At 44.5% G+C, this 53,825-nt stretch carries 71 protein-coding genes and 1 tRNA gene (1 of these 72 running past the window's edge); 11 read left to right on the forward strand and 61 right to left on the reverse strand.

Annotated elements, in window-relative coordinates; genetic code table 11:
- Positions 1 to 287 precede the first annotated feature (287 nt).
- Together JMX97_RS05775 and JMX97_RS05780 are read right to left on the reverse strand one after the other, a co-directional pair.
- A complete protein-coding gene (locus JMX97_RS05775; protein WP_201556239.1) occupies positions 288 to 779 on the reverse strand; it encodes a Dps family protein in 492 nt (163 codons plus the stop codon).
- A gap of 206 nt (positions 780 to 985) precedes the next feature.
- A complete protein-coding gene (locus tag JMX97_RS05780; protein ID WP_201556240.1) occupies positions 986 to 1,645 on the reverse strand; it encodes a YcxB family protein in 660 nt (219 codons plus the stop codon).
- A 534-nt stretch (positions 1,646 to 2,179) separates the two neighbouring features.
- On the opposite strand from JMX97_RS05780, the gene serS reads away from it, so the two are divergent.
- Together serS and tkt are read left to right on the forward strand one after the other, a co-directional pair.
- The gene (serS, locus tag JMX97_RS05785) at positions 2,180 to 3,466 is read left to right on the forward strand and encodes a serine--tRNA ligase (protein WP_201556241.1); all 1,287 of its coding nucleotides are present in this window, start codon (positions 2,180 to 2,182) and stop codon (positions 3,464 to 3,466) included.
- Positions 3,467 to 3,726: 260 nt separating this feature from the next.
- Positions 3,727 to 5,736, forward strand: coding sequence for a transketolase (gene tkt, locus JMX97_RS05790; protein ID WP_201556242.1), 2,010 nt, complete (start codon positions 3,727 to 3,729; stop codon positions 5,734 to 5,736).
- Positions 5,737 to 5,810: 74 nt separating this feature from the next.
- On the opposite strand, the gene JMX97_RS05795 is transcribed toward tkt, so the two are convergent.
- The 4 genes from JMX97_RS05795 to JMX97_RS05810 form a co-directional block, all read right to left on the reverse strand.
- Positions 5,811 to 6,416 carry a YceI family protein gene (locus tag JMX97_RS05795; RefSeq protein ID WP_201556243.1) on the reverse strand — a complete coding sequence of 202 codons (606 nt, stop codon included), beginning with the start codon at positions 6,414 to 6,416 and terminating at the stop codon, positions 5,811 to 5,813.
- Positions 6,417 to 6,682: 266 nt separating this feature from the next.
- Positions 6,683 to 7,033, reverse strand: coding sequence for a DUF779 domain-containing protein (locus JMX97_RS05800; protein ID WP_201556244.1), 351 nt, complete (start codon positions 7,031 to 7,033; stop codon positions 6,683 to 6,685).
- A 165-nt stretch (positions 7,034 to 7,198) separates the two neighbouring features.
- Positions 7,199 to 8,227 carry an alcohol dehydrogenase AdhP gene (adhP, locus tag JMX97_RS05805; RefSeq protein WP_201556245.1) on the reverse strand — a complete coding sequence of 343 codons (1,029 nt, stop codon included), beginning with the start codon at positions 8,225 to 8,227 and terminating at the stop codon, positions 7,199 to 7,201.
- Between the two features lie 99 nt (positions 8,228 to 8,326).
- Positions 8,327 to 9,853, reverse strand: a complete 1,527-nt coding sequence (locus JMX97_RS05810; protein WP_201556246.1) for an aldehyde dehydrogenase family protein — start codon at positions 9,851 to 9,853, stop codon at positions 8,327 to 8,329.
- Between the two features lie 390 nt (positions 9,854 to 10,243).
- Between JMX97_RS05810 and JMX97_RS05815 the strand changes: the two genes are divergently transcribed.
- The 3 genes from JMX97_RS05815 (at position 10,244) to JMX97_RS05825 (ending at position 13,655) form a co-directional block, all read left to right on the forward strand.
- On the forward strand, positions 10,244 to 12,178 hold the full coding sequence (locus JMX97_RS05815) for an AAA family ATPase (protein WP_201556247.1): 1,935 nt from the start codon (positions 10,244 to 10,246) through the stop codon (positions 12,176 to 12,178).
- Between the two features lie 143 nt (positions 12,179 to 12,321).
- A complete protein-coding gene (locus JMX97_RS05820) occupies positions 12,322 to 13,503 on the forward strand; it encodes a type I glyceraldehyde-3-phosphate dehydrogenase (RefSeq protein WP_201556248.1) in 1,182 nt (393 codons plus the stop codon).
- 61 nt (positions 13,504 to 13,564) lie between these two features.
- Positions 13,565 to 13,655 (forward strand) — tRNA-Ser (locus JMX97_RS05825).
- A gap of 217 nt (positions 13,656 to 13,872) precedes the next feature.
- Here JMX97_RS05825 and JMX97_RS05830 read toward each other — a convergent pair.
- The 16 genes from JMX97_RS05830 to JMX97_RS05905 form a co-directional block, all read right to left on the reverse strand.
- Entirely contained in the window at positions 13,873 to 15,042 is a 1,170-nt protein-coding gene (locus JMX97_RS05830) for an Arm DNA-binding domain-containing protein (protein ID WP_201556249.1), read from the reverse strand.
- A 206-nt stretch (positions 15,043 to 15,248) separates the two neighbouring features.
- Positions 15,249 to 15,410, reverse strand: a complete 162-nt coding sequence (locus JMX97_RS05835) for a hypothetical protein (protein ID WP_201556299.1) — start codon at positions 15,408 to 15,410, stop codon at positions 15,249 to 15,251.
- Positions 15,407 to 15,610, reverse strand: coding sequence for a TraR/DksA C4-type zinc finger protein (locus tag JMX97_RS05840; RefSeq protein WP_201556250.1), 204 nt, complete (start codon positions 15,608 to 15,610; stop codon positions 15,407 to 15,409). Before JMX97_RS05840 ends, JMX97_RS05835 begins: the two co-directional genes overlap by 4 nt.
- A 2-nt stretch (positions 15,611 to 15,612) precedes the next feature.
- Positions 15,613 to 15,873, reverse strand: a complete 261-nt coding sequence (locus JMX97_RS05845; protein WP_201556251.1) for a hypothetical protein — start codon at positions 15,871 to 15,873, stop codon at positions 15,613 to 15,615.
- Positions 15,866 to 16,117, reverse strand: a complete 252-nt coding sequence (locus JMX97_RS05850) for a hypothetical protein (protein WP_201556252.1) — start codon at positions 16,115 to 16,117, stop codon at positions 15,866 to 15,868. Before JMX97_RS05850 ends, JMX97_RS05845 begins: the two co-directional genes overlap by 8 nt.
- On the reverse strand, positions 16,117 to 16,428 hold the full coding sequence (locus JMX97_RS05855) for a hypothetical protein (RefSeq protein WP_201556253.1): 312 nt from the start codon (positions 16,426 to 16,428) through the stop codon (positions 16,117 to 16,119). The genes JMX97_RS05850 and JMX97_RS05855 overlap by 1 nt, the downstream gene beginning before the upstream one ends.
- The gene (locus JMX97_RS05860) at positions 16,428 to 16,646 is read right to left on the reverse strand and encodes a hypothetical protein (RefSeq protein WP_201556254.1); all 219 of its coding nucleotides are present in this window, start codon (positions 16,644 to 16,646) and stop codon (positions 16,428 to 16,430) included. Before JMX97_RS05860 ends, JMX97_RS05855 begins: the two co-directional genes overlap by 1 nt.
- A 35-nt stretch (positions 16,647 to 16,681) precedes the next feature.
- Positions 16,682 to 16,891: a hypothetical protein gene (locus JMX97_RS05865; RefSeq protein WP_201556255.1), complete on the reverse strand. Its 210-nt coding sequence runs from the start codon at positions 16,889 to 16,891 to the stop codon at positions 16,682 to 16,684.
- Positions 16,891 to 19,557: a toprim domain-containing protein gene (locus JMX97_RS05870; RefSeq protein WP_201556256.1), complete on the reverse strand. Its 2,667-nt coding sequence runs from the start codon at positions 19,555 to 19,557 to the stop codon at positions 16,891 to 16,893. Before JMX97_RS05870 ends, JMX97_RS05865 begins: the two co-directional genes overlap by 1 nt.
- A gap of 42 nt (positions 19,558 to 19,599) precedes the next feature.
- A complete protein-coding gene (locus tag JMX97_RS05875; RefSeq protein WP_201556257.1) occupies positions 19,600 to 19,896 on the reverse strand; it encodes a hypothetical protein in 297 nt (98 codons plus the stop codon).
- Positions 19,897 to 19,907: 11 nt separating this feature from the next.
- A complete protein-coding gene (locus tag JMX97_RS05880; protein ID WP_201556258.1) occupies positions 19,908 to 20,354 on the reverse strand; it encodes a hypothetical protein in 447 nt (148 codons plus the stop codon).
- Between the two features lie 14 nt (positions 20,355 to 20,368).
- Positions 20,369 to 20,593 carry an ogr/Delta-like zinc finger family protein gene (locus JMX97_RS05885; RefSeq protein ID WP_201556259.1) on the reverse strand — a complete coding sequence of 75 codons (225 nt, stop codon included), beginning with the start codon at positions 20,591 to 20,593 and terminating at the stop codon, positions 20,369 to 20,371.
- 75 nt (positions 20,594 to 20,668) lie between these two features.
- A complete protein-coding gene (locus tag JMX97_RS05890) occupies positions 20,669 to 21,307 on the reverse strand; it encodes a hypothetical protein (protein WP_201556260.1) in 639 nt (212 codons plus the stop codon).
- Between the two features lie 45 nt (positions 21,308 to 21,352).
- Complete coding sequence (locus tag JMX97_RS05895) at positions 21,353 to 21,982, reverse strand: hypothetical protein (RefSeq protein ID WP_201556261.1); 630 nt, start codon at positions 21,980 to 21,982, stop codon at positions 21,353 to 21,355.
- A gap of 27 nt (positions 21,983 to 22,009) precedes the next feature.
- On the reverse strand, positions 22,010 to 22,279 hold the full coding sequence (locus tag JMX97_RS05900) for a hypothetical protein (protein ID WP_201556262.1): 270 nt from the start codon (positions 22,277 to 22,279) through the stop codon (positions 22,010 to 22,012).
- Positions 22,269 to 22,484 (reverse strand): hypothetical protein, encoded by a 216-nt coding sequence (locus JMX97_RS05905; protein ID WP_201556263.1) that lies wholly within the window; start codon positions 22,482 to 22,484, stop codon positions 22,269 to 22,271. The genes JMX97_RS05900 and JMX97_RS05905 overlap by 11 nt, the downstream gene beginning before the upstream one ends.
- A gap of 108 nt (positions 22,485 to 22,592) precedes the next feature.
- On the opposite strand from JMX97_RS05905, the gene JMX97_RS05910 reads away from it, so the two are divergent.
- Entirely contained in the window at positions 22,593 to 22,934 is a 342-nt protein-coding gene (locus JMX97_RS05910) for a helix-turn-helix domain-containing protein (RefSeq protein WP_201556264.1), read from the forward strand.
- A 3-nt stretch (positions 22,935 to 22,937) separates the two neighbouring features.
- Positions 22,938 to 23,198, forward strand: coding sequence for a hypothetical protein (locus JMX97_RS05915; protein ID WP_201556265.1), 261 nt, complete (start codon positions 22,938 to 22,940; stop codon positions 23,196 to 23,198).
- A gap of 13 nt (positions 23,199 to 23,211) precedes the next feature.
- Here the strand turns inward: JMX97_RS05915 and JMX97_RS05920 are convergent, their stop codons facing one another.
- Complete coding sequence (locus tag JMX97_RS05920) at positions 23,212 to 23,424, reverse strand: hypothetical protein (RefSeq protein ID WP_201556266.1); 213 nt, start codon at positions 23,422 to 23,424, stop codon at positions 23,212 to 23,214.
- A gap of 184 nt (positions 23,425 to 23,608) precedes the next feature.
- Between JMX97_RS05920 and JMX97_RS05925 the strand changes: the two genes are divergently transcribed.
- Complete coding sequence (locus tag JMX97_RS05925) at positions 23,609 to 24,178, forward strand: hypothetical protein (protein ID WP_201556267.1); 570 nt, start codon at positions 23,609 to 23,611, stop codon at positions 24,176 to 24,178.
- A gap of 14 nt (positions 24,179 to 24,192) precedes the next feature.
- Positions 24,193 to 24,315, forward strand: a complete 123-nt coding sequence (locus tag JMX97_RS13875; RefSeq protein WP_265089438.1) for a hypothetical protein — start codon at positions 24,193 to 24,195, stop codon at positions 24,313 to 24,315.
- A gap of 166 nt (positions 24,316 to 24,481) precedes the next feature.
- On the opposite strand, the gene JMX97_RS05930 is transcribed toward JMX97_RS13875, so the two are convergent.
- From JMX97_RS05930 to JMX97_RS06070, 29 genes are all read right to left on the reverse strand, one after another.
- The gene (locus JMX97_RS05930) at positions 24,482 to 25,474 is read right to left on the reverse strand and encodes a contractile injection system protein, VgrG/Pvc8 family (protein ID WP_227671465.1); all 993 of its coding nucleotides are present in this window, start codon (positions 25,472 to 25,474) and stop codon (positions 24,482 to 24,484) included.
- Positions 25,471 to 25,911, reverse strand: a complete 441-nt coding sequence (locus tag JMX97_RS05935) for a phage tail protein (protein WP_201556268.1) — start codon at positions 25,909 to 25,911, stop codon at positions 25,471 to 25,473. The genes JMX97_RS05930 and JMX97_RS05935 overlap by 4 nt, the downstream gene beginning before the upstream one ends.
- Positions 25,911 to 28,646, reverse strand: coding sequence for a phage tail tape measure protein (locus tag JMX97_RS05940; RefSeq protein ID WP_201556269.1), 2,736 nt, complete (start codon positions 28,644 to 28,646; stop codon positions 25,911 to 25,913). Before JMX97_RS05940 ends, JMX97_RS05935 begins: the two co-directional genes overlap by 1 nt.
- A 31-nt stretch (positions 28,647 to 28,677) precedes the next feature.
- Complete coding sequence (locus tag JMX97_RS05945; RefSeq protein ID WP_201556270.1) at positions 28,678 to 29,172, reverse strand: hypothetical protein; 495 nt, start codon at positions 29,170 to 29,172, stop codon at positions 28,678 to 28,680.
- 13 nt (positions 29,173 to 29,185) lie between these two features.
- Positions 29,186 to 29,302, reverse strand: coding sequence for a GpE family phage tail protein (locus JMX97_RS05950; protein ID WP_201556295.1), 117 nt, complete (start codon positions 29,300 to 29,302; stop codon positions 29,186 to 29,188).
- 8 nt (positions 29,303 to 29,310) lie between these two features.
- Positions 29,311 to 29,841, reverse strand: a complete 531-nt coding sequence (locus tag JMX97_RS13770) for a phage tail assembly protein (RefSeq protein ID WP_227671466.1) — start codon at positions 29,839 to 29,841, stop codon at positions 29,311 to 29,313.
- A gap of 200 nt (positions 29,842 to 30,041) precedes the next feature.
- The gene (locus tag JMX97_RS05960) at positions 30,042 to 30,557 is read right to left on the reverse strand and encodes a phage major tail tube protein (RefSeq protein WP_201556271.1); all 516 of its coding nucleotides are present in this window, start codon (positions 30,555 to 30,557) and stop codon (positions 30,042 to 30,044) included.
- Positions 30,558 to 30,585: 28 nt separating this feature from the next.
- A complete protein-coding gene (locus tag JMX97_RS05965; protein WP_201556272.1) occupies positions 30,586 to 31,185 on the reverse strand; it encodes a phage tail sheath C-terminal domain-containing protein in 600 nt (199 codons plus the stop codon).
- Entirely contained in the window at positions 31,182 to 32,204 is a 1,023-nt protein-coding gene (locus JMX97_RS05970) for an RNA-directed DNA polymerase (protein ID WP_201556273.1), read from the reverse strand. Before JMX97_RS05970 ends, JMX97_RS05965 begins: the two co-directional genes overlap by 4 nt.
- Positions 32,205 to 32,481: 277 nt before the next feature.
- A complete protein-coding gene (locus tag JMX97_RS05975) occupies positions 32,482 to 32,865 on the reverse strand; it encodes a four helix bundle protein (protein ID WP_201556274.1) in 384 nt (127 codons plus the stop codon).
- A gap of 25 nt (positions 32,866 to 32,890) precedes the next feature.
- Positions 32,891 to 34,222, reverse strand: coding sequence for a hypothetical protein (locus JMX97_RS05980; protein WP_201556275.1), 1,332 nt, complete (start codon positions 34,220 to 34,222; stop codon positions 32,891 to 32,893).
- Positions 34,198 to 34,755: a hypothetical protein gene (locus JMX97_RS05985; protein ID WP_201556276.1), complete on the reverse strand. Its 558-nt coding sequence runs from the start codon at positions 34,753 to 34,755 to the stop codon at positions 34,198 to 34,200. Before JMX97_RS05985 ends, JMX97_RS05980 begins: the two co-directional genes overlap by 25 nt.
- Before the next feature lie 27 nt (positions 34,756 to 34,782).
- On the reverse strand, positions 34,783 to 35,763 hold the full coding sequence (locus JMX97_RS05990) for a phage tail protein (RefSeq protein ID WP_201556277.1): 981 nt from the start codon (positions 35,761 to 35,763) through the stop codon (positions 34,783 to 34,785).
- A gap of 55 nt (positions 35,764 to 35,818) precedes the next feature.
- A complete protein-coding gene (locus tag JMX97_RS05995) occupies positions 35,819 to 36,313 on the reverse strand; it encodes a hypothetical protein (protein WP_201556278.1) in 495 nt (164 codons plus the stop codon).
- A 10-nt stretch (positions 36,314 to 36,323) separates the two neighbouring features.
- Entirely contained in the window at positions 36,324 to 36,863 is a 540-nt protein-coding gene (locus JMX97_RS06000) for a phage tail protein I (RefSeq protein WP_201556279.1), read from the reverse strand.
- Complete coding sequence (locus JMX97_RS06005) at positions 36,856 to 37,800, reverse strand: baseplate J/gp47 family protein (protein WP_201556280.1); 945 nt, start codon at positions 37,798 to 37,800, stop codon at positions 36,856 to 36,858. The genes JMX97_RS06000 and JMX97_RS06005 overlap by 8 nt, the downstream gene beginning before the upstream one ends.
- Positions 37,797 to 38,168, reverse strand: a complete 372-nt coding sequence (locus JMX97_RS06010; protein WP_227671467.1) for a GPW/gp25 family protein — start codon at positions 38,166 to 38,168, stop codon at positions 37,797 to 37,799. The genes JMX97_RS06005 and JMX97_RS06010 overlap by 4 nt, the downstream gene beginning before the upstream one ends.
- The gene (locus JMX97_RS06015; RefSeq protein WP_201556281.1) at positions 38,165 to 38,725 is read right to left on the reverse strand and encodes a phage baseplate assembly protein V; all 561 of its coding nucleotides are present in this window, start codon (positions 38,723 to 38,725) and stop codon (positions 38,165 to 38,167) included. The genes JMX97_RS06010 and JMX97_RS06015 overlap by 4 nt, the downstream gene beginning before the upstream one ends.
- A gap of 118 nt (positions 38,726 to 38,843) precedes the next feature.
- Complete coding sequence (locus JMX97_RS06020) at positions 38,844 to 39,023, reverse strand: hypothetical protein (protein ID WP_201556282.1); 180 nt, start codon at positions 39,021 to 39,023, stop codon at positions 38,844 to 38,846.
- Positions 39,024 to 39,031: 8 nt separating this feature from the next.
- Positions 39,032 to 39,472, reverse strand: a complete 441-nt coding sequence (locus JMX97_RS06025) for a phage virion morphogenesis protein (protein WP_201556283.1) — start codon at positions 39,470 to 39,472, stop codon at positions 39,032 to 39,034.
- The gene (locus JMX97_RS06030; protein ID WP_201556284.1) at positions 39,469 to 39,876 is read right to left on the reverse strand and encodes a phage tail protein; all 408 of its coding nucleotides are present in this window, start codon (positions 39,874 to 39,876) and stop codon (positions 39,469 to 39,471) included. Before JMX97_RS06030 ends, JMX97_RS06025 begins: the two co-directional genes overlap by 4 nt.
- Positions 39,873 to 40,463 (reverse strand): N-acetylmuramidase family protein, encoded by a 591-nt coding sequence (locus JMX97_RS06035; RefSeq protein WP_227671468.1) that lies wholly within the window; start codon positions 40,461 to 40,463, stop codon positions 39,873 to 39,875. The genes JMX97_RS06030 and JMX97_RS06035 overlap by 4 nt, the downstream gene beginning before the upstream one ends.
- Position 40,464: 1 nt before the next feature.
- On the reverse strand, positions 40,465 to 40,794 hold the full coding sequence (locus JMX97_RS06040) for a hypothetical protein (protein ID WP_201556286.1): 330 nt from the start codon (positions 40,792 to 40,794) through the stop codon (positions 40,465 to 40,467).
- On the reverse strand, positions 40,791 to 41,255 hold the full coding sequence (locus tag JMX97_RS06045; protein WP_201556287.1) for a hypothetical protein: 465 nt from the start codon (positions 41,253 to 41,255) through the stop codon (positions 40,791 to 40,793). The genes JMX97_RS06040 and JMX97_RS06045 overlap by 4 nt, the downstream gene beginning before the upstream one ends.
- Before the next feature lies 1 nt (position 41,256).
- Positions 41,257 to 41,481 carry a tail protein X gene (locus JMX97_RS06050; protein WP_201556288.1) on the reverse strand — a complete coding sequence of 75 codons (225 nt, stop codon included), beginning with the start codon at positions 41,479 to 41,481 and terminating at the stop codon, positions 41,257 to 41,259.
- Positions 41,478 to 41,918: a head completion/stabilization protein gene (locus tag JMX97_RS06055; protein ID WP_201556289.1), complete on the reverse strand. Its 441-nt coding sequence runs from the start codon at positions 41,916 to 41,918 to the stop codon at positions 41,478 to 41,480. Before JMX97_RS06055 ends, JMX97_RS06050 begins: the two co-directional genes overlap by 4 nt.
- Before the next feature lie 110 nt (positions 41,919 to 42,028).
- The gene (gene gpM / locus JMX97_RS06060; protein ID WP_201556290.1) at positions 42,029 to 42,781 is read right to left on the reverse strand and encodes a phage terminase small subunit; all 753 of its coding nucleotides are present in this window, start codon (positions 42,779 to 42,781) and stop codon (positions 42,029 to 42,031) included.
- 4 nt (positions 42,782 to 42,785) lie between these two features.
- Positions 42,786 to 43,787 carry a P2 family phage major capsid protein gene (locus JMX97_RS06065; RefSeq protein ID WP_201556291.1) on the reverse strand — a complete coding sequence of 334 codons (1,002 nt, stop codon included), beginning with the start codon at positions 43,785 to 43,787 and terminating at the stop codon, positions 42,786 to 42,788.
- A gap of 58 nt (positions 43,788 to 43,845) precedes the next feature.
- A complete protein-coding gene (locus JMX97_RS06070) occupies positions 43,846 to 44,733 on the reverse strand; it encodes a GPO family capsid scaffolding protein (RefSeq protein WP_201556292.1) in 888 nt (295 codons plus the stop codon).
- 48 nt (positions 44,734 to 44,781) lie between these two features.
- On the opposite strand from JMX97_RS06070, the gene JMX97_RS06075 reads away from it, so the two are divergent.
- Positions 44,782 to 46,689, forward strand: coding sequence for a terminase large subunit domain-containing protein (locus JMX97_RS06075; protein WP_227671469.1), 1,908 nt, complete (start codon positions 44,782 to 44,784; stop codon positions 46,687 to 46,689).
- A complete protein-coding gene (locus JMX97_RS06080) occupies positions 46,686 to 47,705 on the forward strand; it encodes a phage portal protein (RefSeq protein WP_201556293.1) in 1,020 nt (339 codons plus the stop codon). Before JMX97_RS06075 ends, JMX97_RS06080 begins: the two co-directional genes overlap by 4 nt.
- 962 nt (positions 47,706 to 48,667) lie before the next feature.
- Here JMX97_RS06080 and JMX97_RS06085 read toward each other — a convergent pair.
- From JMX97_RS06085 to JMX97_RS06125, 9 genes are all read right to left on the reverse strand, one after another.
- On the reverse strand, positions 48,668 to 49,837 hold the full coding sequence (locus JMX97_RS06085) for an Arm DNA-binding domain-containing protein (protein ID WP_201556249.1): 1,170 nt from the start codon (positions 49,835 to 49,837) through the stop codon (positions 48,668 to 48,670).
- 206 nt (positions 49,838 to 50,043) lie between these two features.
- Positions 50,044 to 50,205, reverse strand: a complete 162-nt coding sequence (locus JMX97_RS06090) for a hypothetical protein (RefSeq protein WP_201556299.1) — start codon at positions 50,203 to 50,205, stop codon at positions 50,044 to 50,046.
- The gene (locus tag JMX97_RS06095) at positions 50,202 to 50,405 is read right to left on the reverse strand and encodes a TraR/DksA C4-type zinc finger protein (RefSeq protein WP_201556250.1); all 204 of its coding nucleotides are present in this window, start codon (positions 50,403 to 50,405) and stop codon (positions 50,202 to 50,204) included. The genes JMX97_RS06090 and JMX97_RS06095 overlap by 4 nt, the downstream gene beginning before the upstream one ends.
- Positions 50,406 to 50,407: 2 nt before the next feature.
- Positions 50,408 to 50,668, reverse strand: a complete 261-nt coding sequence (locus JMX97_RS06100) for a hypothetical protein (RefSeq protein WP_201556251.1) — start codon at positions 50,666 to 50,668, stop codon at positions 50,408 to 50,410.
- Positions 50,661 to 50,912, reverse strand: a complete 252-nt coding sequence (locus tag JMX97_RS06105; protein WP_201556252.1) for a hypothetical protein — start codon at positions 50,910 to 50,912, stop codon at positions 50,661 to 50,663. Before JMX97_RS06105 ends, JMX97_RS06100 begins: the two co-directional genes overlap by 8 nt.
- On the reverse strand, positions 50,912 to 51,223 hold the full coding sequence (locus JMX97_RS06110; RefSeq protein ID WP_201556253.1) for a hypothetical protein: 312 nt from the start codon (positions 51,221 to 51,223) through the stop codon (positions 50,912 to 50,914). The genes JMX97_RS06105 and JMX97_RS06110 overlap by 1 nt, the downstream gene beginning before the upstream one ends.
- Positions 51,223 to 51,441 carry a hypothetical protein gene (locus JMX97_RS06115; protein ID WP_201556254.1) on the reverse strand — a complete coding sequence of 73 codons (219 nt, stop codon included), beginning with the start codon at positions 51,439 to 51,441 and terminating at the stop codon, positions 51,223 to 51,225. The genes JMX97_RS06110 and JMX97_RS06115 overlap by 1 nt, the downstream gene beginning before the upstream one ends.
- A 35-nt stretch (positions 51,442 to 51,476) precedes the next feature.
- On the reverse strand, positions 51,477 to 51,686 hold the full coding sequence (locus JMX97_RS06120; protein WP_201556255.1) for a hypothetical protein: 210 nt from the start codon (positions 51,684 to 51,686) through the stop codon (positions 51,477 to 51,479).
- On the reverse strand, positions 51,686 to 53,825 hold the 3' portion of the coding sequence (locus tag JMX97_RS06125; protein WP_201556256.1) for a toprim domain-containing protein. 527 nt of this gene lie beyond the right edge of the window; only the last 2,140 of its 2,667 coding nucleotides appear in the window; its start codon lies beyond the right edge, outside the window; it ends in the stop codon at positions 51,686 to 51,688. Before JMX97_RS06125 ends, JMX97_RS06120 begins: the two co-directional genes overlap by 1 nt.

A 53,825-nucleotide genomic window follows, 5' to 3' on the forward strand; every position in this document is an offset into this window, starting at 1 on the left:
AAAGACTAGGACTGTGGCAGTCGGGGCAATTAATCTCTATTTGTGTCTTCATAACCTCAAATATAGCATCTTTGCTTTGGCTGGCACCCCTCCTTTATTTACTCAGCATACTTTTTGATACACCACCTTATTTTAGTGCCTGTATTTTAATGACTGTATTTTAGTGGCTCTGGTTCCAGCGACATTCAAACCATAAAAAAGCACCCGATTGGGTGCTTTTTCATTATTTCTAGTTCTATTTAATTACCCTTGGCTTTTTAGTCAAGCGACTATTAACCCAACCATTATTAACCTAAAAAGGCGTTATACATCCAAACCAGTTTTTCTTGCTCTTGCACATAAGCATCGACCAGATCTGCTGATCCTTGGTCATCACTATCTGCTGCTAGCGCGGATATTTTACGCTGCTCTTCGATAAGGGCTTGTAGACCTGTTACTACGCCTTTCACACAAGTTGTGCCATCTTTAACGTTCTTGTCTTCAGCGATACCAGTATGCTGAGAAAAATCACTGTAAGCATGGAGTGGCGTGCCACCTAAGGTTAAGACACGTTCTGCAATTTCGTCAATCTGTAATTGTAGTGCGGTGTACAGCTCTTCAAACTTAGGGTGTAAGGTGAAGAAGTGCTCACCTTTTACGTTCCAGTGATAGCCGCGTACGTTGATATAGAAGGTGTGATAGCTAGACAAAAGACTGTTAAGCTTTGCAATTACTTGGCTCATATCTGCTCTTTCTAAACCGATTTGATTGGTGCTGTCATTATCTGTTGCGTTACTCATAATGTTGTCCTTGTAGTTTTATTATAAAATGTGAGTGTAAAAAAAGTGTGAGTATAAAAATAGCGGGTAAGTTGCCTTACCTCTGATGCTTACTATAATAGCAAGCTATCGATGATAAGTTAATTTAATTAAATAAAAACACGTATTGTGTTTTGTAAAACCAATGATAGACCAGCAAACCACGCATAATTTAAAACTATAGGCTATTAAGCGGGTGGCTGTAAGTTTTCAGTTTGTAAGCCCTTTACTGGAATCACTTCTTCTAAATGTTGGCGTACCGTATCAATAGGGAATTTTTGGGCTTTCAAGCGTTTGGGCACGATTTGACTGCCTTGTTGGCCTTTCATTTCAAACATCATGAAGATATAGTCGTCAGTCTCATCCCAGCTTTTGATCGCAGTCCATGGAATTATCGCTTGCTGCGTCGAGCCTGCACGCATTTGCATACCGCGCATTTGTGAATTTTTCGTCGAGTCAGATTGATTGTTTGGCATTGCCATGACCAATCCATGCTTTTGGACACCCAGCTTCATCTGACGCATTTCATCCGGCATTTCTTGGTCAGCCACTTGTTTTTCAAACTCTCTTTTGACATACCATTTAAAGCCAAGGGTACGAACGAGTAGATAAATCGCCGCAGAAACTAGCATCACCCAAAAAATAATCGTCGAGTAGCCCGTTACAAATACCAGTCCTGCAATCGCCAGTATCACTACTATCGCCATGATGATCCATTCTTTGGTTTTGATGCTTGACAGACCAAAAGAGGGGCTGGCACTGGAAAATAGCTCAAATTGCGCTTGGTGAAATTCAGCCTCGGTCAGGTTTAAGGCGATAGGTTGTAGCGTGTAGGGGTACAGGGCCATAAAGGTTTCTCAAATACTCGGGTTAGCCACGGTCTTACTGGGCTGGAAGTGGATAGGTATATTTATTCCAATATAAAAGCGTTATAAGAAAGCTGAGTTCAGGATATAAAGGTGTATGGCAAGCGAGGTCAACACCGTCCGCAAATATAAGGGAGCAAAGTTATGCCTTATCTTACCGAAAAGTGCCTCCAAAAGAAACATATAAGCCTATCTACTGAGCGTTAGATTGATATCAATAGTGATAATAGTCTTATCTGATGCAGATTGCCTTTAATTGTTCCCTTAAAATATGAAAAGGATGATGTGAAATTATGGCGACTCAACATGCTATAAGCTATTACGATAATAAGCGAAAACGTGGTCAAAACTGCTGGGTCTTGGTATCATAGCGTCTAACAAGTGTCATCATAACGTGCATAACAGATATAATGGTATGACGATTTTATAAAGTTAATTTTTGCTTTATTATTTGTTTATTCTAATAATTTTTCTTTATCAACTTTCTATTCACTCTCAGCGTTACAGGCAAATATTATGATCGATCCGAAACTCTTACGCGGCGACTTACACGATTTACAACAGCAATTGGCCACCCGTGGCTATGCACTGGATATGGATTTTTGGCAAACCATCGAAAACGAGCGTAAATCGTTACAAGTACAGACCGAAGAGTTGCAGTCGCGTCGTAACGCAGGGGCCAAGCAAGTGGGCGCGCTCAAAAAATCAGGTGAAGATGCCAGCGAGTTATTAGCTGAAATGCAGAGTGTGAGCGGTGAGATTAAAACCGCCGAAGATGATCTGCGCAGCTTGCAAGAGCGTATTACCCAAGCGGCAGTACAAATTCCTAATATTCCCGCAGCTGATGTGCCTGTTGGAGAGTCAGAAGATGACAATGTAGAAGTACGCCAGTGGGGCACGCCGCGTGAGTTTGACTTTGAGATTCAAGATCATACTCATATCGGTGAGACCTTGGGTATGTTAGATTTTGAAGTAGCAGTCAAGATTACAGGCAGCCGTTTTAACGTCCTTAAAGGGCCATTGGCACAGATGCATCGGGCGCTGATTCAGTTTATGCTCAACACTCATACCATGAAATATGGCTATCTTGAGACTTATGTGCCTTATATTGTTAATTCGGACAGTTTAAAAGGCACAGGTCAGCTGCCTAAATTTGAAGATGATTTGTTTAAGCTAAGCAATCATACTAATAATGATGACATGGATTTTTATTTGATTCCTACCGCTGAAGTGCCAATGACTAACTTGGTACGTGGTGAGCGCTTAGACATCAGTGAGCTACCCTTAAAGTTCACCGCGCATACGCCCTGTTTTCGTAGTGAAGCTGGCTCGTATGGTCGTGATACCCGTGGTCTGATTCGCCAGCATCAGTTTGAAAAAGTTGAGATGGTCAATATAGCCACAGCTGACCAATCTGATGCGTTACTTGAGGCAATGACCGGACAAGCGGAAGATATCCTCCAGCAGCTTAATTTGCCGTATCGAGTGGTACAGCTATGTACGGGTGATATGGGATTTGCCGCGCAAAAGACTTATGACATTGAAGTATGGTTGCCTAGCCAAGATACTTATCGTGAAATCTCAAGCTGTTCAAACTGTGGTGACTTTCAAGCCCGTCGTATGGGCACGCGAGTCAAAAATGGTAAGCAGACCAGCCTTGCGCATACCTTAAACGGTTCAGGGTTGGCAGTCGGACGCACCTTGCTTGCCGTGATGGAAAATAATCAAAACGCGGATGGTAGCATTACCATTCCAGAAGTATTGCGTCCGTTTATGGGCGGTGCAGAAACTATTTTGGCTTAAGTCGGCTTAAATAAGTATTTTGAATTAACGATTAGTGGCTTATAATTAACGCTAATTTGGCAAAACTAATATGAATCATTGTTAAATACTAACGGTCTTGTCATGCCATTTTTTGGCGTGGCTTAGGCCAACTATGGTAAGATTACGCTTTAATTTTACAGCCTATTATTTAAGGGCGTATTTCTCGTCCTTATTGGCTTATCCTCGAGTAAACTCTCCTCTTATCTTCAATACCTCTCATTCGAATATTAGGACACTCTATGCCTGCTCCAATTAGCGAACGTAAATTAGCCAATGCCATCCGCGTACTGTCGTTTGATGCGGTTCAAAAAGCCAATTCTGGTCACCCTGGCGCGCCGATGGGCATGGCCGATATTGCTGAAGTGCTGTGGCGCAAATTTTTAAAGCACAATCCTGCCGATCCCAACTGGTATAACCGTGACCGTTTTGTACTATCAAACGGCCATGGCTCAATGCTTATTTATTCATTGCTACATTTATCTGGCTATGACGTTAGTGTTGATGACCTAAAAGGCTTCCGTCAACTGCATTCAAAGACGCCTGGCCACCCTGAGCTTGGTTATACCCCAGGTATTGAAACCACTACCGGTCCATTAGGCCAAGGTATTGCCAATGCCGTTGGTTTTGCTATTGCAGAAAAAACGCTAGCCGCACAGTTTAATCGTGACGGTCATAATATCGTTGACCATCATACTTATGCGTTCTTGGGCGATGGTTGCTTGATGGAAGGTATCAGTCACGAAGTTTGCTCATTGGCTGGCACATTGGGACTGGGTAAACTAGTCTTCTTTTATGATGGCAATGGCATCTCTATCGATGGTGATGTTGAAGGCTGGTTCACTGATGATACGCAAGCACGTTTTGAAGCTTATGGCTGGCACGTTATAAAAATTGATGGTCATGATACCAATGCCATTACCGAAGCGACAGCAGCAGCGATCAAAGAGAACACTAAACCTAGCCTCATTATTTGTAAAACTACTATTGGCGCTGGTAGCCCGAATAAGCAAGGCTTAGCTTCTAGCCATGGTGCGCCATTGGGTGACGACGAAATCGCTTTAACCCGTGACGCCTTATCATGGAAACATGCGCCGTTTGAGTTAGATGAAGAGATTTATCAAGCGTGGGATGGCAAGCCAAAAGGCGATGTGTTACAAAAGAACTGGCAAGCAGATTTTGAAGCTTATAAAAAAGCTTATCCAGAATTAGCTGCTGAATTGGTTCGCCGTTTAGATGGCGATTTACCAGCTGACTTTGATAAGCAAGCGCAAGACTATATTCAACAGTGCCAAGAACAAGGCGGTGATGTTGCCAGTCGTAAAGCCAGTCAAAACGCGATTAATACCTTACAGCCATTATTGCCAGAACTCATGGGCGGTTCAGCGGATTTAGCCGGCTCGAACTTAACGCTATTTAAGGACGCTATAGGCATCCAAGACGACGCCGCAGGCAACTATATCTATTATGGTGTGCGTGAATTTGGTATGACTGCGATTGCTAATGGTATCGCGCTACACGGCGGCTTTATCCCTTACGTAGCAACTTTCCTGATGTTCATGGAATACGCACGTAACGCCGTCCGTATGGGTGCATTGATGAAGCAGCGTATTATCCATGTCTATACTCATGACTCGATCGGTCTTGGGGAAGATGGTCCTACGCATCAGCCAGTTGAGCAATTAACCAGTTTACGTACCACACCCAATCTACGCACATGGCGTCCTTGTGATGCAACAGAATCTGCCAGCGCTTGGGTTGAAGCCATCAAATCAGAAAATAACCCATCAGCGCTTATCTTTAGTCGTCAAAGCTTGCCACATCAGCAGCGAGATGCTGAGCAAGTAGCAAACATCACCAAAGGTGGTTATGTATTAGCTAAAGAGCAAAGGGTTGGTGATAAAGGATTACAAGCTATCATCATTGCTACTGGTTCTGAAGTCGGTCTTGCTATGCAAGCGTATGAAACCTTAAGTGAAAATGGCGTTAGCGTGCGTGTGGTATCTATGCCATGTGCTGAAATCTTTAGCGAGCAAGATGCTAGCTATCGTGAAGCCGTATTGCCGGCCAATATCCGCGCACGCGTAGCGGTGGAAGCGGCACATGTAGATTACTGGTACAAGTTCGTAGGTCTTGACGGCAAGGTAATAGGCATGACCACTTATGGCGAGTCTGCCCCTGCTAGTGACTTGTATAAAGAGTTTGGTATTACCACTGAAGCGGTAGTTGATGCGGTGAAGAGTTTGGTTTAAGAGGTTCTAATAGTTTGAATTAAAAAAGAGTTGCTAGGTTATCTAGCAACTCTTTTTTTTAAGCTTTTCTAACCTTAATTAGCAGCAATAAGTTTGCCCGATATTTCAAGCGGTATCATATTACCGACTATGTTTGGAAAAGCCGTCACCCCATAAGTATGCCTATCAATCATGCCAGTCGCTCTAAACTTTAAAGTAGGTTTTAGAGTGACAGGGTCATTTCCGATATTTGCTAGCGTCACTTTAACGGTTAAAGGTTTGGTTTGACCCAAGACAGTAAAGTTACCGGTTACGTTCGCCTCTTTAGGATTAATCATTTTAACTTTTTTTGATACAAAAGTCATAGTAGGATACTGCGCAGTATTAAGTAGCTCTTTTCGGCGCAAAAGAGCATTCCGTAGATTGCCACCTGCATCTATACTATTGGTATTGACGGTAAAATTTATTGTAGTGCCAGTTGGATTCTTCATATCGTAATTAATTGAACCGTTAACTTTATTAAACTGACCTTCAATGGTGCCATTTCCTAAATAGGCCACTTTAAAGTCTACGTTGGTTTTTGGCACATCCATCTTCCATTTTTGCGGGGTGTTGGTGGAGGCTAAACTCATTACCGGTAATGATATTAATAAACAGGTACTCAGCGTTATTTTGACTAAAGAGGCAGCAGGTGTATTCATTCTTATAATCCAAAGGGCGATCTTCATGAAACTATATGAAAATTTGGCTAGCTTTTTACAGCGAGTAACGACTCTATAGCGTACTACACCTATTTGGTTATCGTGTATTATTAAAGTTATATGTTGTGGAAATATTTAGCATTAACAAACTTAGGCAATAGCTAGCAAATAATTGATAAAGCATTTGCTACTGGCTGCACACAGTTTCCAAAGTGTCGTGGAGTGGTGGATATTAGCTAATAACAAGTTACTATATAATAGTTTAATTATTTAGCAGATTCAGTATCACCTTCAACCGCACAAACCTCAGAACGCACCATAAAACGTTTGCCTTCTGGTATTTCTAGCGAAAAGCTCGCACCGCGACCGTTGACCACATCAATCGTTAAATCCGTATGTTGCCATAACTTATATTGCGGTTTACCCATATAAAAAGGACAACCAGCAAGTTCACCAATCAGCACGTCTTGACCACCCACCTTAAATTCGCCTAATGGATAACACATCGGTGAGCTACCATCACAGCAACCTCCTGATAGATGAAACATCAAATCGCCGTGCTTGGATTTTAATAGTTCGATCAGTTCTTTACAAGATTCTGTAGCGGCAAGTTTCATGTAATATTCCTTATCGTTAAAATTGTTATTTTATTAGAAATAAGTATTCTATATAAAAGAGAAAAGGTCGTGTCACTATCAATCACATTATTAGTAGCATGTGGCTGAAAATGATACGACCCATTATTGATGACTAAACACGTTAATCATCAAGCTATCATATAGCTACATATTATAGTCAATTACAATGCGGCCTTCGATTTTTCCAGCACGCATACGCTCAAAGATATCATTGATATTTTCAAGTGGTTCAGCGGCAACGGTGGCTTTTACTTTGCCTGCTGCTGCCATATTTAACGACTCTTGTAAGTCAAGACGCGTACCAACGATTGAGCCACGTATAGTGATACCGTTCAGAACGGTATCAAAAATCGATACTGGAAAATCACCTGTTGGTAGACCATTAAAGACCACGGTACCACCACGTCTTACCATACTCAGTGCTTGATCAAATGCCTTAGAGGACACAGCGGTCACTAGCACACCATGAGCACCACCAATCTCTTTTTTCAGATACTTACCAGGATCGGTGTTTTTAGCATTAACAGTGACAGTAGCGCCTAACTTTTTAGCAAATTCAAGCTTCTCATCATCAATATCGACAGCAGCAACGTTAAGACCCATCGCAATGGCATATTGAACGGCCATATGACCCAGTCCGCCGATGCCTGAAATAACGACCCAATCGCCTGGCTTGGTGTCGGTCATTTTAAGACCTTTATATACAGTGACACCTGCACACAGAACGGGAGCAATTTCAATGGAGTCAACATTATCAGGGATAATGCCGACATAGTTGGCATCGGCTAGAACATATTCTGCAAAACTGCCGTTAACCGAATAGCCAGAGTTTTGTTGACGCTCACATAAGGTCTCCCAACCACCTAAACAATGGGTACAGTGACCACAGGCAGAGTACAGCCAAGGAACCCCAACACGGTCGCCTTCTTTGACGTGGGTGACGCCTTCACCAACTGCCGTTATCAGCCCTACGCCTTCGTGTCCAGGAATAAACGGTGGGCTAGGTTTTACCGGCCAGTCCCCTTCGATAGCATGTAAGTCGGTATGACAAACACCTGATGCTTGCATCTTGACGACAATCTCGCCAGCACCTGGCGTCGGGATATCAACTTCTTCAATCTGTAAAGGGTGACCAAACTCATGTAAAACAGCGGCTTTCATTTTATTACTCATGATAATATTTCCCAGTCATTTATCTTCGATCCCAATGTGAAAAAAGTATCTACTCTATGAATCCACGACTTTGTAAATGAAGCGTTGGCAGTTAACGATCTAGAAGAAACCCATGGCTTTAGGACTATAAGAAACCAGCATATTTTTGGTTTGCTGATAATGATCTAGCATCATTAAATGGTTTTCGCGGCCAATACCAGACTGCTTATAACCACCAAACGCTGAATGTGCAGGATAGAGGTGATAGCAGTTAGTCCAAACGCGACCCGCTTTAATACCACGACCGAAACGATAAGCGCGAGTGCCATTACGCGTCCATACTCCAGCACCAAGACCGTATAAGGTGTCATTAGCGATAGTCATAGCATCTTCATCGTCTTTAAAGGTAGTGACGGCAAGCACTGGACCGAAGATTTCTTCTTGGAACACGCGCATATCATTCGTGCCTTCAAAGATGGTCGGCTGTACATAGTAACCGTCCGCCATGTCGCCATCATGTTTGGCTATTTCACCACCAACAAGGACTTTGGCGCCTTCTTTTTTACCAATATCGAGATAAGAAAGAATTTTCTCTAGCTGATCCGAGCTGGCTTGTGCACCGATCATGGTATCTGTATCGAGTGGGTTGCCCATTTTGATGGCTTTAACGCGGGCGATACAGCGTTTCATAAATTCATCATAGATGCTTTCGTGAACGAGGGCGCGTGACGGGCAAGTACAGACCTCACCTTGGTTCAGCGCAAACATGACCAAGCCTTCAACCGCTTTATCTAAGAAGTCGTCGTCTTCATCCATCACATCAGCAAAGAAGATGTTTGGACTTTTACCACCAAGCTCTAAAGTCACTGGAATGATATTTTCACTAGCGTATTGCATAATCAAGCGACCGGTTGTGGTCTCACCAGTAAAGGAAACTTTATCAATGCGTGGATTGGAAGCGATTGGCTTGCCGGCTTCAACACCGAAACCGTTAACGACGTTAAGGACGCCTTTAGGTAGAATGTCGGCTGCGCCTATCAAGTCAAGCATGTACAAAACAGAAGCGGGGGTTTGCTCGGCAGGCTTGAGGATGACACAGTTACCCGCTGCAAGGGCAGGAGCAATTTTCCAGATTGCCATTAGAATAGGGAAGTTCCAAGGAATGATTTGTCCGACGACGCCCAGTGGCTCATGAAAATGATAGGCGACCGTATCTTCATCAATTTGGCTGATACCGCCTTCTTGCGCGCGAATCACCCCAGCGAAGTAACGCAAATGGTCAATTGCTATTGGAATATCAGCGGCAAGGGTTTCGCGCACTGGTTTACCGTTCTCATAGCACTCGGCAATAGCGATCTTTTCAAGGTTGGCTTCGATACCATCGGCAAGATTGAGCAACATTTTGGAGCGTTCAGTGACACTGGTTTTGCCCCAAGCTTCTTTGGCAGCATGAGCGGCGTCCAGCGCTTTTTCGATATCAGCGGCTTTAGAGCGCGCAACCTGACAGATGGTTTTGCCATCGATAGGGCTTGAGTTGTCGAAGTATTCGCCATCAACTGGCGCTACCCACTCACCATTAATAAAGTTATCGTATTTTTTGCGGAACTGTACAGGACTGTTTTCAGTGTTAGGGTAGGCGTATAGCATTTATAACTCCTTGTTGTGTTGTTTTATAAGGCAATATAAGCGTGTAAGCTATGTTATAAACAATTCAATAACCCTATATAATAGGGCTGCTCACACGTTGATTACCTGATCTTCCTGATCTTGACTATCTCTCGTACTGTCTGTCTATCGTACTGAGCTTTTAGTCAGACTTATAATGACTTTTAATAAGAATAAATTAGTTAATACATAAATTTAAGTTATTGGTCATCCTATGGTTAAATAGGTTCGCAAAGCGTGTACAGCTGTTATAATCAGCTGTCTTATAAACAGTCATACTGCTTTATGGTTCATTGTATTTACACTGCTACCCATTGAATTTTTTGAATAGCAGCTCTCTCCCTTTCTCATGTTATTGGTTGGTTTGGATATATGCGTCAATCTTCTGCTCTTGATATCTTGAAAACAGGTCAAAACGTCTTTTTGACGGGCTCGGCAGGTTCAGGTAAGACTTATACTCTTAATCAATATATTAATTATTTGCGCGCTCGCCGAGTTCCGGTGGCAGTGACCGCCAGTACTGGAATTGCTGCCACCCATATGAATGGCACCACTATTCATAGCTGGTCGGGGATTGGTATTAAAGATGAGTTAAGCGAGCGCGATTTAACCAATTTATCTCGTAAACAGTTTTTAGCCGATAGACTGAAAGATACTGCTGTACTTATTATTGATGAGATATCCATGCTTCATGCCAAGCAGCTGAACTTGGTCAGCCAAGTGCTCAAGCATGTCCGTAAGAACGACTCAGCATTTGGCGGTATTCAAGTGGTGGTTGCCGGAGATTTTTTTCAGTTGCCGCCTATTGGCAGCAAGGGCGAGAGTAATAGAGAAAAATTCGCTTTTATGTCTGAGGCGTGGCTGGAGGCAAAGTTTCATATTTGTTATTTGAGTGAGCAGCATCGGCAGGTCAGTGAAGAGGCTAATGGCGGTGTTGATTTGGATGATATCTTGAATCAAATCCGGTGTCAGCATGTGACTTTTGAGTCGATAGCGGCTTTAGAAGCCACTTACGATCAAAACGTTGATATTAACCGTACTCGCCTATATACCCATAATCTCAATGTTAATAAGATCAATGATAAAGAGCTTGCAGCGTTATCTGGTGAGATGAAGCGATTTGACGCGACGGCAACTGGCGATACTAAGCTAGTAGATACGCTGAAAAAGACCGTGCGTACCCAAGATGAGCTTATCTTGAAAGTCGGCGCGAAAGTCATGTTTATCAAAAACAATACTGAGCTTGGCGTCTCTAACGGCACGATGGGCGAGTTGATTGGTTTTGCGGCTGTAAAGGTTGATGATAGCAGTAAAGATAAAAGTGATGCTTTAATCGAGGAAGACAAGAATGAGCTAAGCGCTGATGACAAGGCTGACGCCAGCGATAATACTGGTACTGATGTTAAAACAAAAGAGAAGTCAAAAACTAAAAAGCCAGCACCCCAGAAAATGCCAGTGGTCCGGCTAAATTCAGGGCGTGAAGTAGTCGCCGAGCCTGAAGAATGGATGATTGAAGACGAAAGCGGGGAGGTGCTGGCAAGCTATTTACAAGTACCCTTATGTTTGGCTTGGGCGATTACTATTCATAAATCGCAAGGGATGACCCTTGATGCCGCTGAAATTGATTTGTCCCGTACTTTTGAGCTTGGCCAAGGCTATGTGGCATTGTCACGGCTTAAATCTTTGGCAGGCTTACAGCTGCTGGGCATGAATGATATGAGCTTACAGCTTGACCCACTAGCACGCGGAGCAGATAAACGGTTTCTAGAGCTTTCTGATGAAGCCGATGCCAACTATGCGATGCTTGATGAAAAAAGCATGCAGCAAGCGCACGAAAAGTTTATTTTAAAAACGGGCGGTACGCTCAGTAAATCAGTGATTGATGCCTATACCAATCTACAAAAAAAGCGCCGAGAACAACAGCAAGCGCAGCAAGATAAAAAGCAAAAATTAGGCAATCAAGTCGCTGATAAGTCGGCCAGTACCTTACTTGCTACACGGTTACTGTTGGAAGAAAGTCTTAGCATTGCTGAAATTGCGCAAACGCGTGGGCTTGCACAATCGACTATTATGCGCCATATTAGTGATCTGAAAAGCGAAGATCAAAGCCTCGCTTGTGATCATCTGCGCCCTGATGATGCGGTAATGACCGCGGTCGGTAATGCCTATGTGGTTATCAAAGTAGCTAATAATCCTAACGACTTTCACGATGATGGTAACATCAAGCTAAGACCCGTTTTTGAGCATCTCAAGCAGACCATCGACTATAATACTATTCGCTTGGCACTGATTTTTATTACTCCGTAAATTCTCATAACAGCCTCCTATTACAGCCATTTATGATTAAAAATCGCAAGGCGTGCATGACATAAGCACGCCTAACCTCATGCGGTCATTGTCTCTATGACGCCAGAATATCCTTGTTCCTACATTTATAGCGACCCTCTTTTATGCCTGATTTTTCTAGCGCTACTTATCAATTGACGTCTGATCCTGCGGTAGTAGCCGCGTTCCATGCGACTAGCGAGCACACACAGCCACTCAGAATTGCTATTAATGGCTTTGGGCGTATTGGCCGTAATGTGTTGCGCGCGCTGCTGGAACGCTTTGAGGTGCTTGGGCGTGCCATTCATGTGGTTGCTATTAATGATCTAGCACCAGCTGATATATTATTGCACTTATTAAAATTTGACAGCACTCACGGACGTTTAAGTCGGCTTGGGGTCAATGCGGAGTTGGTTGTTGACACTGTCAATGACTATAATGAGACTGAGCTTTGCTTGACCAAGAATAATCATACTTACTGTATACGTATGCTTTCAGAAGCAGACCCGCAAAAGCTCCCGTGGCAAACGCTCGGCATCGATGTAGTGCTAGAATGTACCGGTTATTTTCGCTCCTACGATCAAGCTCATTTACATATCGAAGCCGGCGCTCAGCAAGTTATTATCGGTGCTGCACCCTTTGATGACGTGGATGCCTGTATCGTTATGGGCGTTAACACCAACGAGCTAACCAATGAGCTTCCGATTATCTCTAGCGTTTCTTGTACCACGCAAGCGTTGGTGCCGCTGATTGATACCCTTGATAAGGCTTTTGGGGTAGAGTCTGCGATGATGACGGAAATCCATGCGGTCACTGCCGACCAAACCGTGCTGGATCAAGCACATCGTGATCCACGACGGGCGCGTGCCTCGGGATATAATATTATTCCTACCACTTCGAGCAGTATTGCGGCCACTGAACGCGTGCTACCAAAGATGGTCGGCAAAATTAATGGTCATTCTATTCGGGTACCGACTATTAACGTCGCTGCTATTGATGTGACCTTTGTGTTTAGTACGCCAGATGTTAGTATAGAGGCGATGAGAGATACGCTACAATCTGCCAGTGAAGGACACTTGGTCAACATCATGGCTTATACTGATGAGCCATTGGTCTCAAGCGACTTTATCCATCAGCCTGAATCACTTATCATTGATGGTCAGCAATTGATGCAGGTGGGCAATCAGTATAAGGTTTTTGCCTGGTATGATAACGAATGGGGTTATGCCAATCGGCTATTAGATATGTGTCTGCATCTCGCTTCTAGTAAACAACAGGCCAGCAAACAGCGGTTAGCGATAAAATAATTTAGTTTTTTTACATTAGCCCTTGCATTCTTATTTGAGATCGCTATAATGATGCACAAATGGAGACGTGGCAGAGTGGTTGAATGCACCGGTCTTGAAAACCGACAAGGGTTCGTAGCCCTTCGAGAGTTCGAATCTCTCCGTCTCCTCCAAATATCGGGTGATAGCTAAAAACGTTGGAACCCTTATAGAGCCTACCTTGTGTAGGCTTTTTTAATGCCTGTAATTTGGTTATGGTTTGATAGTGTGGGCTGCTGTGTGGGCTGGGAATTATCACTAAACCGTATCAATGATTTTGTGAGCGCCCATAAATAAAGGGCTTCCAGCGTTGATACGCCAAAAGCCCCGGTTATTTTGCCGTGGGCTGGGTTATAGGTCTAGTGCGTGATTTAGCAGTTTTATGATATGGCCAGAGTCTTGCGGTATGAATTTGCCGTAATGTTTGTGGATCATGTCGGTATTGCTATGGCCAAGTTGGTTGGCCAACCATTCGGCCGTGACGACGCCAGTTGACAGCACCTGACTGGCATAGGTGTGCCGGCCATTATTCAGTGGTCGGTAATCTACTTCGATACTCTCTAAATAATCGGCCCATTGATGGCGCAGCTGCTCATAAGTATGATGCGTGCCGGTGTTTGGGTTGTGCCAAAGAAACTGCAAGTTGTGTGGGCGTGCTGTCCGGTGATCGCGCTCTGTAATCATGACTGTTTGTAGCGGTGAGTCTTTTACTAATTCGATTTGGCTGCGTAGCGCGTCAATAACGATGGGCAATAGCTCGACTTGGCGCTTGCGGCGTCTGTTTTTGGTGACTCGATAGGCCCCTTTTACTACGCCCCTGCGGATATGAGCGTGACCGTTGTCCAAATCTAAGTCTGCCACTGCTAATGCAAGCAGCTCATGTGATGATAGACCTGACCAAATCATGACTGTCCATAGGTTTTTACGTGCCTGGTCCTGTTCATTATCTATAATGAGACGTATTTCGCTTTTGTTAAAGGGATATATGTCGTCTGGATCGTTAAAATTTAGCTTTATATACTGCGTTGGGTCATTTACTTGGCTTTGATGACGTGACCAGTAGCCATAAATCTTGCGCCATAAGCCCAAGATCTCTTTAATCGTGTTTGAGCTGAGCTGCTTTTGTTTTATTAAGTCTTTATATACCCAGTCCTCAACGTCTTCGACGGTGATTTTGGCTATTTGTTTGTGTGTCCAATAGGTACTGATATGGTTATTTACTTTGCTTTGATAGGTTATCCATGAGGACTCGGACACTAATGATTGTTCAGTAGTTTGCCACTGATTCAAGTAATGGCCAAAGTAGGAGGCTTTGCGCTTAGGGGAGTGGGGGAATGTCTGATCTCGGTCAAACGTACCCATTTCTATTTGAGTATCTATCGATTGCGCTATGGCTGCGGCTTTTTTAAGATTGGCTTCAGTGGGCGGGGTGTCGTACATGGTTTCGCGGTCGCGCTGGCCATTCTTGTCTTTCCACCAAATGCGGATACTGGTCTTTAGCGGCTCTATGCCTGCGGACATTTTGGTCTCCTTTGATTTCAGGTCAAGAGTGGCGTTATATCGCGTATGCGTTCTTTATGTGAGCGGTAAACGAGCGGTAAAACTACGGTAGTAAAAAAAAGAGGTAATAGAGGTTAGATCTCCATTATCTCTTTTTAACCACCTGATTTACCTTGCATTAATTATTACCTTATAAAGGTAATTTTGGGGTAAGTTTGCTGTGATTATTACTTATTTGATGGCTCTGTCTTGGTGCAATCGTACACAGTTTGACCGATATAGAACTCTCCAAGGCGCTGACATTCTGTCTTTACCACATTGTGCGCGATGACGCTGCCAACGTTATAAGACATGAATGCCGTGATTAACATCCAAAATAGTGTTTTCATTGCCTCCCTCGCTTCTCTAGCACGGTTTGGCAATCAACACATAAGTTACGGCCACCAAAAGCTTGTCGCTGAATGGGGATGTCTTCGCCACACTCTAAACATTCTGGCAGTGACGGCGCATCAAACTTTGGGGCCTTCGCTATGATTCTGTCTATTGTTTCTTGAGCAACGTCATTTGCTCTGTCGATGTCGTCAGCCATCGTTACTGTCTCCTTAGCTTTTTTATTAACTGATCGTCTGTCATAGACATCATGGTTTCGATCTCGTTGTCATCGATATAAATAGATAGCCCTGCTCTACTAGACGCTTCAAACGTATTCAGCATGGTTTGACCATTACAGAGATATATCATCATATCTAGCGGCGCTAGCTTTTCGTTTAGCGGTGCTAAGGTTTTTGTCATACCGCTTTTTGCAATATTTAGATTTTTCTTGTGTTGGCCAAAAGAGATTTGATCATTCATGGGGTTGCTCTCCTATTTTGATTTCGGTTATGGATTCGTACTTACGTTCTTTGTAGACTTCGACTTGGCAGCGCATAACTATCTTGTCTCCTTTAATCTCGTAGCGTTTATTTTGATATAGTTCGCGCTGTTTGTGCGTTGGGTGCATCGAGCAATCAATCATCTGACCAGACTCGATGTCGAAGGTTATCCAATGCAAAGGACTGGTACGGTCGTAAGGAAATAGGGCGCGGACTAGGTTCATTAATCAGTCTCCATATCGTCAGCAATCTTTAAGACATCGATGGCAATATTTTTGGCCAGTCCGGTTAATTCACTTATCCCTTCAATTGCGTCTTCATCTTCTTCATAGTCAGCATTCTGGAAGTAATAATCGCGGATTTCGTCTAAGCTTTTTTGTAGTTCGGATTCAATCTGTTGATTGGGTACCAACCGACTAATTGTCTTTGCCATAATTAACAAGGTATTTGAATTGGCCAATTCTTGAATCTTTTGTTGTTCAGCTAGATTTTTGGCGTTTTCCATCGCCATTTTCATTAGTTTATTTAGGTCCATTAGTCGTGGTCCTCTCTATTCTTCACACCACAGAACGGACAGTAAGTGAAAGTGATAGTTGTAATTTTATGATTTTTAAGACCTTTTTCTTTTAGCTTAATATCGGACTTCAAAACCATAGTCATTTCGCCGTCTTTTAGAGAAAATACTAAGTCTTTAAAAGATGCTTCTAACACTGGCTTAGCCTGATACTGTTCTTGGTCGTTACAGTGAGCCATAATCTGCTTAGGTAATTCTGTTAAACATTTGCATGTCATACTTTTAGCCCTCGTTTCATGTAGCTGTATTTGTAGCCGTTATGTTTGAAGTCGACTAAGCCTTCACTTGCTAGTCGCATTGCATGACGTTGAACCGTACGAACGTTGAGGAATGTTTTGTCTGCTATTTGCGCCGCTGTCATTAGCTGGTTACTGCTATTGATAACTCGCATGATGCAGAACATGTTGTCTATTGCTATGCTCATTACGCCTCCATTCCGTTTTCAAACACCCAGCATTTAACGGTTTTGGCTCTATAAACCGTGCTAGATATGGCAACGTTTGAATCAATGAATTTATTCTTTCGGCTGGATCTAAGCAGGCGCTTCATCTCGGTCTGTTCTGGTAGGCGCTGTCCTTCTTGCTGCGCGATTTTATAAAAGGCCGGTAGATTAATGGCTATCCGCTTTTTATCAGAGGAATGGTTCATGTCACACTGGGCCAAGGTGTCCATGTACTCATAAATCTCCCAGAACTGTTCGACCAATGGATGATCGCTGGACAGTCTGGCCACGCGCTGTTGTGACATTTCAATCAAGGTGCTTTTGGCGTCTTTGGCTTGAGCATCGGTCATAACGTCATTGAGTACGTGCATATGCAAGCAATCTATCATCGCGGCTATCTGGGCATGATTGAGCGCAATACGGGTATGCGTGATGCCAGCAGCATGATAAAAGGCTTCGTAGATGCGCACCTTTTCACTATATGTTTTTAAGATGGCTTCTTCATTACGAATGGCTTTTACCATGAATTGACTGGTGACTTCTAGCGGTATTCGGTCGAGCTCATCGACGATATGTTTGCCTGCCAATGTCTGACCTTCACGGGTTAAGCGTATATGCAATAAGCGAGTCAGCATGGCTTCAGATGCTTGAATCGGTTCGTTTTGGCTAATCATGATGGCGGCGCGGAATGGCGGTGAGTAAGTATCGTTGCCGTTATTCTTGACGCCGCGACTCCGGATTGAACGACCGTTGAAGGCGTCTTTTAGTTGGTCCCATTCAAACTTTGAGTAGGATTTTTTGCCGTCTTCATCGTTACGGTCGCCTTCGATAAGGGCGATGGGCATGTTGGATACTTGGGCAAACTCACGATAGATGGCCACTGATGTGGCTTTTGATGGGTCAAAGCCTTCGTAGTCCTCACGGCCTGATAAGCGCCATAAGAATTCTAGTAGACGTGATTTACCAGCGCCTGCTTGACCGACCAATTCAAAAAATGGATAGCTGCGATCGATGCCGCGTATCTGCTCGGCAAAATAAGTGCCTAGCCACCAAGCCATGACGACCGTGCCATAGTTGCCGCGCACGCTATTAAACTTGGGCCACCAGTCAAAGTTGGGTTTGTCTTTGGTGTTTAATTGCATAACCGGGGAGTTGGCCAATGACTTCACTTCTAGTCGGCCTAATTTAAAATAGTCCTGTTCATTGATGGCGACTGATTTGCCCTTGTGGACGGCAACGTTATTAAAGATATACGCGCCAAGCTCTTTGCTGTAGCCGATAAAGTCGGTGGTTTTGACTTCTTTGAGCGCTTCCGTCTGGTGACGCATGATGATATCGAGCTGACCAGCTGCGCCAGTCCAAAAGACACCGGCATAAACGGATAGCAAACGTGGCTTGAATTTGGACGGACTAGATAACTGATCGCCGGTGATGGTGGTGGTGACATCGCCTTTTACCGTGCTGACTCGCATGAAGTACCAGGATTCGTCTGTAATCTCATTGCGTTGGAAATAAAGGGCTTCAAGCTTGGCATTGCATAATTCAGTGACAGTACTTGAGCTTTTGACAAACTCTGGCATGGACTCGTCCACGTCGGTTAAGTCGCTGACGGATTCTAAGTAAGTGCTGACTTGATGCTTCTCGACGCCAATACAGCTAGACAGGGCTTTGGTATCCAGCTCGAACCACCAGGTGCGGTAGTTATATTCAAAGTAAAAGCTGCTGCGCTTGGTGTGCATGTACATGATGACCGCGGCTTCTATTGCGGACTTGGCTGTCAATAAGTTACCGAAATAGCGATAGGTTTCGATGTGCTCTGGTGATAGACGTTGCATCTCGTGTAAGTCGTTCCAGTCCAGCTGACGGTGCTTTTCATAAGGGGGCTGTGCTGCGACACAATCAAAGCCCATATCGGTTGCGGCTTTTACACTGCGATGAATACCGTCTTTACCCGCTTTGTCATTGTCATACGCCCATACCAATTTGGGCAGAGTGCGCTTAGCCTTGTCGTATTGGCTCTTTAGCTCATAGAGGCTGTGCTCTGGGAAGTTGCTGCAACTGATTGAGCTGACGGCATCGATACCATGCTCAGCTAATGCTGCAGCGTCAAAAATACCTTCTGTTATCCACAATTCAGTTGGCATTTGGGTGTTGCTTGGATGCCACCACCAGTAGCCTTTTACGTTATAGCCGTATTTGATATTGGCCTTACGCGGGAAGCGGTCGGCTTGGTCAATGATGCGCTCCCACCATCCACCGTTTGGTAAAGTAAAGCGAACGGTAGCTGATGATATGCCAAGGTCCCGGCTGCTGTATTGCTCTTGGGTATAGCTGCTTTTGATGGGTTTGATGCTAAGACCACGGCCTTCATTAAGATAGGCATCGGCTGCGGCGTTGGGGCTGATGTCAGTCTGTTTATAAGTCGCTGACCAGTCTTTGAATAGATCAGAAAAGAGATCCTTTACGTGGATCTCCATACCGCATTTATTAAGACGGCCACACTTGACGACGCGGGGCGTGGTGGAATGAGTGAATAAAGATTTTTTGCTGCAATCTGGGCATCTGCCTTCGCGTAGCCAGTTGCCGCTTACTTTGAATCCGTAGTCCGATATCAGGCGGTCTACGACTTTGTCATTAACTCGTGTCATGGTATTACCTAATTATTTGAGTACAAGGGTTTTGGGTTGTTACTACGCTATAAGACTTAAGTTGGCGGTCTGCGCGATTATCTCTTGATGATACTCATAGGCCCTCTTATTGGCTGCATACGATATCGCTTGAGAATAACGACCTAAATGAATGTGATTGGCCAACATGTGGTAGTTCGTAATATCAGCCTTAAGATGGAAGGCTATGTCTATATCTACAGAGGAATAAACAAATACGATGTTGTCTCTATCACCGATGCTGGGTACTAAGCGTATGCTAGTGCCCGAGGTTAGCTTTAGGTTGATCGGCTTGATCGTTTCTTTAAATAACTTAGCCATGCGACTGCTCCTTATCTACGGTCTATAAAGTTTTTGCTATGCTCATAGCGACCCCAAAGGTCTTGCATAACTTTAGTGCCATTGGCTATGTAGTTATGGACATCTTTGTCTGGGCTAGTAAGGGTTTGATAGGCCAATACATCCATGCAGGCTCTCCAATTATCAAAGCTAAGGTTGCGCATGCTGACCAGATCGAATTGCCAAGCATATCTATTGAATATATTGAGTAGCATAGTGGCTGCTACATAACCTCCGCCGCAGTCCTTTAATGCTAGCTCTACTACCTTTGGTAGCGCTGCTATCATCTTTTGACGGGCTTGATAGCGATAATCTTCTATCACCATCTGATCTGCTAGCCATTCATTCAGCTGGTACTGGGTTAAATTACTAGGAGCCATGTTGAGCAAGTTGTTACGAATCTGCTCTCGCTGTGCTTGATTGGGAACTGAATTAGACATCGTGTTGTCCTTATTTATCTGGTTAATGCTGCCGCAATATCAGGATTGGGGCATAAGCTGGGTTGTAGTTGCTGGGTGATTTCTATACCTACTCTTGCTGAGAATAAGCAGTCTGGATTTTGGCAAGCGGCTACGAGCTGTTTGGTCAATGCGCTAAACATGACGTGGCCATAAGTGCGCATTCTCCCTGCACAGTGAGGGCAGTTTATATATGCGGTTGGTGAAGTAGGGCTTGCCATAGAGACTCCAGATGATTATTTGATAGGGTGAGTGGTCATCGTGGCGACTCTTTTCAGGTGAGTTATCGTTATGGCTTATAAGCCAGTGAGTAAATCTTTATCTTCTGCTCTGGTAATCCCTAAACAGGCATCTATCTGCTGAGATACGACATGCTTTTGCTGCTTGTCATTCAGCCCTTTATAAATATCGGTAAGGAGCTTGAGCTGCTTGGTGTTATTGAACAAACTAGACTTGATGGCAATGCCGTGGGTTTCGTAGTCATGCAGTGCCTGTGCCCATTCTGTTTGTAGGCTTAGTAGATAATCCGCAGAATCAATATTACCGTTTGCCCTTATTCTCGATGTGTTCACTCGAGCTAAATACATGTGCACACGGTCTAAACGCATACATAAAATGTCCAAAAATTGCGAGTTATCAGCTATTTCTGTATCAGTTGCGCCCATATTGGTGCCTGAAAGCGAAGCTTCGCTGGTCTTAAGACCCCCCAAATTATCGATTTTTGGGGTAATTAAGCGAATAACACCATATAAAATCTTGTTATCTTCAACTTCAAAGTTTCTTTTCACATTGCGCCAGTCGATACCAATAGCATCAGTGATTGACTTAGCGGGTACATATTCAATATCGCCAAACTTATATACCAGTAAGTTTAAGTTGTGAAAATTGATAATCTTATTAAGAACCGCTAATGGATATTCATCTACATGTGACATCGTGGTATTTCCTTTTAGGTTGGGGTTGGGTTATAACAAAGTGATCTAATCAATCGGTGGTAGTAGTAGACCGACGCGCTTATAAAAGGCTTGGTAGTGTTCGCCATTTCTGCGCGTCTTGAATAGAGGGACTAGGACGCGCTGCTCATCGCCGTTTTGGTCGGTATAGGTCTTTTCTGCGAAGCGACTGACATCGATGTCTTGATAATAAGCGGGCAGCTCTACGCCATATGTATCGCATAACCCCATGGGTGTGCATCTATTTCTTTGCTCCTCTGAGATCCTGCGCATATAGAAATGGCGCACCGTGCATTCGTTCTTACTGTTGCCTCTATTTTGTACAACGATGCAGGGTTCTGTCCTATTTACAATGGGCGCGGCTATCTGGTCTGAGTCACTAAGCATCTGCTCAAAGTCACTGCATGCCTTGTCAAAGTCAATATCCGACTCGTCAAAGTCAGATAGCTGTGTACAGACGCCGCTGAGTGTCTGCTGTATATCGGCAAACGCCTGCTGTAATTCTCGGCGGTTGATGGTGATGGTGTTCCCTTGAGCCGCTTGGGTGAGCTGCGCCATCATGGCGGTATGGACTTGGAGCTTGCTTAGGGTGGCTAGGATTGGGTTAAGTGGTAACATCGTGGTGGTTCCTTTCAGGTTAGGGTTAAGGTGTGACATCGTGGTGTTTCCTTTTCATAAAGTCGCTTAGCTTGGGGTTGAGTCAATCACGGTATATTTACCGCTTGGGAACAGTAGTTTTACCGTTGCTATGGCATGACTGCTTGGTTTAAAGTTCTTACTATCGTGCTTGATGATGATCTGGTCTGAATGCGCTAATAAGAACTGTCTGATGGCGGTTGCCTCCTGACTTATCCCTGCTAAGCGCATGGCGAACTCAAAGCGCTCATGCTCTGGGTCATTCATGTAGCTGTATAGACGACGATCGCGGACGTTGTCCCAGTTTTTATGCGTCATCGCTGATCTCCTTATCGCTACTCGTAGTGTCAGTAGGCGCTGATAAGGAGGCAAACAGCTGCATAAACTCACTATCGTGCTGCTGATAGAAGTCAATGATCTCTGCCATTAACTCCTGCTGCTGCTTGCCTGTGTGCATGGCCTTATACTGGATGTACCTGCGCTTAGATTCAGGTAAGCGTGTGGCAAACATGACTTGTGACATCGTGGATACTCCATAATTGAGTTTTGTGGTAAAGTGCTAACTGTCTTACGAGCTAACAATTGCATTATTACATAACCGAAAGGTCATGTAAATAGATTAAGTGACTATATGGTTATTTTAAGTGATGATATTAAACCTCAGATATCTAGGCGTTTAGCTTTAGAGCGTGAACGGCTTGGTCTAGAACAGACTGAAATAAGGGATGCTTTAGATATTGCCCTTGCGACAATTTCTAGATATGAGAATGCCAAACGGTTACCTGACCTCGGCATAGCCAAACAGTTATCTGATTTAGGTTATGACATGTCTTATGTAATTTCGGGCAGACGGCTAGGTGAGTCTGCTAGCGATCTGACTGATGATGAGATGCAGTGGTTAGAGCTATATCGAAATAGCCAGCGGCGTGCTGAACTGGTGAGACTGATAAAGACTTACGAGTCTATGGAGTAGGTTATGTTTGAGAGACAAAGACTGATAGAAAAAAAGGATGTTGGCACAGCGGACTCTTTAGAAGATGCGTGGTATGAAATGGCCTATGCTGTAGAAAGCTCATTGCATAACGCTGGTGCTAATAAACGGGACTATACTTTGATGGATTTATTCTCTCTAGCACAACCGTTTGTACTAGAGATGTGGAAAGATAATAATAAAAATATGGATTATGATAAGGCGTTTGAAAAAAAGAACAAATCACCCTCACTTAACCCTGAATAAACTGATGAACTTTTCACAAAGTTATTAGGCTTTCTGATGCCTCACCAGTGACTTGCGAAATATCTTTAAAGATGATCTCTAACTGCTCAAGTGATAGTGGCTCGGCATTGGGTGATAGCTCGCATAACTGACCGAGCATATGAGCGTAAGCGGCTACCCTCGCTAGTTCATCTGCCATGGCTTTGTTTCTGGTACTCATCTCAAAGGTTGTTGTATTATTAATCATACTAATTGCTTTCCTAAGTTGGTTAGTTTGATTAACTTTTGTTCTGTTCTTATTATGAAGTTCAAGGCATGGCGATGAAGCGGGTGGCTCTTAAGCGTATCGCTATAGACAATTAATATAAATAATAGTGATGATGATAATTGATATTTGCTAGACTGGTGTTTTGTTTTTTGAGGATAAATAGATGTTTAGAATATTTGCTTTATCAATAATGATCTCGGCTATCGCTGGATGTAGTCAGCCAGAGCCAGAAGTTATAGACATGGATGAGATGGCGGCTGAAGCAGGACTTGCGCCTGAAGATTACACGGTGCATGAGAATGGAGCGATGGAGATTAAGTCGAAGCTGGGTGCAGCTCCAAAAGTAGAGGACGTCATCGCTGCTTTTAAAGATGAAGGTCTGCCTCTCGGTGAAATCATTATACAAACCGCTGAAACTGATCCTAATGAGAGATTGGGAAGACCTGGAGAGTATGTTGGAAGCGCTCAATTTGAAGATACAAGAGTTGAGCAGCCAGAACCAATGTCAGAGCTTGAATTTGACGAGCCTGATCTGCCAGTTGGGGGAGTGATTGAGGTATTTGAAAGCAATAAAGACTTACAGACACGAAAACAGTATCTTGAGCAGGTTTATGAGGCAATGCCTTTAGTTAAACAATATATGTATGCTAGTGAACTCGGTTTGCTGCGTCTTGAATTCTCCTTGACTCCAGATCAGGCAAAGGAATACGAAACTGTATTTATGTCTTTATAAAACAGGCTACTAATATGAATATAGAATCTGATAGATGGATGATACTTTGGCTTGAGCATTTCTTTGAGCATGCCCAGCCAGTTACTCAACTGCCAGCGGGGTGGTGTGTGTATTGTGAGCCAGTAGATTGGGATTAATTAACAGTAAAGAAAAGCCCTACTAAATAGCAGGGCTTTTCTTTAACTTAAATTAGGGTGCTTGGGGCTGAATCCGCACCACGATAATACGGCCGCCTTATTCGTATCTACAGTACTATAGATCTTATTTAGAGCGCTCCCAAGCAAGTATTATTATAGCATAGTGTTACTTTAGTGGTGCTAATAAATCAAGTTGAGATGTTAATCCGCCTGATTTGCTATAAGTATGTACTGCCTTATCTACCGTCCATTTTAAGGCGTCGACTTCCGCCTTATATCCTTGCAACTCAATCGGGCTTTCAGTAGTAATAGCAGGGTAGGCGTAGGCTGTGGCAATACTAAACTTAGCTTGTTGATCCTTAATACGTTTTGACTCCGCATTAGCAGCGGCATTAGCGGCCTTTTCACTCTTATACGTGCCTTTAAGTTTTTTTGTTTTACTCTTGGTGCCAGTCGTATCGACTGTCTTGCGCTTGGCGTCGTCCTTGTCCTGATAGCTTGCCGATACATTGTCATAGTCGGCCTGCCTGTCCTCAACGCTATATCTAAACTGGTCGCCTGTCTGCCTTGTAATGACTGTTAAATCTAACGCGTGGCCACTCGCACTGACATTAGCATTAGCGGTAAATATAAGCAGCTTGCCATGCTTAATGTTTACCACTGCGCCGTACTGGTGGCATAGTCGCGTCAGTAGATTAATATCGGACTCATCTGTCTGGTCAATGTGGCCGACATCGATAGTGACCAGCTCTGGCTTGATAGACAACGCTAATTGTTGACGCTTAGCGACTGTATTTGCAATCTCGCCTAGCGTCTTATTGTGATAAGACTCGCTGTGTCCTGACTTAAGTGATGATTTAAAGTCAGCAGACTTGGCCCTGATACTGATAGTATCGGGCGACCCTGACCACTCGCTACTGTCTACGACATACGTGCCCATATCATGAATACCGGCATCCGTATAACCCATCCAACATTGTAGTATCACGCCACGTTTGGGTAGCTCCAATGCGCCATCGTGATCGTCTAATGTCAATGATAACTCGTCGGCGTCCATGTTCTTATTATCAGTGATAGACAGCGTCATAAGACGTGCCATGACTTGATCGTTTAATGGCTGGTCATCAGCGGTGAGCTGAAGTACAGGTGTGCGTATCATCGCTGGACCCCTTCTGGCTGGTATTCAGCAGCGACAACTTTGTCGGCTTGGACACGGTCATCATCGACACGGGTTAACTTCATCATACCGTCAATCTTACGTGCCACGCCTCTATTCGTGATATGACTGCGGGTCTCGTCTATAGCCGTAATGACAAAGACACCATACAGATAACCGCTACCATCGAGCAGCACATAACCGCTACCACTGTCTGCCATCTCTGACAAATCATCGATGGACTGACGGTCGCCAAAGCCGTGTGATTGATAGATAAGAAAAGGGATAGTGATTGTCTCTTCTCCCACTCCGGTGAACTGATGTTGATCGCGGCCTTGTGCAATACTATTGCTCCCATACGACCATGAGCGGCTACGTTGTAGCTCGCTAAAAGTCATAGTGTCCACACTAAAGATAAATTGTCCGAGGGCTAAAAGCATTACCATTGCTCCGCTAAGTCATACATGGCTGTGTTGTTGTTACTTTGGCTGCGCTGCTGCTTGGCTAAAGTGGCGGCTACTAGGTCAGCAATCTGCTGCTCTGACTGATTTGGCTGGGCATTGATAGTAAAGTTATAGTTGATTGTCGCTGGTTGACCTTGACCACCAGCGCCATTCATTGCTGATGCGCTGATCGGCTTGCGATTGTCAAAGCGGATCTCGCTGGTGTCCATGGCATCGCGTAAGCTGTTGCTCGTCTGTAGCATGGCATTGACTGGGCTATTATTACTCAGTATGCCGTTCGTAATTCCATCTGGAATATAGCCACCATATTTAGTAAATACTTTGCTAGGGCTGTTGCTATTAATACCTTTGACGCCTGTAAAGGCAGACTTGACACGATTAGCTACATTAAGAATAGCATCCACGACAGCTTGCGCTTTACCGATAATACCATTTTTTAAGCCATCCATAATATCACCGCCCATAGCTGACATACGAGCAGGCAGACCTGCTAGGAAGGCCATCATACGTGATGGTATACCTGCCACGTAATTAACAGCTATGCCACCATACACCATGACCATACCTGCAAATGTACCGATCGCTGTACCAATAGTGGTAAAGCCTAATGCTAGTGCGCCGACTAGTCCAGCAACCACTTGAGCAATTAGACTGACAATCGTACCCAATATATAGCCAAACTGACTGCCATTGGCTGTAGCCGTAGCCAGTTGCGCATCAGTGGCTTGAAATGGTGCGATGAGTGAAGCTAGGGCTGTGCCAAGCCAAGCAATACCTGTAATGATTATATCCAATACAGGACGTAACGGCTCAAATGTACTTGATAACATAGAGCCTAGACTATCGAATGTCGCTTGAAGCGGTGCTATGCCTGTTAGGAAACCATCCCACATTCCTGTAAAGAATGCTTTGATTGGTTGCCAGTACTTCATAATAAGCAAGGCGCCCACAGCAATAGCAAGTATTGCCCAACCAATAGGCGATGTCAGCAATGCTACTGATAGCTGCCCTATTGCTCCAATCAGAAATGGCAGAGATTGTCGTGCTAAAAACCAAAAGGTTCTAGCAAATAATTTGCTAAACCATAATAAAGCCTTGCCCATCAGTCTGAACTTGCCCCAAAATGATATTCCAAGCTTGGCTAGTATGGCGTTGAATATCATTATCGTTGCACCAAATTTAATAAAACTTGCGGCCATACTAAAGAATGTACCAAACATTAATGCTGCACCGTATTTAACTGCCCAGATTGCAGCATTGATCTTAATAAACTTTACTACCAAGGAGGCTATGGTTTTGACCAGTTCAGGGTTCTCTTTTACCCATTTGCTAATCCTATCTACTAAGTCAGTAATATTAGTTACTAAGGCCTTAATTTCTGGCGTAAATACTTCTACGACTGTTACCATAGCTGATGTAAACGTGCCTTTAGCAGCATCCCATAAATTAGCAAGTGTCCCTAATTGTGCGTTGACTCTTTGTTGAAGACTTGCTTGGACTGCCATCTGCTTAACAGTTTGATCGTAACCTGCTTGGCCTTTATTGATAAGAATATTTAATGCAGTTAAGTTCTCTTTATCTGTTCCATACAGCGTTTCAATCACTTTGGTACGCTGTTGCGAGTTGAGTGTTGATAGTTTATCCATTTGTTTATAGAAGTTCTCTATACCGCCAAACTCACCTTTACCATCAGTAAAGTCCATTGATATATCGATGCCATAATCTTTTTTTAGACTGTCTAGCTTATCACCGACATCCAAACTTAGTGAGCGTGAAAAAATCTTACTCATAGCATTACCTGCTGACCCACCTTCAGTCATACCGGAATTGCCTAGCATAGTTAAGAATGGTGATAGGGCTTTGATACCTTTAGCGCCTTCCATTCGTAATACTTTCATACCAGGGGAGAGTCCGACAAAGGCCTGTTTAATCCACTCTGGATCTAAGCCGGTATGATGAATACGCTGAACAATATCCATGAACTCCATCATGTCTTTGGACGCTACGTTGGTCGCATCTGATAATTGAGCAACGAACTTTGCCGAATCACCAAACTCCATCTTCATGATGATGCCGATTTGCCCAGCTGCTTCGCCAACGCCGTCCAGTATTCGCTCTGCTGATATGTTTTCTTTAATCAGTACGTCAAACATATTTTGAAAGTCAGAAATGGACCCTGGTAACTTTTTGCCCATATTACCAGCAAGCTCAGTCAGCTCATCAAAACCATCGGCAATCTTACCCGTAGAGTCCATCATAGAAACTTTTAGATTAGTCGTCGCTGCCTCAGCATCCATAAAGGCTTTAATGGGTATGGACGCTAATGCTGCTATACCGCCTACAACTAAAGCATTGTTTACGACTTGCTGTCGCATCTGTCTGCGCGTATCCGCGAAACCACGAGCCAAACTATCAGTCTTACGCTGTACAGCGGTTACGCCCTTTAAGACTAAAGCAAAGTCGCCTACCAACCCTCTTGCGTGCTGTCGAGCCGTTGTCAATAAACTGTTAGTACGGCCAAGCGGCTGATTAACTTTATTTAGTCCTGTGCGATCAACCTGCGCGAGACTGTCATTGAAAGCATCGACAGTACGTGTAGCCCGCTCGAACGACTTCGACATTTTGTCTGATCTATCGATAATGCCCCGTAATGGCCCACTAATATCATCAATGAGCTTGAGTGTTGCCGATAGATCTAAGTTGCCTGCCATGTTATCCGCCTAATTAATTATCCGCTATTCGTTATTTTCGTTTTGCGATGCCTTGTAACATTCGGATGTCATTGACGTGCATATCAGCGACTCTTGCCAGGTCTGTAATTGAGCTGCTACAGTCTTTGAGTAGCTGTCCGCTGGTAGTGGCGTACTCAACTCTAAACTGGGCGTCGGTGGCGGCGTTGGCACTGAGTCGGTCGATAGTCTGTGACAGCCGCTCATTAGCAGCGACAGTATTAGCAGCGTCAATAGCATTAGATTTTTCACGCTTCTTGGCATCGTTAATAGCTGCAATGGTTTGGTCATAACTTTCTTTCTCCAGCTTACGCGCTCGTACTTCATAATTTGCACGCTCAGTAGTTAATGTCAGCGCGTGTTCAGTCTTTATATATTCAACTTCAGCGTTAGCCTGCTTGACTTGCAAAAACAAAATGATACAAGCAGCTATGACGATCAACAGCAATGCTAATAGTGCGCCGATAATTATTTCTCTCCAAAACTTGAGCGCTAAAAACATCTCCATAAAGCCCTACCTATTATTTATCTGACTCGCTACGTTTACGTGCCTTGTCATGCCAATCCATCAACTCATCCACATCCATGTCTTCGCAGTCTGACGGTCGCCAATGAAACACGACCGCTAGATCCGCAATGACATCATCTACGCAGTGAGGGACGCCTCGGCTTTGGCGCTCTCGGCCTCGGCTCGTGCCTTCTTGCGCTGATCCGCTGAAGCGAAAAAACCAACCACCGCTGTACTGATGCTGAGAAAGTCAGAAGGATCCAAGTTAGCGACTTCGTGTTCAGCGAGTGGTGGTGTGCTGACACGAGGGACTAGCTTGATAACGGTATCCACATCTAGCTTGAGCAAGTCAGATAGCGATAGGCCGCGTAGTGCACCGGTCTTAGGCTTGTTGATATTGACTTCGTTAATGGTTAGGTCACCGCGAACGATAGGGTTGTCAAATTTAACCGTTTCGATATCAGGATTGCTGGGCATTGGGGGTGGGGTAGACTTTGATTGTGGAGCTTCACTGCGAATTCGTGCCATTTCTATGGCTTCAATTTCTTCGTATGACAAATGAGGGTTGTCTTTTAAAGCTTTAGCAGCTTCAGGTGATAATGTTGCACTATTAAAAATTGGGGCTGCTTCACCTGTAGCTATGGCTTCTACTGCGTCTTTTTTGCTCATAATAATTGTCCTGGTATGTGTAATTTATTGGGTAACTTTTTAGGTAAAGAGGGTGTTAAAAATTTGGCCATGTTTGGATGATAGTGACTCTCTTTAAATATAAGGCACTACCTGCCGATCGTCGCCTTGGTTAAGTCATCACCTTACCAACTAGCTAATCGAAACCTGTTATCCAAACGCAGATGATTGGCCAATGCGGTTTATAAGCCTAACTGAGCGTTAATCTCACCGGTCATGTCTTTACCGGCGACGATAAAGATGCCATTGACGAAGTCGATCTCAAGCAAGGTAACGCCATCGTCTACAATCTTGAGATAAGTGACGCTGTATGTCAGTTCGTGCTCGTTGATACTGCCAAGCTCAAGCTCACCTAATGGTAGGTTGGTGACTGAGCCACGCATATACACATCGCGCACAACATGGGTGCAAGTGTCTTGACGCTCATACGCACCAATGTAGCGGATGGGCAGCGCGTCAACACCGCAATAAGCAAGCTGGGTAATATGACGGGCATCGACACCCGTGTAAGTCACCGTTGACTCCATGGCCTCAAAACCCATGTCCAACTTGATGTCGCCGATCATACCAGCGGCGCGATAGTCTTCTGTTTTCTTCACAATCTCTGGCAGTGTAATGGTCTTGGCTGTACCCGCGTAGCTGTCACCATCGACGCGGACGTTAAAGTTTTTTAGTACTGCAGGCAGTTGCTTAGCCATAATAGATGTCCTTTTAAGTTATTTAAGCTTAAGCGCCTTGTGCGATGAGCTTGCCAAAGTCGACTAGATAGCGGTCGGTAATGCGCTGATTGAGCTGGAGGTTTTCAAGCGTGGGCACTGGGGTGTAGTCATAATCAATGACCAGTAGGCCTTGGCTTAAATCTTGTTCATTGTTCTGCGCGTCGTTATACCAGCAGCTTGCACCGATAAGCCAGCCTTTGGCCACAGTAGCGCGTAGCTTGGCATTGATTGAGTCGATAATATCGCGCACCAGTACCGGCGTTAGCGGTTGATCAATGAAGGGGAAGCAGCCATTGATAATAGTGTCAAGTAGCCACTGCGCTGTAAGCGTGCCGGTCTCAAAGGCAAAGCGCGGATCTGCTGAGCAAGTACGGTTGCCCCAAAAGCGGAAGCCTTCGTGCTGAATCACCGAGGTGACATCATTCGCATTTAGGTAGCCGACTTCAGTGTTGGGGTCTTCCAAATCCCAAGTGCGTGGATGGACGATACCGCCCACGCCAGGGACAGGGACGTTAGAGATGGATTTGGTAAAGCTTGCAGGGTACTTTTCATCGATTAGGCAGCGCATTGCAAGTGCGGTGGCGATGATGGGTTTTAGTTGGGTCATAGATTGCTCCTTTTGGGGTGATGTCTCTGATGATACGTTTTTGGTAGCTGACGATATAAGTCAGGATTTTCTTGCGCTGCGTAATTTAGCAAATGCTGCAACGACCGCGTTTTTGACGCATGAGCTAAATGTGATATAAACGAGTCAAGCTTGTTATTTCTTACCGCCTTTCTTGACTTGTATAAACTATATTTTCTGATAAATCTAGCCGACCGCCATGTCCTGTAACCGCAGAAGTTAGCGCCTTTACGCGTGTTCGCAATCGTCGACCTTGATAGCGTTAGTTTCAACTCGTTATTCACAAAGTCTGTTATCTTCGCCCTGTAGTCCAGTGCTTCGTCGCGGGTCAAACCGAACAACAAAAAATCATCAACATATCGGCAATATCCAGCGCGTGGTTGTAATTCTCTTTTAACGTAATGATCTAAAGGGTTCATATAAATTAACGCGTACATCTGAGACAACAAATTGCCGATTGGTATACCAGTAGGCTCTTGGTACTCAGCAAACATCATCATTAAATTCACAAGCTTTTTATCTTTAATCTTTTTCTCAATTAAGCGTCTAAGCGTAGGGCGGTCAATGCTATAAAAGAACTTTTTAATATCCAGCTGTAATGTATATGTGCCTTGACCTGCTCGTCTAAGTGCTTGCTGTGTGTAGTCCGCCGCTTTATGTGTACCCAGTCCGACTCTGCACGCAAAAGACTGTTCGATAAATGTCTTTTCAAATACAGGCATAGCCTTAGCGTATACAGCGTGTTGAACCACGCAGTCTCTAAACGCTGGGGCATAGATATCCCTCTGTTTTGGTTCATAAATCGTAAACTTAAAATAAGGTCTTGGTTTATAAGTGCCCGTCATTAGCTGGTTGTTTAGTGCGGATAACTCAGTTGCCAATTTCTTTTCAAATTCAAAACAACCGCGTCTGCCGCTTTTGCTTTTCTTAGCGTCTAAAAACCCTTGGTACAAGGAGTCTTTTGAGACGGTAGATTCATATAGGTTGCCCACTCTTTTCATAAATATCCTTAAAAAAGATAACGTGCCTGACTTTCGATTTATCTACTAGAAATGCACGCTTATTCCGATTTCGCTTACAGCAGGAAAACGTCTCCCTTGGCACCAGACGACAACGTGTCGTTTGAGGTGATGCCGAGTCCGCCCGCACACCAACGTTGTTGTTGCTATTCGTACGAGAATTATTGAAGTTGATGTTCCACACGCCCGCAAGCGCGCTGTTATTCCAATTGCCACCCGCAAGCGGGCACATATTAAGACGCTTCCCTTTTTTACTTTGTTACTGCTTAACTGACTTTATCCAACCGCCAATAATCTGGCCGATTTCATCAATTCTCAGTGATATCGCTAGATACCTTTTTGTATTGAGTTTTTCAGTCGATGTTTTCTCGGTTTTTGGATGACCAAAATAGCCTAGCTCAAAAGCCAATCTAACCTGCATCCTTAGCTGTTCATGTCTAATATCTAAATTGGTCAAAGTCGTTTTCTTGTGATATCTCTTTTGCGCCTCTATGACATAATCGTACATCTCATAAGCTGTGTTTCTTATCCGCAGTGCCAAGCCATTTTTTTCATGACTTGGAAAGTGATTCAGATAGATATTCAACAACTTCATAGTCAGTACAAACTTACGATCAAGATTGGCTTCACTATCTACTGCCATTTCAAACTCCTTCGCTATCGCTCAGTTAAACACTATACAAGGCCGCCCGCACACCAACGCTGCTGCTGCTATCCGTACGAGAATCACTGAAGTTGATGTCCCACACGCCCGCACGCGCGCCGTAACCCCAATAGCCACCCGCACGCGGGCACATATCATCGACACGGTTGTTATAAAAACGGTCATGACCAAATAGATCTGTGCCGGTAGTAGCGTCAACACCGCCAGTTTGCGGAATGCCTGCACAAGATGCTTGCCACTCTTTTCCAGTCAGGGCACTGGAGAATACTTGCTGAGTATCGGAACCTATGTACATACCCTGACTAGTGCCGGTCAATGCGCCGATACTCGTGCCTAGCGACTCATAGTTTTGTGCGATACCAGTCGCACCCCATGCATCATTTGCTGCTGTCGCACCACTGGTAAGTGACGCCGCTTTAGCAGAGGTTTTGAGTGCATAAAAATTGCCTGACAACTGAGTTAGACCTAAGCATATCTCAAACATATTGCCGTTCAGATCAGCCACGCCTGACGCTTGCCCGTTATGCGTGGTTTTGGCAAATAGTGTTGCTGAACCAGTTTTTCCCGCTTTTAGATAACCAGTTGCAGTATAGTTAACCGTTGCATCATCAACATCACCAAGCGCGTCGTTGTTACAGCCTTTTGGGTAGTTTGCAATGCCTGTTGCGTCATACCATGCGCAATTATCAATGCTAGTCGCCGCTTGAGCGTGCGCCATACTGAGTAGTGATAATGCACGTTGGATAAAGATGGTGGTAACAAAGAAAGCACCGCCGCGCGTTTTAACAGCATCAATAGCACCGGCGTATGTGTTCTCCGGCACACCATCCAAGCCGCTAAATGGGGCGTTGGTCGATGCAGACGACAATGGGATGCCATTTTTAATTGAGCTTGCTGTTCCCGCGTTATTACTGGCTAAATACTTATCGACAAAGACGCCGTCTTTAAGCTTGCCGTCGTCATAAAAGGCACGATGTACCGCATAACCCGCTTCGTTAGCTGCTGCCACGTCTGCAAAGTCGTACTTAGACTTAACATCACAAGAGTTTAGACCATACTCAGCATAACGGGGGCTATCCGCTCCACCCCAGCGATAATAAAACATAGGAACCCAAACCATTACAGAGTTGTCTGAGTATTGGTAGTTACCGTAGTTTACATCTCCAACGGTACGTGTGCCTGTCATTTCACTCATGCCAAGCGGCAAGTTATCAGTAGTGCCGATACCGAATGTGGCTGCGCCTTGGATGCCGATATTATTAAGAGTACTGTTTACTACAGGTGGTGGTGTTATTGGCCCCGGTAACGGGGCTACGGCTTTCCCGGCACACCCCATTCATTATCAATAAGACACAATTCACGGTCGCCATAGGTATCGCGATAAGCCGTAATTAATTCTTTATCAGTGATTAGTGTGCCATCGATATTACGCGGTGAAGCGTAGACCATGCAGCGACGGCGCTTAGCGATAGATACCAATTTAAGCACCACTTCTGGCGTGTCAATCTCTGGTGCGCCCAGACGTTTAGGCGTCAAGCCAAAGCGCGATTGGCAGGTCAGTAGCACGTCCAGTATATTGACATCGAATGCGGCGTCGAATGAGGTGTCAACTCGCAAGATAACGACGGTAGGATTGTGAATATCACGGATGGTTTGTAGGCAGTCGCCCAATGTGCCTTCGATGCCTGCCTTGTCGATATTATCCTGAGTGATGCCCGTTAATAAGACCGGTGTATCGAGCGGATACATATCAGCGTCAGCGTCAGTACTGGTAACGACCAAGCCAATGACGCTGACATTGGCATTGCGCATGGGCAATATGCCTTGAACCAACTCTTGAGCGGTGATGCCGTGGTGAAATGTAGCCATAGTATTTTCCTTTGTTAAAAATTGAGGTTAAGCGGTGCGTAACCAATGGCCAACGACGCGTGATGGCTGAATATTGTTATGGGGCTGGTCGCCGCCACCTGACTCATCTATATAGTCAGGATAAGTTGAACCTGTCGTATCTACCGCCCTATCAGATTCTTGACTTGAGTCATGAGCTATTTGAGTCCGACTTGAAATTTTCAAATCATGAGCGTGACTAGCAGACTCAGCAAGGGTTAAGGTATGCTCATTCTCACCAAACTCATTACCTATGGTTTTGTAGTCTGCAGGGTCTGCTGACTTAGTAGATAACCCAACGAGCGTACGCCCCTCGGCAAAGCGTGCCCACGTACCATAACCATGATGTGTGGCAACGGCGTCGGCATTCGCATGATTAATAGTCGTGGTGTAGGTGTCGCCAACCTTGATAGATTTACGGTCTAGCAGTTCAGTCAGTTTTTCATTTAGCTGCTGTAGGGTGTTATCGGTTGAAGTCTTGGATGCGTATTGGTCGTGTGGATCAGTGTCCGCTAAATGACTGAGCGGCACAAAAGTAGTTCGCGCCCACGATTGAGTAGCAGTAACAACATTGGCATCAATAACTAAGTTGACGTCAGGATTATCGATACTAATGACTGCTTTGATGCGATAGTCCACAGCTGCAGTACTGCCAGCGACTGGCTTTTGCACCTCTGGTAATTGACCGACCCAAATTAAGTCGCCATCACCATCGATAAGTCCAAGCTCACGAATGAACCAACCACCTTGATTTTGCGGAACAATACAAGTGATTTCATATTGCCCCGATTGAGCAGTAGCAGCGACACTTTGCACTGCTGCTTGATAGCGCTTACTGACTAAGACTTGCTCACCCAAGCGCTGACTAAAGTCAACATTGATACCTTGGCCAACCGCAAATTCAGCAATGCGTAACGGCGGACTGCCAGCGTTGGCAGCTGCTGCGATTTTCTGTTGGCCAAGTGTGGTAAGTAAGAGCTGATAGGTCATTATTTAGCCTTTAATAAACAATTATTTTTTAAATATTAATATTATTTTTTATAGCCTAGGTCGTTCCACCCCCAGTTCCATAACCATCCTCTTTCTGAGGTATATCTTCTGTGCCACCACCATTTTCAGGTGCTGCGGGCATTACCAGACGATCGATGGCTGCGCCATCAAATACAATGACGTTGGCTAATTTTTTGACAGAGAATAACTCAGACTCATTAGCTGCGATGGCCAAAATGCGCTTGGGCGCGGTGGTGTAGTCCGCGACATGATCTGGCGTCTGTAAAGTATAGATATTTAGATTGGTTGCAACGTCACTGACGACTTCAATATGAACGGTGTCAAATCGCGTACGGAGTAGCGCTGGGTTAAATACGACGTCGATATCGGCACGAGCGACTGTGTCATTGATAATCAAAGCCAAGTGACTGGCGGTAGCAATACCATTGTCTTCAGGCATATCAAAATCAATGACGTATTTACCGGCAGTATTAACTTCTGGATTGATAACAGTTTTGGTAAGGCCTTGCGGCTGTGCATCATTTGGCATAGTAGTATTCCTAGTTATTGGTAGTATTGGTGATTGTGATTTCAACACCGACAGCTGGGACAGCATAGGCGGCGATAGTGGCAGTAACGGTCGTACCAAAATAGATGTCGTAATGGGCAGATAAGCGTTTAACCGCATCGACAACAGCACGGATCTGGCGAACTGAATCAGTGATAATGCCGTTGGCCGGATTAACCGAAATACTAAAAGTACCCGGCGTACCTTTTGGATTTTTTTCAAACCACTCGATGACGCTAGTGTCGTAATTCATAACCGCCAAAGCGCGTTTGACTGCCCCCAGCGTGCCTTTACGTTGATGCACTGCGATAGAGTTTTTTACAACGGCCCTCTGGGTCTCAACAGTCCAATTGTCATTCCACTCGTCAACGCTCCAAGCGAATGCCAAAAAAGGTAGATATTCGACAGGGCAGGTATCAGCGTTCCAAATCTGATTGAACGGCACCGCTATCGACTCAAGACGGGCAGTCAAAGTTGCAAGCTCACGCTCAATCGGACGGCTGTTAGACGGTAATAGTGATATATCAGTCATTGCTACTTACCGCCGTAATATTATGATCAGTACAGTGGGCAACCTCTGAGACAGCGACTAATACATCGCTGGCCGGATTGGTCAGTTCAATGCGGCTGACACCGGTTACGTCCAATGCACCGATAATTCGACTAGTAGCAATACGATTGCCAGGCTTAAATTCAGCGCGTAGATAACGGCGTAACTCTGCCATCGCCTGAGACAATATGAGCTGCGGACTAATACCAGACTTCACGTAAATAATTGCGTCAATACGATAGCTTTTAGCCGTTGCGCTGTGTACTCGCACCAAATCAGTGAGAGGACGCACATCATCAGCACTCAACGCTTGAGTGACATCATCAACGGCGGTCTGGTCAACGCCGACAGTCTTGGTGGCTTGGTCTAATACATCACCTTCAATCTGGCCAGACAAATACACATCGACTTCAGTGGGCGCTGGGCTATCGACTGTGGCATTAAACACTTTCGGACTGGCAGACAGCGCGTGAAACAAATAAGCGCCTGCGCTACCGGCTTTGGTTTCTGCTTCGACTGATAATGCCAAGCGGTCGCGATAAGCGGTGTCATCTTCATAAATAGCAGGGGTCGGTGGTACAGTCGTATTGTCAGCAACTTGCAAAATCTTACGCTGGACACGGTAATAAGTGACGCCAATATGATCCAAGTCTGAGGCATTGGCATAAGCGAGCATCAAGCTGCGTGCAGTGCGATTTACCTCACTAACTTTTAAGCTATAACGGTAGGCCAGTACTTCCAGTATTTTATTAATCGGCTCGGACTCTAATGCCAATGCCGTATGAATAGGGTGGTTGGGCGCGAACTTATCGGCAAATTCTGCTCGAATTGCAATCAGCTCCGCTTCAGGATTAATCGCTTGAATAAGGTTGGGTAGCGGTAAGCCTTGTAAATTAATAGCGGTAAATACACTGCTCATGTCGCGCCTCGCACTAATGATAATGATGTGGTTAACGTGGAGCTGTCCGACCGGCGCATTTCAATCAAGGTCTCCCAGCCACTATTGATACCGTCATTGATAATAGCCAAAGTCACTTTGCTAACTTTAACCCGTGGCTCCCAGCGGATAAGCGCAGTAGCCGTAGCGGCCATTAGTCTAAGACGAGTCGCATCATTGGCCGGGGCGTCAATCAAAAAGGGTAGTAAGCTGCCATATTCACGGCGCATCAATCGTGTGCCAAGTGGCGTGGTTAAGATGTCATGAATAGACTGGCGTAAATGCTCATCAGCATTCAAAAGCGCACCTGAGTTTCGAGACATGCCAGACGCGTGCATCAAATTACTCATTGAGGAGTGCCCGTACTTGACCCACCAGACTGCACGCCACTATGAGTATGTGTGGTCAAGTCAATACCAGCGGCGGTGACTTCAGTTGATGCGGTAATCGTCTTGCTACAATTAATAGCGCCATCGACTTGCAGGTCGCCTGTTAATACTGTGTTTGGCGTATCCAATACCATGCTGGTCGCCGCTTGGTTGGTAATTTGGCTGATATGCATCGTGAGCTGGCTGTTAGCCACATCAATACTGCAAAAGTCAGTGTCGTTATAGCGGATGCGGATCTCATTGGGGTCTGTACTCGGACTTGGATTGTGGTCACTGTATAAACTAATAACAGGGATAGCATTGGCAAGTTCACCGCTGGGTGACACGAGCAAGTACTGCTCACCAATACTTGGACAGCGCCATACACTCACTTGCCCAGCGGCTATCGATGGAATATTTATCCAATCGGTCTCATTGTCACCAACCGCCAAGCGCATCAAGGCACTGTCAGCATCAATATGCGTAACAGTGCCAATGGTGGCGATATTATGTAGGCGTCTTTGGGATTCTGCATTCATGCGTATAGTCTGCATGGACGTTGCTGACAGTGCATCTAATCGTTAACCGTAAAGCGGTTTTACGGTTAATAAAAAAGCCCGCACAAGGCGGGTTGAGGAAAGTGGTTGGCGTCAGTCATCAAAGCTTTTTAATAATATCTACCACAAAAAGCTCACCTTCGAAAAGCGTACCATGCTCAAACTCATCACCATCTGGCTCACTGTCACACCAGTCCGAAAAATCATTGAGTCTATCAACAGCGACATAGTAGTTATTGCCTTCGTTGTCTGTAGTAATTACCACGTTTTTGGCTATCATAATCAACCTCATTCATTCAATAAGAAGTCTTTAATCTCACTGATAATAAGTTTTTTATCATCATCTGACCAACCCACAGTTTCGCGGATAGGGTAGCGGGTGGCTTTGGAATCCTCGGAAGGCTTAATCGTCTTACCGTATTGATGGACGGCCATCACTTCAGCAGTACGTCCAGAAAAACCAACTTCAGCATGATTACTACTATAGGCAGTCTTAATCATTTTAGGTAAGCGCTTGAACATTGCACCCTGGCGAATGCTGCCAGCTTGATTTCTTTTACGAGGCGTAAACTTACGACCGTCAGGATCCTTTTGTGCTTTGATTCTACGCTTCATTTGCATGCGTAGTTTGGTTGATAGGCGTCGGTTGAGCTTTCGCTTTTGACCAGAGTCGAGTTGCTGGTCAATGCGGTCTAGCCAAGGCGCTAATTCGTCAAAGTTATCATTCATGGCACGGCCGAATCAGCGACATCTTGAGTCACCCAATCACCAAACGCATCCGACCATATTTTAGGGGGACATAGATTGTAATCACCGCTAACATTAATAACCAGCTTGTCCATCAAGCCAATATCAATAGTCATGTCATAAGTTTCAGCGTCAATGACTTCACAATCAAAATTCAGATCTGGTACCGGATAGCCTTTGGACTCAAACCATTTCCGAATATACGTCAATAAGCTAAACGGATCACCATCGCGGCAATCGATAAACAAAAAGCGAGCGACATAATTAATGTCACCGCTATTGGCTGGCAGCTCTCCATTTACCAAAAAAAGATGCGCCTTTTCAGGATTGATCTGAGACTCAAACTTGACGAGTAGATCATCTTTTAATTGCTGAAGGTATTTCATCTATGTCTAGCCTCAGCAGCTTCAAGTCTGCCATGATAATTAGACTTATAATAATTAGGACCGTTGTAGCCACGAGCGAAACCTTTCCAGTCACGGCGTTGTAATTCGTCAACTAATCCGAAATGCTCAATATACCGGCACATAGCTTCTAATTGCTTGGCTTCAGATTCATACATGTCATTAATAAAGTCCTGCAATGATGGATAACCAAGCTCTTTCCACCAATAACCCATGACTTGACCAACGCCCCAACTGCACGCTTCAAGAGCACTATCACGATGATATTTTGAAGCATCTGCCAGACGTGTTGTTTGCTCACTATAAAATCCATAACCACCGGCAACGGTAGGTCTTGACCAACAGAGATCAGGTCGCTCTTTCATAGCGCGGCGACGGGCCGTGTAATAGTAATGTTCACCTAACCGTTCATAAAAAACATGGCGCTCAAATAAAATGGTTGGCGTACCGTCTGCATTAAAACCATTATCTCGGCCTTCAACTTCATTTACGGCCTTTAGAGCAGATGGGCTTACCCCTAAATCTTTGGCGGCGGTGGCAATATCAGCATTACTTAAATTTTTGCTCACATCAATCTCCTCGTTTAAAAATATTCTGTAGCCGATCATTAAAATAACGGTCGCGGGTCTTTTTACCGTCTTTGCCAAGTAAATGCCATGACAAAAACATGGCAGCGACAAGTGCTAGGCAGCCAAACCGAATAAACATATAACGGGTCGGTAAGGCAGAACCGATAACGCTAGTATCGTATGCCAAATAAACAAAACAAACCAGCGCATAACAAGCCAAGACGCGAAACGCCCACCAGCCCACACTGTCGTAACAGCGCGTACGCATAAGCATCCAAGTCAGCATGAGCGCTGCGATTATCATAGATAATACGTTGAATATAACGATCATTTACTGCCTCCAAATAATCGGCCAATCAAATTCGTTAGAATTGCTTGAACGGGTTCAGATTGAACAACAGACACGACCAAGCGTAATAAGAAATAGCCGATACCAGCCCATAAAAAGCTAGCGAATAAGACAACATCATCACTACTGTCTATATAACCCATAATCTCAAGACTACCCCGGGTAAAAAACAAACCAGCCCCGAATCCAAGTAGGATATGGCCAATGCTAGTAGCGGACGGTGGAAACTTCTTATCTTCACCAAAAGCCAAAAAACTGCCTATTGCACCAATGATGGTAGCGAATAACATCGATGGGGTAATAAAAGGTAGGGCGGCATACATTGGGCTGTCAGCATTGGCGTTAGAGATGGTTAATAGCATCCAAATAACTAAGGCAGCCAGCCACCCAAGGGCGCAGCCGATACGTTCAAGCCATACTTTTTTGTTAAACGGATTTATCATTTTAATCCCATAATTTTATAGATGGCGCGGCAGCCGTAGCATTGTCATCAGGCAATACAATGACAGCACGATGGGGCAGCAGGGCAACCGGAGAATAATCGGGGTTGCTCTCAATGAGTTTGGGTAAAATATCTGTTGATCGACTGGCATAGACACGATGAGCAATAGCGTCGAGCGTGTCGTTTTGTACCGCTAGGATAGTGCGTTGATAATCTAGATTGCTCATATTAGCTTCACGCGATTTCGGCGACGGCCGGTTATATCTGCGATGCAATGACTAACGATGCGGCGGAGTCGATCTGACTTACTAAGCTGAGATTCACCACGAATAGCGCCCTGACTGGTCGTATCGTAGTCAATGTAATTATCGGCAATTAGTGCAGCGGCCTCATTCATGATGGCACGCTTATAAGTGCGATTAAAAACATCTGGCTTAGTACGACTAACAGACATATGACGCTGTAAAGTCAATAGACTAAAAAAGGTAGCAGGTAAGTCACCGTTGACCGTGTCATAAGCGTCACTGATATAACCAGCGATACGTTCAGCGCCAAGCGTCTTATCTATACGCATAAGCTGCACCATGTCATCAGTTCCGACAGATGGCAGATGCCCATAAGGGTTAGGGACGTTTTGCGCTTGGACTTGTTGATTGATCAACATGACAATACCTGCAAAATAAATGAAAAGCGGTAGTCACTTCGTTGGCGTTGCTATGATGCGATCAGCAAACAGCATTGACAAAGTAGTGAGCCGCTTCCCGGGTGGGGACGTTACTCTCCAGCTTTGAGGAGCTGGGCGAGGTCTTTTTTGCAGCCAACAGCGTTATCAAGCTTAATTGCAGTTTCATAAGCAGTGATAGCATCAGCAGGCTTAGCATCTTTTAAGCTGTCACCAAGGACACGATAAATCTTAGCGCGAACTTGGTCTGGCATATCTTGGTCAGTAGTATTGTTAACAGCACGTTGGATTAATTCCGCGTGAACACCTAAGTCTCCTTCGACGTTTTGCAACATCTCGTCACTTAGTTGCTCCACAAAAACAGTGGCCACATCACGCTTGAAGGGTTCAGGCATCACAAAATCGTTCAGCAAAGCATAGTCAGCAATACTGATAGCGACTTCGAATTCATGAGTGTCTAAACACCAAATCATTAGCTTAACCAGCATGTCATCTTGAGCGCCAACGCCTTCAGCGATAGTACCTTCAATCCAAGGGATATAGCTGGGCAATAGCTCAGCTTTCAGCTCTGTTTTATGGCTAATAGATTGAATGTTGGACAAGTTCTCAAAGTCATTCCAGAACTTTAAGGCGATACCGCCGATATTTCCGGGCGCGGCATCAGGGTCGGCATCAGCATTAGTATTGGACTGTGCATCAGAGACTGGTGTGGTCTGACTAACCATAGTATTGCCTTGACGACGACCTAGCACTTGTGCAGATAAGCGCGGGTCATTATTAGCAGCAGCCGCTTTTTTGGCTGCTTGCGTACGAACAAAGTGATCACGTAAAAAATTTGACTTCATAGAATTAACCCTCCATCACGATATTTTCAATCAATACCGTCTTGCTATAGTCTTCTACGACATAGCATTCATTGACTGATTGGTAATCGGTTGTACGATCCCATGCTGGCTCATCAATAAGATGACGGCGCATAGTGCCACGTTGCTGATAGATTGAAAGGTTGTCATGAGTGGTGATTAACAAGCCGTTCGGAACAAAGAAAGCAGGCGTATCGACTGGCAAACTACCCAATTGCTGACGTTGATACAGTGCCTTTGCAGCGGTCTGTTCAGTCGGTGAATGGTTTTGATTGAGCAGACCGACATATTTATCAGAGACCAGGTTGCGACTGGTGATTGCGGTCAAGCCATCTGCCTGACGATGCTGTTCAGAAATCATCTCGTTAATGGCCATCTCTACCAAAGCATCAAGATTCTTAAATTCTTGAGATGCGCCAATAGTAATACCATCAATGTGACGTTCTGAATTGTAGGCGCGGATTTTCTCAAGCCAACCAGTGTTTACGTCTTGCAGTAATGGATTTAAGTCACGATTGGAAGTCTTAGCGCGATGCGTACCATTGAAGCCGATACGTTGCTTGTCTTCAGAAACGATTTTGACCGCCATAGCAGCAAGCTTAGTCTGGAAATCTGGTAGATAGCCCCAGTTATCAATAATTTCGTATAGATAAGCAATATCAGAGTTGGTCTGGGTGCATAAGTACTCATCGATAGCTTCAAGAGCACCAATATTAGTAGGTCGACGGGGCTGAATACGAGTATCGGTAGTACTAGCAGCTGACTGATTGCCGCCAAGACCTAGCTTCTGACCGTGACCAGCTTTTACGCCTTGAATATTAATACGACCTAAAAAGTCCGTTGCCTGACGATAAACTTCAAGCAACTTTTGCTCGATAGAAGGAATGACATTAAATGCAGAAGTATGGTTGTTCGCATTGTTTAAACGAGCAACCTGCTGTTTGTACTGTTCTAACTGTATAGCTGTTTGGGGATCTAAGGTAAACATAAATATCCTTGATGATTAATAAGTCAACTGAGCACCAGCACCAGTAGATGAATGAGTATTAGTAAGCGGTTAGTTGAGCACCAGCGCCTGAAGATGGCGGGATATTAGTCAAATTGGTGGCAGGTTCTACTGACAGTTGAGTATTTAATGACTCAAGCTTGGTTTCTAATTCAGAGACCTGAGTAGTTAGCGACTCATTTACTTGAGCAACCTTGTCAGCTTTATCATTTAACTTTTCAAAGGATTGTAAGATTAAGTCTTGCTCTTGTGTGCTCATTCCTGATTTTTTGGAAGCAAACATAGCAGATAGTTTTTGCAAAAACCCATCAGCTTCAGGCTGAGTATTAAGCTCTTGCGTGGCTTCTGGCTGAACAACAGGTTGCTCAGTGGTAGTCGTGTCAGTACTAGCAGCTGGTGCTGGGACATTTTTAGTCATAAGGATAAGTTCCTGGTCAAAGTCAGTATGGAGTGCATCTGAATTTCGGCTGAATTTAAGGGGTTCGGTACCAAGGGAGGCAGGGGTGTCAGTGACAGCGAGTCCAACCAAGTAAGCGCGGTCAGTATCTGCAAATTTTGGATAAAATTCGATTGAAGGAAATATTTTTTCACCTTTCCCATTAGCTTCTATTAAGTCAGGTAGCGCCGATAATGTGGTATAAAGACACATTAACTGCACGTCTAGCCCATTCTTTGTAAAAGTCTCCATTCCATGAGAGACAGCAATGACATCACCTAATCCAGAAGATTTTCTTTCACTATTCAAACCAGACCAGTAGTCACTCATGTGCTCACAGTTAATGCGTGCTATGTATTCGACAGGATCGTAAGTCTCGGACATATCAATAATTTGCTGTTGGGATAAAGAACGGCCGTCAACAGTTTGTCCCTCACGGGCTACGCGAAAGCGCTTAACGACTCGTTTGCCGGGCAATACAGGATCAGCCATAATCAATCTCGGTTATTAGGGTTTAGTAATTTTTAAATAGGCTTTAGTGTGTCGGCTAAAGGGGGTTACGGGCAACCGAATGTTAACCGTAAAGCGGTTTTACGGTTACAAACAGCGTGGTTGCAAGGGTTACGAGCTATAAGCTATAGCCCTATGACTACTAACAATACTGACACCCCAGACGACGCCAACAGCGACAATAGAGAACGGGCTCGACTACTCTATGCGCAAGGCTTGACCGTCACTCAAATAGCAAAAGAACTCAATGAAAAGCGCCCGACTGTTGCCAGTTGGAAAAAGCGTGATGCGTGGGTGCGTGCAAGTATTTTTGAGAACGTCACATCAGCGATGCAAGCTCGGCTTTTATCGCTGATCAACATGGATAAGAAAGGCAATGCGGAATACAAAGAAATTGACTTCTTCAATAAGCAGTTAGAGCATGCGGCCAAAATCCAGCGTTATAACGATGGCGGTAACGGCGCAACGCTGAACCCAAAGCTATCCAATCGATATAAAGAAGATAGAAAGCCAGCAGTTAAAAATTTATTTACTGAAGAAGAAATCGATGCGCTAGAAGAAGCTTTTAACTTGATGTTAGAGCCTTACCCGTTTCAACAGCGCTGGGTAGAAATACTAAACGGGACAAAAAAGCACCGTGCTGCACGTATCTTTATGATGCTCAAGTCTCGTCAGATTGGGGCGACTTACGTCATAGCACTGTGGGCACTGATAAATGCACTACGGACTAAAAAGAATAAGATTTTCCTTTCAGCTAGTAAGGCGCAAGCCTATCAGTTTATTGAATACATCAAGGCTTTTGTATTTGAAGTTTTAGGCAGAAATGTTGGCGGTGAGCCGATTGTATTATCGCTAGAAGACAATACGCAGGTCAGTCTTTACTACATGGGCACCAACGCACTGACAGCGCAAGGTCGTCACGGCGATGTCATCATGGATGAGTTCTTTTGGATTCGTAAATTTAAAGAGTTTAGAGCTGTCGCATCTGGTATGGCATCACAAAGTCACTTTCAGCAAGTCTATCTATCAACACCTAGCAGCGTTCTACACGAGGCTTATGCATTTTGGGCTGGTAAGGATGGCGTCAACAAAACAGATATAGATATATCACACAGCGCTCTGAAGTCGGGCCGTTACTGCGGTGATGGTAAGTGGCGACTTATAGTTAATATAAAAGACGCGATTAGAGGTGGCTTTGACAAATTAGATATAGCACAGCTGCTATTGGAATACACACCCGAACGCTTCGCCAACTTATTCATGTGTGTTTTTCTTGATGACAGCAATAGTTATTTCCCACTATCAGTACTGCAGCCAAATATGGTTGACAGCTGGCAAATATGGGATGACTTCACACCGATGGGCAGCAAGCCTTTTGATGGTCCAGTCTGGGTAGGGTATGACCCTAGTTTTACGGGTGACCGTCCAGCACTGGCAGTCATTGCACCGCCCAAAAATCAGCATGAACCCTATCGAATATTAGAGCGCAAGCATCTTGATCACATGCCACCTCACGTCCAAGCCAAATATATAGAAAAAATATGTGAGCATTACAACGTTGAATTCTTAGGTATTGATACGACCGGCGCGGGTATCGCTGTAGCTGAGCACGTAAAAAAATTCTTCCCAAACTATACCGCCATCGTTTATAGCGTTGAAAGTAAAACGCGCATGGCACTACGAGCCAAAGAATTATTCACAAGACGCAAATTACACTTTGACGCGGGCAGTATTGATATTGCCAAAGCATTCATTGCAATCAAACAAGCATTGACTGGCAGTCAGAGACAGATGACCTTTGTCAGTAGCCGATCCAAAGAGGTTGGTCATAGCGATATTGCATGGGCAATTATGAATGCGTTAGAAAAAGCGCCATTAGCCAGCACAGAAATAATTAATGACACCGTAAATAAATCTCGAATAAGGGTACACAAATGACAGAGACCGTTACAGATCCAATCGCACAGTCTAATAACCCACGCCAAAAAGTAATCATGAGTGGATTTGGAGAACCAGAGCCAGTACTTGATGGGCGGGGTATGTTTGAGTACGGCTATTGTCCGATGATGCAAGATTATTATGAATACCCTTTTGACATTGACGCAGTGTCCAAACTATACCGAGCAACCAGCCATCACACTAGTGCGCTAATCACCAAGCGTAATGTATTGGCTAGCCTTTATAAGCCACACCCGAAACTAAGTCGCCAAGCATTCATCAAATTAGTAACCAATCTATTAGTATTCGATAACGCCTATGTTCAAGTGGTCCGAAACAGATTGGGTGGTGTTTTAGAGTTGCGAGCAAAGCTTGCACGCAATACGCGAAAAAGCATTATAGGTGACGGCTACCATCATGTTGATTTTAGACAGGCTTTGATCATCGAATACAATGAGCAAGTCATCCATATATCGAATCCTGATATTGACCAAGAGTTGTATGGCATCCCTGATTATCTTAGCAGTGTAAATGCCATCACACTCAACGAAGCAGCGACATTATTCCGCCGCAAGTACTATAAGAACGGCGCTCATGCTGGTTATATCTTACATTTATCAGATCCACTATCTACGCCTGAAGATGTTGACGACTTAGAGCAAGCCGTCCAAGAGTCAAAAGGCGCGGGCAACTTCAAAAACCTGTTTATGTACGTTCCCAACGGCAAGCCGGACGGCGTCAAAGTAATACCGCTGGCAGAAGTAGCGGCTAAGGATGAGTTTGCCAATATCAAAATAGCTTCACGCGATGATACTTTGGCCGGTCATCGAGTCCCGCCCCAATTAATGGGCGTGGTACCTAACAATGCTGGCGGATTTGGTGACGCCAAGAAAGCTGCCGAGGTGTTCTATTGGCACGAGATACTACCGCTACAAAACATGCTGCTCGACATCAATGAGCAAGTTGGTGAGACTATCATTACATTCAATGGCTACGAGCTCGTAAAATCTGACTGATAATTATATTTTTCAACCAAAAGGCCGCTCATTTTTGAGTGGCCTTTTTTTGTCACCCGACCATGGTGAAATTCGCTCCCTCCCGCCCGAGTTTGGCACACATAAGGGCCTTATTTTAATGCATCAATATCCCTCCGGAGGCCCACAGCTGCTAGAGGTTGATAAAACGGTGTAATGCGTATTAATGCAGTGTGATGCGGTATATATGGCGTTCTGAGAGCCTCTAAAATATCATGACGATAAAAAGAAAAGGTAATAAAGGTAATTCTATAACTTATCACGCCTAAGTTGTTGATTTTAATGGTTAATATTATTACCTCTAAAAGGTAATAAGAGGTAATTAAAAAGGTAATAATATATTAAATATAATTAAATCAATGGTTTAGGTATAAGTGTATATCACCTTTTAAAAAGGTAACTTATTACTTCTATATTACCTTATTATTACCTTTTATCAAATCTCTATAAGCTATATAAATAAAGGTATACAGAGTATTATAAATAAATTATTACCTGTATTACCTTTTTATTTGGTCGTGTGAAATATCTAGGGAATAACACTAAACAATACCGAGCATATACTTTTGGGGTTATTTTTTAATGGCCGTGGGCTGAGTGTGGGCTGATATATAACGTAAATATTAGTTAGTGTATTATCTGTAACCGTTGAATAGTGGGTCATTGACGCTTTGATGACTGCGGGCGTTGGCATATACAGAGGTTTCGAATCTCTCCGTCTCCTCCAAATATCGGGTGATAGCTAAAAACGTTGGAACCCTTATAGAGCCTACCTTGTGTAGGCTTTTTTAATGCCTGTAATTTGGTTATGGTTTGATAGTGTGGGCTGCTGTGTGGGCTGGGAATTATCACTAAACCGTATCAATGATTTTGTGAGCGCCCATAAATAAAGGGCTTCCAGCGTTGATACGCCAAAAGCCCCGGTTATTTTGCCGTGGGCTGGGTTATAGGTCTAGTGCGTGATTTAGCAGTTTTATGATATGGCCAGAGTCTTGCGGTATGAATTTGCCGTAATGTTTGTGGATCATGTCGGTATTGCTATGGCCAAGTTGGTTGGCCAACCATTCGGCCGTGACGACGCCAGTTGACAGCACCTGACTGGCATAGGTGTGCCGGCCATTATTCAGTGGTCGGTAATCTACTTCGATACTCTCTAAATAATCGGCCCATTGATGGCGCAGCTGCTCATAAGTATGATGCGTGCCGGTGTTTGGGTTGTGCCAAAGAAACTGCAAGTTGTGTGGGCGTGCTGTCCGGTGATCGCGCTCTGTAATCATGACTGTTTGTAGCGGTGAGTCTTTTACTAATTCGATTTGGCTGCGTAGCGCGTCAATAACGATGGGCAATAGCTCGACTTGGCGCTTGCGGCGTCTGTTTTTGGTGACTCGATAGGCCCCTTTTACTACGCCCCTGCGGATATGAGCGTGACCGTTGTCCAAATCTAAGTCTGCCACTGCTAATGCAAGCAGCTCATGTGATGATAGACCTGACCAAATCATGACTGTCCATAGGTTTTTACGTGCCTGGTCCTGTTCATTATCTATAATGAGACGTATTTCGCTTTTGTTAAAGGGATATATGTCGTCTGGATCGTTAAAATTTAGCTTTATATACTGCGTTGGGTCATTTACTTGGCTTTGATGACGTGACCAGTAGCCATAAATCTTGCGCCATAAGCCCAAGATCTCTTTAATCGTGTTTGAGCTGAGCTGCTTTTGTTTTATTAAGTCTTTATATACCCAGTCCTCAACGTCTTCGACGGTGATTTTGGCTATTTGTTTGTGTGTCCAATAGGTACTGATATGGTTATTTACTTTGCTTTGATAGGTTATCCATGAGGACTCGGACACTAATGATTGTTCAGTAGTTTGCCACTGATTCAAGTAATGGCCAAAGTAGGAGGCTTTGCGCTTAGGGGAGTGGGGGAATGTCTGATCTCGGTCAAACGTACCCATTTCTATTTGAGTATCTATCGATTGCGCTATGGCTGCGGCTTTTTTAAGATTGGCTTCAGTGGGCGGGGTGTCGTACATGGTTTCGCGGTCGCGCTGGCCATTCTTGTCTTTCCACCAAATGCGGATACTGGTCTTTAGCGGCTCTATGCCTGCGGACATTTTGGTCTCCTTTGATTTCAGGTCAAGAGTGGCGTTATATCGCGTATGCGTTCTTTATGTGAGCGGTAAACGAGCGGTAAAACTACGGTAGTAAAAAAAAGAGGTAATAGAGGTTAGATCTCCATTATCTCTTTTTAACCACCTGATTTACCTTGCATTAATTATTACCTTATAAAGGTAATTTTGGGGTAAGTTTGCTGTGATTATTACTTATTTGATGGCTCTGTCTTGGTGCAATCGTACACAGTTTGACCGATATAGAACTCTCCAAGGCGCTGACATTCTGTCTTTACCACATTGTGCGCGATGACGCTGCCAACGTTATAAGACATGAATGCCGTGATTAACATCCAAAATAGTGTTTTCATTGCCTCCCTCGCTTCTCTAGCACGGTTTGGCAATCAACACATAAGTTACGGCCACCAAAAGCTTGTCGCTGAATGGGGATGTCTTCGCCACACTCTAAACATTCTGGCAGTGACGGCGCATCAAACTTTGGGGCCTTCGCTATGATTCTGTCTATTGTTTCTTGAGCAACGTCATTTGCTCTGTCGATGTCGTCAGCCATCGTTACTGTCTCCTTAGCTTTTTTATTAACTGATCGTCTGTCATAGACATCATGGTTTCGATCTCGTTGTCATCGATATAAATAGATAGCCCTGCTCTACTAGACGCTTCAAACGTATTCAGCATGGTTTGACCATTACAGAGATATATCATCATATCTAGCGGCGCTAGCTTTTCGTTTAGCGGTGCTAAGGTTTTTGTCATACCGCTTTTTGCAATATTTAGATTTTTCTTGTGTTGGCCAAAAGAGATTTGATCATTCATGGGGTTGCTCTCCTATTTTGATTTCGGTTATGGATTCGTACTTACGTTCTTTGTAGACTTCGACTTGGCAGCGCATAACTATCTTGTCTCCTTTAATCTCGTAGCGTTTATTTTGATATAGTTCGCGCTGTTTGTGCGTTGGGTGCATCGAGCAATCAATCATCTGACCAGACTCGATGTCGAAGGTTATCCAATGCAAAGGACTGGTACGGTCGTAAGGAAATAGGGCGCGGACTAGGTTCATTAATCAGTCTCCATATCGTCAGCAATCTTTAAGACATCGATGGCAATATTTTTGGCCAGTCCGGTTAATTCACTTATCCCTTCAATTGCGTCTTCATCTTCTTCATAGTCAGCATTCTGGAAGTAATAATCGCGGATTTCGTCTAAGCTTTTTTGTAGTTCGGATTCAATCTGTTGATTGGGTACCAACCGACTAATTGTCTTTGCCATAATTAACAAGGTATTTGAATTGGCCAATTCTTGAATCTTTTGTTGTTCAGCTAGATTTTTGGCGTTTTCCATCGCCATTTTCATTAGTTTATTTAGGTCCATTAGTCGTGGTCCTCTCTATTCTTCACACCACAGAACGGACAGTAAGTGAAAGTGATAGTTGTAATTTTATGATTTTTAAGACCTTTTTCTTTTAGCTTAATATCGGACTTCAAAACCATAGTCATTTCGCCGTCTTTTAGAGAAAATACTAAGTCTTTAAAAGATGCTTCTAACACTGGCTTAGCCTGATACTGTTCTTGGTCGTTACAGTGAGCCATAATCTGCTTAGGTAATTCTGTTAAACATTTGCATGTCATACTTTTAGCCCTCGTTTCATGTAGCTGTATTTGTAGCCGTTATGTTTGAAGTCGACTAAGCCTTCACTTGCTAGTCGCATTGCATGACGTTGAACCGTACGAACGTTGAGGAATGTTTTGTCTGCTATTTGCGCCGCTGTCATTAGCTGGTTACTGCTATTGATAACTCGCATGATGCAGAACATGTTGTCTATTGCTATGCTCATTACGCCTCCATTCCGTTTTCAAACACCCAGCATTTAACGGTTTTGGCTCTATAAACCGTGCTAGATATGGCAACGTTTGAATCAATGAATTTATTCTTTCGGCTGGATCTAAGCAGGCGCTTCATCTCGGTCTGTTCTGGTAGGCGCTGTCCTTCTTGCTGCGCGATTTTATAAAAGGCCGGTAGATTAATGGCTATCCGCTTTTTATCAGAGGAATGGTTCATGTCACACTGGGCCAAGGTGTCCATGTACTCATAAATCTCCCAGAACTGTTCGACCAATGGATGATCGCTGGACAGTCTGGCCACGCGCTGTTGTGACATTTCAATCAAGGTGCTTTTGGCGTCTTTGGCTTGAGCATCGGTCATAACGTCATTGAGTACGTGCATATGCAAGCAATCTATCATCGCGGCTATCTGGGCATGATTGAGCGCAATACGGGTATGCGTGATGCCAGCAGCATGATAAAAGGCTTCGTAGATGCGCACCTTTTCACTATATGTTTTTAAGATGGCTTCTTCATTACGAATGGCTTTTACCATGAATTGACTGGTGACTTCTAGCGGTATTCGGTCGAGCTCATCGACGATATGTTTGCCTGCCAATGTCTGACCTTCACGGGTTAAGCGTATATGCAATAAGCGAGTCAGCATGGCTTCAGATGCTTGAATCGGTTCGTTTTGGCTAATCATGATGGCGGCGCGGAATGGCGGTGAGTAAGTATCGTTGCCGTTATTCTTGACGCCGCGACTCCGGATTGAACGACCGTTGAAGGCGTCTTTTAGTTGGTCCCATTCAAACTTTGAGTAGGATTTTTTGCCGTCTTCATCGTTACGGTCGCCTTCGATAAGGGCGATGGGCATGTTGGATACTTGGGCAAACTCACGATAGATGGCCACTGATGTGGCTTTTGATGGGTCAAAGCCTTCGTAGTCCTCACGGCCTGATAAGCGCCATAAGAATTCTAGTAGACGTGATTTACCAGCGCCTGCTTGACCGACCAATTCAAAAAATGGATAGCTGCGATCGATGCCGCGTATCTGCTCGGCAAAATAAGTGCCTAGCCACCAAGCCATGACGACCGTGCCATAGTTGCCGCGCACGCTATTAAACTTGGGCCACCAGTCAAAGTTGGGTTTGTCTTTGGTGTTTAATTGCATAACCGGGGAGTTGGCCAATGACTTCACTTCTAGTCGGCCTAATTTAAAATAGTCCTGTTCATTGATGGCGACTGATTTGCCCTTGTGGACGGCAACGTTATTAAAGATATACGCGCCAAGCTCTTTGCTGTAGCCGATAAAGTCGGTGGTTTTGACTTCTTTGAGCGCTTCCGTCTGGTGACGCATGATGATATCGAGCTGACCAGCTGCGCCAGTCCAAAAGACACCGGCATAAACGGATAGCAAACGTGGCTTGAATTTGGACGGACTAGATAACTGATCGCCGGTGATGGTGGTGGTGACATCGCCTTTTACCGTGCTGACTCGCATGAAGTACCAGGATTCGTCTGTAATCTCATTGCGTTGGAAATAAAGGGCTTCAAGCTTGGCATTGCATAATTCAGTGACAGTACTTGAGCTTTTGACAAACTCTGGCATGGACTCGTCCACGTCGGTTAAGTCGCTGACGGATTCTAAGTAAGTGCTGACTTGATGCTTCTCGACGCCAATACAGCTAGACAGGGCTTTGGTATCCAGCTCGAACCACCAGGTGCGGTAGTTATATTCAAAGTAAAAGCTGCTGCGCTTGGTGTGCATGTACATGATGACCGCGGCTTCTATTGCGGACTTGGCTGTCAATAAGTTACCGAAATAGCGATAGGTTTCGATGTGCTCTGGTGATAGACGTTGCATCTCGTGTAAGTCGTTCCAGTCCAGCTGACGGTGCTTTTCATAAGGGGGCTGTGCTGCGACACAATCAAAGCCCATATCGGTTGCGGCTTTTACACTGCGATGAATACCGTCTTTACCCGCTTTGTCATTGTCATACGCCCATACCAATTTGGGCAGAGTGCGCTTAGCCTTGTCGTATTGGCTCTTTAGCTCATAGAGGCTGTGCTCTGGGAAGTTGCTGCAACTGATTGAGCTGACGGCATCGATACCATGCTCAGCTAATGCTGCAGCGTCAAAAATACCTTCT

It is taken from the genome of Psychrobacter sp. 72-O-c, assembly GCF_904846605.1.
Classification (GTDB): domain Bacteria; phylum Pseudomonadota; class Gammaproteobacteria; order Pseudomonadales; family Moraxellaceae; genus Psychrobacter.

Excerpts from the sequence above, each read along its gene's own strand:
- JMX97_RS05775 (WP_201556239.1), bottom strand. The coding sequence starts at position 779 with ATGAGTAACGCAACAGATAATGACAGCACCAATCAAATCGGTTTAGAA.
- JMX97_RS05780 (WP_201556240.1), bottom strand. The coding sequence starts at position 1,645 with ATGGCCCTGTACCCCTACACGCTACAACCTATCGCCTTAAACCTGACC.
- serS (WP_201556241.1), top strand. The coding sequence starts at position 2,180 with ATGATCGATCCGAAACTCTTACGCGGCGACTTACACGATTTACAACAG.
- tkt (WP_201556242.1), top strand. The coding sequence starts at position 3,727 with ATGCCTGCTCCAATTAGCGAACGTAAATTAGCCAATGCCATCCGCGTA.
- JMX97_RS05795 (WP_201556243.1), bottom strand. The coding sequence starts at position 6,416 with ATGAATACACCTGCTGCCTCTTTAGTCAAAATAACGCTGAGTACCTGT.
- JMX97_RS05800 (WP_201556244.1), bottom strand. The coding sequence starts at position 7,033 with ATGAAACTTGCCGCTACAGAATCTTGTAAAGAACTGATCGAACTATTA.
- adhP (WP_201556245.1), bottom strand. The coding sequence starts at position 8,227 with ATGAGTAATAAAATGAAAGCCGCTGTTTTACATGAGTTTGGTCACCCT.
- JMX97_RS05810 (WP_201556246.1), bottom strand. The coding sequence starts at position 9,853 with ATGCTATACGCCTACCCTAACACTGAAAACAGTCCTGTACAGTTCCGC.
- JMX97_RS05815 (WP_201556247.1), top strand. The coding sequence starts at position 10,244 with ATGCGTCAATCTTCTGCTCTTGATATCTTGAAAACAGGTCAAAACGTC.
- JMX97_RS05820 (WP_201556248.1), top strand. The coding sequence starts at position 12,322 with ATGCCTGATTTTTCTAGCGCTACTTATCAATTGACGTCTGATCCTGCG.
- JMX97_RS05830 (WP_201556249.1), bottom strand. The coding sequence starts at position 15,042 with ATGTCCGCAGGCATAGAGCCGCTAAAGACCAGTATCCGCATTTGGTGG.
- JMX97_RS05835 (WP_201556299.1), bottom strand. The coding sequence starts at position 15,410 with ATGAAAACACTATTTTGGATGTTAATCACGGCATTCATGTCTTATAAC.
- JMX97_RS05840 (WP_201556250.1), bottom strand. The coding sequence starts at position 15,610 with ATGGCTGACGACATCGACAGAGCAAATGACGTTGCTCAAGAAACAATA.
- JMX97_RS05845 (WP_201556251.1), bottom strand. The coding sequence starts at position 15,873 with ATGAATGATCAAATCTCTTTTGGCCAACACAAGAAAAATCTAAATATT.
- JMX97_RS05850 (WP_201556252.1), bottom strand. The coding sequence starts at position 16,117 with ATGAACCTAGTCCGCGCCCTATTTCCTTACGACCGTACCAGTCCTTTG.
- JMX97_RS05855 (WP_201556253.1), bottom strand. The coding sequence starts at position 16,428 with ATGGACCTAAATAAACTAATGAAAATGGCGATGGAAAACGCCAAAAAT.
- JMX97_RS05860 (WP_201556254.1), bottom strand. The coding sequence starts at position 16,646 with ATGGCTCACTGTAACGACCAAGAACAGTATCAGGCTAAGCCAGTGTTA.
- JMX97_RS05865 (WP_201556255.1), bottom strand. The coding sequence starts at position 16,891 with ATGAGCATAGCAATAGACAACATGTTCTGCATCATGCGAGTTATCAAT.
- JMX97_RS05870 (WP_201556256.1), bottom strand. The coding sequence starts at position 19,557 with ATGACACGAGTTAATGACAAAGTCGTAGACCGCCTGATATCGGACTAC.
- JMX97_RS05875 (WP_201556257.1), bottom strand. The coding sequence starts at position 19,896 with ATGGCTAAGTTATTTAAAGAAACGATCAAGCCGATCAACCTAAAGCTA.
- JMX97_RS05880 (WP_201556258.1), bottom strand. The coding sequence starts at position 20,354 with ATGTCTAATTCAGTTCCCAATCAAGCACAGCGAGAGCAGATTCGTAAC.
- JMX97_RS05885 (WP_201556259.1), bottom strand. The coding sequence starts at position 20,593 with ATGGCAAGCCCTACTTCACCAACCGCATATATAAACTGCCCTCACTGT.
- JMX97_RS05890 (WP_201556260.1), bottom strand. The coding sequence starts at position 21,307 with ATGTCACATGTAGATGAATATCCATTAGCGGTTCTTAATAAGATTATC.
- JMX97_RS05895 (WP_201556261.1), bottom strand. The coding sequence starts at position 21,982 with ATGTCACACCTTAACCCTAACCTGAAAGGAACCACCACGATGTTACCA.
- JMX97_RS05900 (WP_201556262.1), bottom strand. The coding sequence starts at position 22,279 with ATGACGCATAAAAACTGGGACAACGTCCGCGATCGTCGTCTATACAGC.
- JMX97_RS05905 (WP_201556263.1), bottom strand. The coding sequence starts at position 22,484 with ATGTCACAAGTCATGTTTGCCACACGCTTACCTGAATCTAAGCGCAGG.
- JMX97_RS05910 (WP_201556264.1), top strand. The coding sequence starts at position 22,593 with ATGGTTATTTTAAGTGATGATATTAAACCTCAGATATCTAGGCGTTTA.
- JMX97_RS05915 (WP_201556265.1), top strand. The coding sequence starts at position 22,938 with ATGTTTGAGAGACAAAGACTGATAGAAAAAAAGGATGTTGGCACAGCG.
- JMX97_RS05920 (WP_201556266.1), bottom strand. The coding sequence starts at position 23,424 with ATGATTAATAATACAACAACCTTTGAGATGAGTACCAGAAACAAAGCC.
- JMX97_RS05925 (WP_201556267.1), top strand. The coding sequence starts at position 23,609 with ATGTTTAGAATATTTGCTTTATCAATAATGATCTCGGCTATCGCTGGA.
- JMX97_RS13875 (WP_265089438.1), top strand. The coding sequence starts at position 24,193 with ATGAATATAGAATCTGATAGATGGATGATACTTTGGCTTGAGCATTTC.
- JMX97_RS05930 (WP_227671465.1), bottom strand. The coding sequence starts at position 25,474 with ATGATACGCACACCTGTACTTCAGCTCACCGCTGATGACCAGCCATTA.
- JMX97_RS05935 (WP_201556268.1), bottom strand. The coding sequence starts at position 25,911 with ATGCTTTTAGCCCTCGGACAATTTATCTTTAGTGTGGACACTATGACT.
- JMX97_RS05940 (WP_201556269.1), bottom strand. The coding sequence starts at position 28,646 with ATGGCAGGCAACTTAGATCTATCGGCAACACTCAAGCTCATTGATGAT.
- JMX97_RS05945 (WP_201556270.1), bottom strand. The coding sequence starts at position 29,172 with ATGGAGATGTTTTTAGCGCTCAAGTTTTGGAGAGAAATAATTATCGGC.
- JMX97_RS13770 (WP_227671466.1), bottom strand. The coding sequence starts at position 29,841 with ATGAGCAAAAAAGACGCAGTAGAAGCCATAGCTACAGGTGAAGCAGCC.
- JMX97_RS05960 (WP_201556271.1), bottom strand. The coding sequence starts at position 30,557 with ATGGCTAAGCAACTGCCTGCAGTACTAAAAAACTTTAACGTCCGCGTC.
- JMX97_RS05965 (WP_201556272.1), bottom strand. The coding sequence starts at position 31,185 with ATGACCCAACTAAAACCCATCATCGCCACCGCACTTGCAATGCGCTGC.
- JMX97_RS05970 (WP_201556273.1), bottom strand. The coding sequence starts at position 32,204 with ATGAAAAGAGTGGGCAACCTATATGAATCTACCGTCTCAAAAGACTCC.
- JMX97_RS05975 (WP_201556274.1), bottom strand. The coding sequence starts at position 32,865 with ATGGCAGTAGATAGTGAAGCCAATCTTGATCGTAAGTTTGTACTGACT.
- JMX97_RS05980 (WP_201556275.1), bottom strand. The coding sequence starts at position 34,222 with ATGGGGTGTGCCGGGAAAGCCGTAGCCCCGTTACCGGGGCCAATAACA.
- JMX97_RS05985 (WP_201556276.1), bottom strand. The coding sequence starts at position 34,755 with ATGGCTACATTTCACCACGGCATCACCGCTCAAGAGTTGGTTCAAGGC.
- JMX97_RS05990 (WP_201556277.1), bottom strand. The coding sequence starts at position 35,763 with ATGACCTATCAGCTCTTACTTACCACACTTGGCCAACAGAAAATCGCA.
- JMX97_RS05995 (WP_201556278.1), bottom strand. The coding sequence starts at position 36,313 with ATGCCAAATGATGCACAGCCGCAAGGCCTTACCAAAACTGTTATCAAT.
- JMX97_RS06000 (WP_201556279.1), bottom strand. The coding sequence starts at position 36,863 with ATGACTGATATATCACTATTACCGTCTAACAGCCGTCCGATTGAGCGT.
- JMX97_RS06005 (WP_201556280.1), bottom strand. The coding sequence starts at position 37,800 with ATGAGCAGTGTATTTACCGCTATTAATTTACAAGGCTTACCGCTACCC.
- JMX97_RS06010 (WP_227671467.1), bottom strand. The coding sequence starts at position 38,168 with ATGAGTAATTTGATGCACGCGTCTGGCATGTCTCGAAACTCAGGTGCG.
- JMX97_RS06015 (WP_201556281.1), bottom strand. The coding sequence starts at position 38,725 with ATGAATGCAGAATCCCAAAGACGCCTACATAATATCGCCACCATTGGC.
- JMX97_RS06020 (WP_201556282.1), bottom strand. The coding sequence starts at position 39,023 with ATGATAGCCAAAAACGTGGTAATTACTACAGACAACGAAGGCAATAAC.
- JMX97_RS06025 (WP_201556283.1), bottom strand. The coding sequence starts at position 39,472 with ATGAATGATAACTTTGACGAATTAGCGCCTTGGCTAGACCGCATTGAC.
- JMX97_RS06030 (WP_201556284.1), bottom strand. The coding sequence starts at position 39,876 with ATGAAATACCTTCAGCAATTAAAAGATGATCTACTCGTCAAGTTTGAG.
- JMX97_RS06040 (WP_201556286.1), bottom strand. The coding sequence starts at position 40,794 with ATGATCGTTATATTCAACGTATTATCTATGATAATCGCAGCGCTCATG.
- JMX97_RS06045 (WP_201556287.1), bottom strand. The coding sequence starts at position 41,255 with ATGATAAATCCGTTTAACAAAAAAGTATGGCTTGAACGTATCGGCTGC.
- JMX97_RS06050 (WP_201556288.1), bottom strand. The coding sequence starts at position 41,481 with ATGAGCAATCTAGATTATCAACGCACTATCCTAGCGGTACAAAACGAC.
- JMX97_RS06055 (WP_201556289.1), bottom strand. The coding sequence starts at position 41,918 with ATGTTGATCAATCAACAAGTCCAAGCGCAAAACGTCCCTAACCCTTAT.
- gpM (WP_201556290.1), bottom strand. The coding sequence starts at position 42,781 with ATGAAGTCAAATTTTTTACGTGATCACTTTGTTCGTACGCAAGCAGCC.
- JMX97_RS06065 (WP_201556291.1), bottom strand. The coding sequence starts at position 43,787 with ATGTTTACCTTAGATCCCCAAACAGCTATACAGTTAGAACAGTACAAA.
- JMX97_RS06070 (WP_201556292.1), bottom strand. The coding sequence starts at position 44,733 with ATGGCTGATCCTGTATTGCCCGGCAAACGAGTCGTTAAGCGCTTTCGC.
- JMX97_RS06080 (WP_201556293.1), top strand. The coding sequence starts at position 46,686 with ATGACAGAGACCGTTACAGATCCAATCGCACAGTCTAATAACCCACGC.
- JMX97_RS06085 (WP_201556249.1), bottom strand. The coding sequence starts at position 49,837 with ATGTCCGCAGGCATAGAGCCGCTAAAGACCAGTATCCGCATTTGGTGG.
- JMX97_RS06090 (WP_201556299.1), bottom strand. The coding sequence starts at position 50,205 with ATGAAAACACTATTTTGGATGTTAATCACGGCATTCATGTCTTATAAC.
- JMX97_RS06095 (WP_201556250.1), bottom strand. The coding sequence starts at position 50,405 with ATGGCTGACGACATCGACAGAGCAAATGACGTTGCTCAAGAAACAATA.
- JMX97_RS06100 (WP_201556251.1), bottom strand. The coding sequence starts at position 50,668 with ATGAATGATCAAATCTCTTTTGGCCAACACAAGAAAAATCTAAATATT.
- JMX97_RS06105 (WP_201556252.1), bottom strand. The coding sequence starts at position 50,912 with ATGAACCTAGTCCGCGCCCTATTTCCTTACGACCGTACCAGTCCTTTG.
- JMX97_RS06110 (WP_201556253.1), bottom strand. The coding sequence starts at position 51,223 with ATGGACCTAAATAAACTAATGAAAATGGCGATGGAAAACGCCAAAAAT.
- JMX97_RS06115 (WP_201556254.1), bottom strand. The coding sequence starts at position 51,441 with ATGGCTCACTGTAACGACCAAGAACAGTATCAGGCTAAGCCAGTGTTA.
- JMX97_RS06120 (WP_201556255.1), bottom strand. The coding sequence starts at position 51,686 with ATGAGCATAGCAATAGACAACATGTTCTGCATCATGCGAGTTATCAAT.